The organism is Methylophaga sp. UBA678 (genome assembly GCF_002299105.1).
In the GTDB taxonomy this organism is placed as follows: Bacteria; Pseudomonadota; Gammaproteobacteria; order Nitrosococcales; family Methylophagaceae; genus Methylophaga; species Methylophaga marina.
Genome location: NZ_DBNG01000022.1, coordinates 7,270 through 59,384 on the forward strand (window position 1 = coordinate 7,270; position 52,115 = coordinate 59,384).

At 44.1% G+C, this 52,115-nt stretch carries 58 protein-coding genes, 2 pseudogenes and 1 riboswitch; of the genes and pseudogenes, 26 read left to right on the forward strand and 34 right to left on the reverse strand.

The window, feature by feature from the left end; all coding sequences use genetic code 11:
- A partial coding sequence (gene eutB / locus B3014_RS11430) for an ethanolamine ammonia-lyase subunit EutB (RefSeq protein ID WP_289286991.1) occupies positions 1-521 on the reverse strand: 521 nt, incomplete at its 3' end.
- 179 nt (positions 522-700) lie between these two features.
- On the opposite strand from eutB, the gene B3014_RS11435 reads away from it, so the two are divergent.
- The gene (locus tag B3014_RS11435; RefSeq protein ID WP_289244167.1) at positions 701-1,669 is read left to right on the forward strand and encodes a helix-turn-helix domain-containing protein; all 969 of its coding nucleotides are present in this window, start codon (positions 701-703) and stop codon (positions 1,667-1,669) included.
- A 45-nt stretch (positions 1,670-1,714) separates the two neighbouring features.
- Here the strand turns inward: B3014_RS11435 and dsbG are convergent, their stop codons facing one another.
- The 5 genes and pseudogenes from dsbG to B3014_RS11460 form a co-directional block, all read right to left on the reverse strand.
- Complete coding sequence (dsbG, locus tag B3014_RS11440) at positions 1,715-2,491, reverse strand: thiol:disulfide interchange protein DsbG (protein WP_289244168.1); 777 nt, start codon at positions 2,489-2,491, stop codon at positions 1,715-1,717.
- A gap of 155 nt (positions 2,492-2,646) precedes the next feature.
- Positions 2,647-3,063, reverse strand: a complete 417-nt coding sequence (locus B3014_RS11445) for a plastocyanin/azurin family copper-binding protein (protein WP_289244169.1) — start codon at positions 3,061-3,063, stop codon at positions 2,647-2,649.
- Positions 3,064-3,192: 129 nt separating this feature from the next.
- Positions 3,193-3,459, reverse strand: a pseudogene (locus B3014_RS11450) (methyl-accepting chemotaxis protein); the annotation flags it as partial.
- Positions 3,436-4,182 (reverse strand): annotated as a pseudogene (locus B3014_RS15045) (PAS domain-containing protein); the annotation flags it as partial. The pseudogenes B3014_RS15045 and B3014_RS11450, both read right to left, overlap by 24 nt.
- A 38-nt stretch (positions 4,183-4,220) precedes the next feature.
- Positions 4,221-6,545, reverse strand: coding sequence for a DUF1989 domain-containing protein (locus B3014_RS11460; protein WP_289244170.1), 2,325 nt, complete (start codon positions 6,543-6,545; stop codon positions 4,221-4,223).
- 303 nt (positions 6,546-6,848) lie between these two features.
- Between B3014_RS11460 and B3014_RS11465 the strand changes: the two genes are divergently transcribed.
- The 6 genes from B3014_RS11465 (at position 6,849) to B3014_RS11490 (ending at position 11,930) form a co-directional block, all read left to right on the forward strand.
- Positions 6,849-8,018 (forward strand): sensor histidine kinase, encoded by a 1,170-nt coding sequence (locus B3014_RS11465; RefSeq protein ID WP_289244171.1) that lies wholly within the window; start codon positions 6,849-6,851, stop codon positions 8,016-8,018.
- Positions 8,015-8,695 (forward strand): response regulator, encoded by a 681-nt coding sequence (locus B3014_RS11470; protein ID WP_289244172.1) that lies wholly within the window; start codon positions 8,015-8,017, stop codon positions 8,693-8,695. The genes B3014_RS11465 and B3014_RS11470 overlap by 4 nt, the downstream gene beginning before the upstream one ends.
- A gap of 2 nt (positions 8,696-8,697) precedes the next feature.
- Positions 8,698-9,480, forward strand: coding sequence for a PAS domain-containing protein (locus tag B3014_RS11475; RefSeq protein WP_289244173.1), 783 nt, complete (start codon positions 8,698-8,700; stop codon positions 9,478-9,480).
- A gap of 166 nt (positions 9,481-9,646) precedes the next feature.
- On the forward strand, positions 9,647-11,017 hold the full coding sequence (locus tag B3014_RS11480) for an NAD(P)-binding domain-containing protein (RefSeq protein ID WP_289244174.1): 1,371 nt from the start codon (positions 9,647-9,649) through the stop codon (positions 11,015-11,017).
- Between the two features lie 26 nt (positions 11,018-11,043).
- Entirely contained in the window at positions 11,044-11,391 is a 348-nt protein-coding gene (locus B3014_RS11485) for a cupin domain-containing protein (protein ID WP_289244175.1), read from the forward strand.
- Positions 11,392-11,468: 77 nt separating this feature from the next.
- Complete coding sequence (locus B3014_RS11490; RefSeq protein ID WP_289244176.1) at positions 11,469-11,930, forward strand: MOSC domain-containing protein; 462 nt, start codon at positions 11,469-11,471, stop codon at positions 11,928-11,930.
- Positions 11,931-11,958: 28 nt separating this feature from the next.
- Here B3014_RS11490 and B3014_RS11495 read toward each other — a convergent pair whose 3' ends face one another.
- Both B3014_RS11495 and B3014_RS11500 read right to left on the reverse strand, forming a co-directional pair.
- Positions 11,959-12,633 (reverse strand): type 1 glutamine amidotransferase, encoded by a 675-nt coding sequence (locus B3014_RS11495; RefSeq protein ID WP_289244177.1) that lies wholly within the window; start codon positions 12,631-12,633, stop codon positions 11,959-11,961.
- Positions 12,634-12,837: 204 nt separating this feature from the next.
- A complete protein-coding gene (locus B3014_RS11500) occupies positions 12,838-13,674 on the reverse strand; it encodes a 23S rRNA (adenine(2030)-N(6))-methyltransferase RlmJ (RefSeq protein ID WP_289244178.1) in 837 nt (278 codons plus the stop codon).
- Positions 13,675-13,947: 273 nt separating this feature from the next.
- Positions 13,948-14,029: riboswitch (cyclic di-GMP riboswitch) on the forward strand.
- Between the two features lie 16 nt (positions 14,030-14,045).
- Here B3014_RS11500 and B3014_RS11505 point away from each other — a divergent pair.
- A complete protein-coding gene (locus B3014_RS11505) occupies positions 14,046-14,660 on the forward strand; it encodes a DUF642 domain-containing protein (protein ID WP_289244179.1) in 615 nt (204 codons plus the stop codon).
- A gap of 203 nt (positions 14,661-14,863) precedes the next feature.
- Here the strand turns inward: B3014_RS11505 and B3014_RS11510 are convergent, their stop codons facing one another.
- Complete coding sequence (locus tag B3014_RS11510) at positions 14,864-16,360, reverse strand: diguanylate cyclase domain-containing protein (RefSeq protein WP_289244180.1); 1,497 nt, start codon at positions 16,358-16,360, stop codon at positions 14,864-14,866.
- Between the two features lie 382 nt (positions 16,361-16,742).
- Here B3014_RS11510 and B3014_RS11515 point away from each other — a divergent pair, with 382 nt between their 5' ends.
- Complete coding sequence (locus tag B3014_RS11515; RefSeq protein WP_289244181.1) at positions 16,743-16,961, forward strand: hypothetical protein; 219 nt, start codon at positions 16,743-16,745, stop codon at positions 16,959-16,961.
- Between the two features lie 165 nt (positions 16,962-17,126).
- On the opposite strand, the gene B3014_RS11520 is transcribed toward B3014_RS11515, so the two are convergent.
- The 3 genes from B3014_RS11520 to B3014_RS11530 all read right to left on the reverse strand — a co-directional run bounded on the left by B3014_RS11520 (position 17,127) and on the right by B3014_RS11530 (position 19,025).
- A complete protein-coding gene (locus B3014_RS11520; protein WP_289244182.1) occupies positions 17,127-17,741 on the reverse strand; it encodes a methyltransferase domain-containing protein in 615 nt (204 codons plus the stop codon).
- 69 nt (positions 17,742-17,810) lie between these two features.
- Complete coding sequence (locus tag B3014_RS11525) at positions 17,811-18,356, reverse strand: hypothetical protein (protein ID WP_289244183.1); 546 nt, start codon at positions 18,354-18,356, stop codon at positions 17,811-17,813.
- Between the two features lie 75 nt (positions 18,357-18,431).
- Positions 18,432-19,025, reverse strand: coding sequence for a hypothetical protein (locus B3014_RS11530; RefSeq protein WP_289244184.1), 594 nt, complete (start codon positions 19,023-19,025; stop codon positions 18,432-18,434).
- Between the two features lie 60 nt (positions 19,026-19,085).
- Between B3014_RS11530 and B3014_RS11535 the strand changes: the two genes are divergently transcribed.
- Positions 19,086-19,253, forward strand: a complete 168-nt coding sequence (locus tag B3014_RS11535; RefSeq protein WP_289244185.1) for a hypothetical protein — start codon at positions 19,086-19,088, stop codon at positions 19,251-19,253.
- On the opposite strand, the gene B3014_RS11540 is transcribed toward B3014_RS11535, so the two are convergent.
- The 8 genes from B3014_RS11540 to B3014_RS11575 all read right to left on the reverse strand — a co-directional run bounded on the left by B3014_RS11540 (position 19,250) and on the right by B3014_RS11575 (position 25,498).
- Positions 19,250-20,062: a DUF5677 domain-containing protein gene (locus tag B3014_RS11540; RefSeq protein WP_289244186.1), complete on the reverse strand. Its 813-nt coding sequence runs from the start codon at positions 20,060-20,062 to the stop codon at positions 19,250-19,252. The two genes, B3014_RS11535 and B3014_RS11540, sit on opposite strands and share 4 nt — an antisense overlap.
- Positions 20,055-20,816, reverse strand: a complete 762-nt coding sequence (locus B3014_RS11545; RefSeq protein ID WP_289244187.1) for a hypothetical protein — start codon at positions 20,814-20,816, stop codon at positions 20,055-20,057. The genes B3014_RS11540 and B3014_RS11545 overlap by 8 nt, the downstream gene beginning before the upstream one ends.
- Before the next feature lie 85 nt (positions 20,817-20,901).
- Entirely contained in the window at positions 20,902-21,537 is a 636-nt protein-coding gene (locus B3014_RS11550; protein ID WP_289244188.1) for a hypothetical protein, read from the reverse strand.
- Positions 21,538-21,765: 228 nt separating this feature from the next.
- On the reverse strand, positions 21,766-22,200 hold the full coding sequence (locus tag B3014_RS11555; RefSeq protein WP_289244189.1) for a hypothetical protein: 435 nt from the start codon (positions 22,198-22,200) through the stop codon (positions 21,766-21,768).
- A 1-nt stretch (position 22,201) separates the two neighbouring features.
- Positions 22,202-23,098 (reverse strand): lipid kinase, encoded by an 897-nt coding sequence (locus B3014_RS11560; protein WP_289244190.1) that lies wholly within the window; start codon positions 23,096-23,098, stop codon positions 22,202-22,204.
- A gap of 24 nt (positions 23,099-23,122) precedes the next feature.
- Positions 23,123-23,908 carry a DUF1206 domain-containing protein gene (locus B3014_RS11565; protein ID WP_289244191.1) on the reverse strand — a complete coding sequence of 262 codons (786 nt, stop codon included), beginning with the start codon at positions 23,906-23,908 and terminating at the stop codon, positions 23,123-23,125.
- Positions 23,909-23,914: 6 nt separating this feature from the next.
- Positions 23,915-24,616 carry a phosphatase PAP2 family protein gene (locus B3014_RS11570; RefSeq protein WP_289244192.1) on the reverse strand — a complete coding sequence of 234 codons (702 nt, stop codon included), beginning with the start codon at positions 24,614-24,616 and terminating at the stop codon, positions 23,915-23,917.
- Between the two features lie 156 nt (positions 24,617-24,772).
- Positions 24,773-25,498 (reverse strand): hypothetical protein, encoded by a 726-nt coding sequence (locus tag B3014_RS11575; protein WP_289244193.1) that lies wholly within the window; start codon positions 25,496-25,498, stop codon positions 24,773-24,775.
- A gap of 235 nt (positions 25,499-25,733) precedes the next feature.
- On the opposite strand from B3014_RS11575, the gene B3014_RS11580 reads away from it, so the two are divergent.
- Positions 25,734-26,366, forward strand: coding sequence for an SDR family oxidoreductase (locus B3014_RS11580; RefSeq protein ID WP_289244194.1), 633 nt, complete (start codon positions 25,734-25,736; stop codon positions 26,364-26,366).
- A 77-nt stretch (positions 26,367-26,443) separates the two neighbouring features.
- Here B3014_RS11580 and B3014_RS11585 read toward each other — a convergent pair whose 3' ends face one another.
- The gene (locus tag B3014_RS11585) at positions 26,444-27,499 is read right to left on the reverse strand and encodes a succinylglutamate desuccinylase/aspartoacylase family protein (RefSeq protein WP_289244195.1); all 1,056 of its coding nucleotides are present in this window, start codon (positions 27,497-27,499) and stop codon (positions 26,444-26,446) included.
- Between the two features lie 420 nt (positions 27,500-27,919).
- On the opposite strand from B3014_RS11585, the gene B3014_RS11590 reads away from it, so the two are divergent.
- From B3014_RS11590 to B3014_RS11605, 4 genes are read left to right on the forward strand one after another with little or no spacing between them, the layout of a single operon-like run.
- Entirely contained in the window at positions 27,920-28,732 is an 813-nt protein-coding gene (locus tag B3014_RS11590; RefSeq protein WP_289244196.1) for a hypothetical protein, read from the forward strand.
- Positions 28,733-29,770, forward strand: a complete 1,038-nt coding sequence (locus B3014_RS11595) for an extracellular solute-binding protein (protein ID WP_289244197.1) — start codon at positions 28,733-28,735, stop codon at positions 29,768-29,770.
- Entirely contained in the window at positions 29,767-31,293 is a 1,527-nt protein-coding gene (locus B3014_RS11600; RefSeq protein ID WP_289244198.1) for an ABC transporter permease, read from the forward strand. Before B3014_RS11595 ends, B3014_RS11600 begins: the two co-directional genes overlap by 4 nt.
- The gene (locus B3014_RS11605; protein ID WP_289244199.1) at positions 31,290-32,303 is read left to right on the forward strand and encodes an ABC transporter ATP-binding protein; all 1,014 of its coding nucleotides are present in this window, start codon (positions 31,290-31,292) and stop codon (positions 32,301-32,303) included. Before B3014_RS11600 ends, B3014_RS11605 begins: the two co-directional genes overlap by 4 nt.
- A 201-nt stretch (positions 32,304-32,504) precedes the next feature.
- On the opposite strand, the gene B3014_RS11610 is transcribed toward B3014_RS11605, so the two are convergent.
- Positions 32,505-33,290 (reverse strand): response regulator transcription factor, encoded by a 786-nt coding sequence (locus B3014_RS11610; RefSeq protein WP_289244200.1) that lies wholly within the window; start codon positions 33,288-33,290, stop codon positions 32,505-32,507.
- A 330-nt stretch (positions 33,291-33,620) separates the two neighbouring features.
- Here B3014_RS11610 and B3014_RS11615 point away from each other — a divergent pair, with 330 nt between their 5' ends.
- Positions 33,621-35,255: an inverse autotransporter beta domain-containing protein gene (locus tag B3014_RS11615; RefSeq protein WP_289244201.1), complete on the forward strand. Its 1,635-nt coding sequence runs from the start codon at positions 33,621-33,623 to the stop codon at positions 35,253-35,255.
- A gap of 145 nt (positions 35,256-35,400) precedes the next feature.
- Here B3014_RS11615 and B3014_RS11620 read toward each other — a convergent pair whose 3' ends face one another.
- Both B3014_RS11620 and B3014_RS11625 read right to left on the reverse strand, forming a co-directional pair.
- The gene (locus B3014_RS11620) at positions 35,401-36,501 is read right to left on the reverse strand and encodes a M23 family metallopeptidase (RefSeq protein ID WP_289244202.1); all 1,101 of its coding nucleotides are present in this window, start codon (positions 36,499-36,501) and stop codon (positions 35,401-35,403) included.
- Positions 36,502-36,661: 160 nt separating this feature from the next.
- Positions 36,662-37,645 carry an alpha/beta hydrolase gene (locus B3014_RS11625; RefSeq protein ID WP_289244203.1) on the reverse strand — a complete coding sequence of 328 codons (984 nt, stop codon included), beginning with the start codon at positions 37,643-37,645 and terminating at the stop codon, positions 36,662-36,664.
- 198 nt (positions 37,646-37,843) lie between these two features.
- On the opposite strand from B3014_RS11625, the gene B3014_RS11630 reads away from it, so the two are divergent.
- The 3 genes from B3014_RS11630 to B3014_RS11640 all read left to right on the forward strand — a co-directional run bounded on the left by B3014_RS11630 (position 37,844) and on the right by B3014_RS11640 (position 39,078).
- Positions 37,844-38,224, forward strand: a complete 381-nt coding sequence (locus B3014_RS11630) for a hypothetical protein (protein ID WP_289244204.1) — start codon at positions 37,844-37,846, stop codon at positions 38,222-38,224.
- 309 nt (positions 38,225-38,533) lie between these two features.
- Positions 38,534-38,806 (forward strand): type II toxin-antitoxin system RelB/DinJ family antitoxin, encoded by a 273-nt coding sequence (locus B3014_RS11635; protein WP_289244205.1) that lies wholly within the window; start codon positions 38,534-38,536, stop codon positions 38,804-38,806.
- Complete coding sequence (locus tag B3014_RS11640; RefSeq protein WP_289244206.1) at positions 38,806-39,078, forward strand: type II toxin-antitoxin system YafQ family toxin; 273 nt, start codon at positions 38,806-38,808, stop codon at positions 39,076-39,078. The genes B3014_RS11635 and B3014_RS11640 overlap by 1 nt, the downstream gene beginning before the upstream one ends.
- Positions 39,079-39,144: 66 nt before the next feature.
- Here B3014_RS11640 and B3014_RS11645 read toward each other — a convergent pair whose 3' ends face one another.
- From B3014_RS11645 to B3014_RS11670, 6 genes are all read right to left on the reverse strand, one after another.
- Positions 39,145-39,747, reverse strand: coding sequence for a DUF6680 family protein (locus B3014_RS11645; protein ID WP_289244207.1), 603 nt, complete (start codon positions 39,745-39,747; stop codon positions 39,145-39,147).
- A gap of 410 nt (positions 39,748-40,157) precedes the next feature.
- Positions 40,158-40,505, reverse strand: a complete 348-nt coding sequence (locus B3014_RS11650) for a DUF488 domain-containing protein (RefSeq protein WP_289244208.1) — start codon at positions 40,503-40,505, stop codon at positions 40,158-40,160.
- A 26-nt stretch (positions 40,506-40,531) separates the two neighbouring features.
- Entirely contained in the window at positions 40,532-40,975 is a 444-nt protein-coding gene (locus B3014_RS11655; protein ID WP_289244209.1) for a CopD family protein, read from the reverse strand.
- Positions 40,976-41,046: 71 nt separating this feature from the next.
- On the reverse strand, positions 41,047-41,445 hold the full coding sequence (locus B3014_RS11660; protein WP_289244210.1) for a SirB2 family protein: 399 nt from the start codon (positions 41,443-41,445) through the stop codon (positions 41,047-41,049).
- Positions 41,446-41,474: 29 nt separating this feature from the next.
- The gene (locus B3014_RS11665; RefSeq protein ID WP_289244211.1) at positions 41,475-43,739 is read right to left on the reverse strand and encodes a nitric-oxide reductase large subunit; all 2,265 of its coding nucleotides are present in this window, start codon (positions 43,737-43,739) and stop codon (positions 41,475-41,477) included.
- Between the two features lie 530 nt (positions 43,740-44,269).
- Positions 44,270-46,543, reverse strand: coding sequence for a bifunctional diguanylate cyclase/phosphodiesterase (locus B3014_RS11670; protein ID WP_289244212.1), 2,274 nt, complete (start codon positions 46,541-46,543; stop codon positions 44,270-44,272).
- Between the two features lie 196 nt (positions 46,544-46,739).
- Here B3014_RS11670 and B3014_RS11675 point away from each other — a divergent pair, with 196 nt between their 5' ends.
- Genes B3014_RS11675 through B3014_RS11690 form a run of 4 tightly spaced genes read left to right on the forward strand, consistent with a single transcriptional unit; the run spans position 46,740 to position 48,448 of the window.
- A complete protein-coding gene (locus B3014_RS11675; protein WP_289244213.1) occupies positions 46,740-47,195 on the forward strand; it encodes a hypothetical protein in 456 nt (151 codons plus the stop codon).
- Complete coding sequence (locus B3014_RS11680; protein WP_289244214.1) at positions 47,192-47,821, forward strand: class I SAM-dependent methyltransferase; 630 nt, start codon at positions 47,192-47,194, stop codon at positions 47,819-47,821. Before B3014_RS11675 ends, B3014_RS11680 begins: the two co-directional genes overlap by 4 nt.
- Positions 47,822-47,843: 22 nt before the next feature.
- On the forward strand, positions 47,844-48,047 hold the full coding sequence (locus tag B3014_RS11685) for a hypothetical protein (RefSeq protein WP_289244215.1): 204 nt from the start codon (positions 47,844-47,846) through the stop codon (positions 48,045-48,047).
- Positions 48,048-48,082: 35 nt separating this feature from the next.
- Positions 48,083-48,448 (forward strand): VOC family protein, encoded by a 366-nt coding sequence (locus tag B3014_RS11690; RefSeq protein ID WP_289244216.1) that lies wholly within the window; start codon positions 48,083-48,085, stop codon positions 48,446-48,448.
- 172 nt (positions 48,449-48,620) lie between these two features.
- On the opposite strand, the gene B3014_RS11695 is transcribed toward B3014_RS11690, so the two are convergent.
- From B3014_RS11695 to B3014_RS11705, 3 genes are all read right to left on the reverse strand, one after another.
- Positions 48,621-48,953, reverse strand: coding sequence for a YnfA family protein (locus tag B3014_RS11695; protein WP_286303366.1), 333 nt, complete (start codon positions 48,951-48,953; stop codon positions 48,621-48,623).
- A gap of 110 nt (positions 48,954-49,063) precedes the next feature.
- Positions 49,064-49,549: a GNAT family N-acetyltransferase gene (locus tag B3014_RS11700; protein WP_289244217.1), complete on the reverse strand. Its 486-nt coding sequence runs from the start codon at positions 49,547-49,549 to the stop codon at positions 49,064-49,066.
- Positions 49,550-49,559: 10 nt separating this feature from the next.
- Entirely contained in the window at positions 49,560-49,970 is a 411-nt protein-coding gene (locus tag B3014_RS11705; RefSeq protein ID WP_289244218.1) for a helix-turn-helix domain-containing protein, read from the reverse strand.
- A 77-nt stretch (positions 49,971-50,047) separates the two neighbouring features.
- Here B3014_RS11705 and B3014_RS11710 point away from each other — a divergent pair, with 77 nt between their 5' ends.
- The 3 genes from B3014_RS11710 to B3014_RS11720 all read left to right on the forward strand — a co-directional run bounded on the left by B3014_RS11710 (position 50,048) and on the right by B3014_RS11720 (position 51,844).
- Positions 50,048-50,638: a class I SAM-dependent methyltransferase gene (locus B3014_RS11710; RefSeq protein ID WP_289244219.1), complete on the forward strand. Its 591-nt coding sequence runs from the start codon at positions 50,048-50,050 to the stop codon at positions 50,636-50,638.
- A gap of 71 nt (positions 50,639-50,709) precedes the next feature.
- On the forward strand, positions 50,710-51,366 hold the full coding sequence (locus tag B3014_RS11715; RefSeq protein ID WP_289244220.1) for a LysE family translocator: 657 nt from the start codon (positions 50,710-50,712) through the stop codon (positions 51,364-51,366).
- A 190-nt stretch (positions 51,367-51,556) separates the two neighbouring features.
- Positions 51,557-51,844 (forward strand): DUF3144 domain-containing protein, encoded by a 288-nt coding sequence (locus tag B3014_RS11720; protein WP_286303365.1) that lies wholly within the window; start codon positions 51,557-51,559, stop codon positions 51,842-51,844.
- 166 nt (positions 51,845-52,010) lie between these two features.
- Here B3014_RS11720 and B3014_RS11725 read toward each other — a convergent pair.
- Positions 52,011-52,115: helix-turn-helix domain-containing protein (locus B3014_RS11725; RefSeq protein WP_289286992.1), on the reverse strand; the 105-nt coding region annotated here is incomplete at its 5' end.

Sequence of the window (52,115 nt, forward strand, 5' to 3'; positions counted from 1 at the left end):
CCGTTCACATCATCAGTGGGATGATTCGGTTGCAGACGTGTTGATAATCGTTTGGGTAAACCAATCGTGTTTCTGAATGCACTCACTACACGGCATTTTTGTGCGACCAGAATCAAATCCTGATTCCGCATAATTTTTGATACTGCCGCCGCCATTTCTGGGGTCACTCCAGCTCGTATCTGGTTCAGCATGTCGCTGCTGGCTTTATCCGAAAGTAGCCAATTACGAAAGTCGCCGATGGTCATGTGTGAGATGGGCTCAAACGCATCCACATCATGCTCATCGATAATCAGTCGGGTGACTTCATCGTCTTCATAAGGCACGAGTGCTTCGTTTAGGAAATTTTTTAATGGCACTTCTGCCAATAGCAACTGAGCCACAGCACGTTGTTCCGCCGTTTCAGCCATGACACCGGCCAAGCTATCGCCTGAACGAGCAGGCGTGGCTTTGGCCATCAGTTCAGCTAAATCAGCGAACTGATAGGTCTTTGTGCCTAATTGGTAACGGTATGTCTGTGTCATAAACTGCTTTAATTCCCAATACTTGGAATAAATTTTGCCTTTAAGTAAACAAAGTTTCCTAATGTGAACTTGCGAGATTTATACCGGGTGACTATCGAAATTTGGCAAATGTTTTTTAGTTTGTGATTCAGCAACTTATTCACATAATGTGGACATAACAAAATAAACGAGGGGAGCAAATGACAGAGGAAAATATAAAATTTGCACCGAAACAGAGCGCAACCGCTACGCGTTGGTGCGTACTGGAGGCAGATGATGCCGATGTACAAGCTCATAACCTAAAAGCCTGGCAGCAACAATTCGATCAAATCAGTATGGGTCAGTTTTACGGGCGTATTGAAGAGGTGATGTTTGAGCATGTTCATGCCTTTCGTGAACACACCAGTCGAGCTATTCGTCAGCAATGTAATGTTTGGCCAAATGCCATATGGATGGGGTTTGCAGCCGATGAGAAGTCATGCCGAATCAACGGCCATCAGGTTGAAAAGAATCAACTGATGATTCGTCCTGGCAATACCCAATTTGAGCTCATCACCCCGGAAGACTTTGATATTTATGGGTTAGTGGTGAATCAGGACAGTCTGCAGCTGGTTGCAGAAAAACAAGGCATCAAGCTTGATAGCCATGCCCTCAATTCCCCCCTTAAAGTGTGGGAGTCACACAAACTTAATCAATTAAGACATGTTTTGAACGACGTCATTTCACCCGCTCAAAGTGATATCAGCAGACGCATCCAAGAGGACAATCTTATGATGGCTATGCTTGAAGTGCTTCAAAAAAATGGGCCCAGCAACGAAAAGCCCAGTTTTAGTAAACGTCGCGCCGTGGTTGAAAAAGTCACGGCCTATCTGGATGCCAACCCGAGTAAACACGTGACGATTACAGAACTCTGTGATCTGGCTCATGTCAGCCGGCGAACGCTGCAATACAGTTTTGAAGATGTGCTCGATATCAGCCCGGTTAAGTTTATTCGAATGGCCCGATTAAACGCTGTCAGGCGACGACTATTACAAGGTTTGCAGGAAGATGAAACCATCGCCATGGTGGCTCAGCACTGGGGGTTTACCCATGCCGGGCAATTTACTCACGACTACACGGAGTTATTTGGCGAAAATCCGTCTATTACCATCTCACGTCGACACAACTAACACGTCCAGCCATGGATGGCTTCTTCCTCAATCTCGCTTAAGCCCTTACTCCTCAAAAATCCGACTAAGCTCCTGCTGCACTGGCATACCTTCAACGACATGAATCTCACCGTCCTTATCCCGATATATGCTGGTCGGCGTGGCATGCGTATGCATCTCTTCCAGCAGCTGATTATTTGCCATCACCGCATCATTACCTTTTGAAGCCTTCGCATTATCAACAGCGATACCGCCTTGTCTAACCGATTGGCGATGTTGCTGAAATGCCTGTTCGGGTGAGTCAGATCCCATAATCGTCGCCGCAACCGCTAAGCTGTTTTTCTGGAGAATCCCTACAATGATGTGACGAAATTGAACCTGACCCTCAGCAATGAAAGGTTCAGCCATGTCACGGAATTTATGGCAATAAGGACAAAACGGATCCGAAAAGGTATACACAATTCGCGGCGCGTTTTTATCCCCATCTTGCACCCAGTCCATTTCTTCGAGTTGTTGCCATAACTTTTCATTTTTCGGTTTGGTTATCAGTTGATTAATCGCATCTGCCCCCAGATTTTTACCCTCTGTATCGATTAAATCGCCGATAACGGCATGGCGTTTATCCGGGGTGACATAAATACTCATTGCTTCGTCTTTATAGGTACCCACATAGCCAGTCAGCTCAGAGGGGGTGTCAAACTTATCGATGATGGTCACACCCTGCTGCTCGATGTATGACAACACATTTTCCTGCTTGGCCGTATCAGACTGTTTGTTGAGAAAATAAAAGCTAATCGTTGCGAGAAAAATGGTGACCAAGAGGCCAATGAAGATTTTTTTCATCAGAATTCCGAATCCGTTTAAGTGTTTAATGACGTGAGTGTAAGTCAGCAAAAAAAGGAATTAGTTTACTCAGCCAGGAATATAAACGCTCAAAATACAAAAAGGCGCTCAAACGAGCGCCTTTTTACGAGAGAGAAAATCAGAAGGGAAATAAGCTATTTCGATTCAGCTTTCATGACTTTATGTGCAATTCGGCCTAATCCACCGTGTAATTTTGCCGCTTTTAAGTCATCTAAGTTTGTGGCATGGCCGACAACCACAGCGCCCCCCATACCTAGACCAATATGCGGATCACACTGGTACACATAAATACCTTCTTTACTAAATTCTCTTGAGACATTTTGGCCAATCTCAGATTTGAAATCTTTTGCCCCATCTGGCTGAAACATAAAGTGCACATTATGGATATCCATATTGGTCCAGTTCACCGTATCCCCAGGCTCTACATTCACAATCAGTGGGTCAAATTTTGTGCCTTCCGCTTTCACCGTGGTTTGTTTTGCAAATGCCGCACCACTGATCAATAGTGTGGCCAAGGTCATGACAGTTAAACTTTTTCTTAACGTAATCATTTTTTTCTCCTTTTTATTATGAATTCACATCCCAATAGTGAAGGACTCATAAGTACGTCATGATTATGTAAGATATAGTTCAGCTAAGCTGGGTAAAGTTATGTAAACTCGGATAAGTTAACGTTCGGCCTGAGCCATTGTCCGTATTTTGTCATTCGCCTCTTCGGTACGGTAGACCAGCTTACGTACCTCATCTGCCACGACAGCAAATCCACGTCCGGCTTCACCAGCACGGGCAGCCTCAATAGCGGCATTTAAGGCCAGTAAATTGGTTTGCTGAGTAATTTCGGTGATCACATCCGCAACAGTGAGGATTTCCGTCATACGGGTTTCGGCACGCTCCATTTCCATGGTATGCAGCTCACGAGCACTGTACTCATGACTGATATTGCGAATCGCTCCTGCTGACTTCACAGCCACTCCCTCTTCATTACGAATGGTCGCCGCTCGCTCACGAAACCAGACATACTCACCCGACGCCATTTTTAAACGATACTCGGCAACGTAAGGGGTGCTGCCCGTTTTATCATTGATATGTTTTGTGAACGCTTCCAGGGTCGCATCCATATCTTCAGGATGAATAGCATTTAACCAGCTATCCCACCCATCTGGAAAATCCTCCTGACGTTTGTGGCCTAACAACTCTCGGAATTGTTCTGACCAAGTAATGACACTTTTCTCATCATCAGGATCACCATTTACCAGCGTTAACATCCAAACACCCTCAGTCAACGCTGACTTAGCTAAGTTATTATTATCCACCTCACCTGATAAGCGTCGGTTTTCACTTTGCAAATGATCCATTTCTGAATACAAAGAAGACAAGGTTTGATTCAATGAATCTGATTGTTGTCGGAGCGCGTCCAGTTCGTGCTCAAACGTTTGCCGCTGTTCTATCAAACGCTGTTGGTGGTTATGGTTCAACTGCTCTACTTCAGCCTGATGGGCCTTTTGCAAAGAGGACAGATAGTCGCCAATACGATCTATCGGGGCTCGCAAATAACTATGCATCCACACTGGCACACGTTTAAACGGCGATTCGATCGACTTATCAACAACCGATAAAATTGACTCAGAAACATACTGTAAACGCCCAGTATTAAACAGCTTCCACCCCATACAACGTTTCCTTTTATAAACAGTTATAAAGGCTGAACCTAGGAAAGCAGCCGAGCACGTTTTGGGTCATAAAAAGGCAGTTTTGTGACCAGACCTCCCAAACGTTTCTGAATACCATCCAGCTTACCTACTTCCAGCCGTGTGTCTTGTTTTGCAAACTCCGGGGCAACACGAATCATCGCAATTTGTTTACCTAACAAAGGCGACATAATGGCACTCGTCACAATGCCTACTGGAAATCGACCTTGATACACCAAATCACCATGAGCTGCAGGATCTCCACCATCAAGAATCAGGCCAACTAATTTGTGTCGGCTTTCTGGGTTCTCCCGAGCCAATGCTTCACGGCCGACAAAATCCTCTTCTTTTGTACTTAATGGCACACTGAATCCGGTTCCCGCCTCAAATGGAGTGACATCTGGGCCAAACTCATATTCCGCCATGCTCAGACCCGCTTCAATACGTAACATATCCAGTGCATCAAAGCCCATCGGGGCGATATTAAAGGGTTGCCCTGCTTGCCACACTGCATCCCATAAAGATTCAGCCGCATCCGGATGACACCAGACTTCATAACCTAACTCACCGGTATAACCGGTTCTAGACACCATCACGGGCACACCATCAGGCCCACCTAAACGCCCAATGGTGAAGTGAAACCACTTCAGTTTTTCTACTGAGGTCTGACTTTCTGATGTCCAGATAATCTGGCTGAGTAATTCGCGACTATCTGGCCCCTGTACAGCGAGGTTATGAATCTGCTCCGTTGCGTTACGAATGCTGACTTTAAAGCCTTTTTCTTTGGCTTTTTCAGCCATCCAGACCATGGTGTAACTATCACCACAGAACCAGCGATAAGCCTGATCAGCCATACGGAAAATGGTACCGTCATCAATCATGCCGCCCGTTTCCAGACAAATCGCTGAGTGAGCAATTTCACCCACCGCCATACGTCGTACATTTTGTGTCAGCACATACTGCAAAAAGGCCACTGCATCAGGACCAGTAATATCGATTTTACGAAGGGGGGTTAAATCCAGTACGGCAACGCGTTCACGGCACGCCAGATATTCTGCGTTGGCACCCCAACCTTCATACTCAGCTGCGACCCAATAGCCGGCATATTCAATAAATTTCTTGGTTAAGGCAGATGTACGGCTATGAAAGCCAGATGTTTTGGTCATACGAGGATGCTCCTCAGCAGTAATTCGATGGGCAATAGAACGAGGGAAAGAGTGTTCTTCCCCATAAATGCGGACGTGAATATCTGTCGGAATCCAGCCATTTGCCGGATCAATATCATCAGGACAAGCTGATGAGGCACAAACCAGATCTTTATCTGCCCTCATCAGTACATAATCACCAGGACGAGACCAGGGCTCATCCATAAACACCGTGCCGCAAGGTTCAATACCAGTATTAAAAAATAGATTAATCGCTGGCCATCCAGCACGAGGCTTGATGCCATATGGCTTGAGTACGTTATTGAAGTTTTCAGTACAACTGATGTGACCAAAATAACCACTGTCTTCGTAATATTTGGCTGTGCAGGCGAACAAGAAACTATCATGACGACCAACGGTGTCTTGTACGACTTCGACCATCGACATCATGTCCGGTCCCAGAAAACGGGAATGCAGACCAGGTACAGGATTACTCAAGCCTATAACGGTTCGCGTCGCGGTGGCGTCTAATCCGACCTCTTCACCATTCTCTAAGGCATGCTTATCAAATGCGATAAAGTCAGAACATTGCTTGCCAGAAACATCGATAATCTGAATCCATTCGCCCTTTTTTACTTCATAGGTGCGAGCAGATGCACGAGGAATGCGTATCTCTTTTTTGATCTCAGCTAGTGGCTCAGGTAGCACTTCGGCCAACGGATCCGCATATTTCACCACTACCTGTAATTCAGTCGGTGGTGTATGTTCTTCGATAGACATACTTGCCCCAGCTGCGACAATGACGACCGTTAAGTCAGCATAGGCAACAAAGCTTGGAGACTCATGACCTTCAACACGTAATACCGTCTGATACTGCTCAGGATGAATCTGCCAGCTTTCGAACTGTTGAGCTAAGGCCTTCGCAGCCAGATCTTCCTGCTGCAACTGCCTTTGAATATGTTCTGCATTGACTGGCGAGCGGGTATCTAATAACTGAGGCGCCACTTGTCCTTGCTTATCCAACACAATTAACTCGCCGGGCTGTTCACCATCGACACTGTTGATTTCAAGCACATCCCCCACATGTAGCGACAAGCGGATCGCTTGCTGTCCCTCAACTCGAAATTGTTGGCTATCTATCGGCGATTGCAGATTAAGAAACCGTTCTTCATCCCATTCTTCTTCGATCATTTCTAACATGTTTTACCTTGTCTTCCAGCGATAAGCCGGCGTGATTTTTGTTCATCTCTGGTGCAAGCTCAACAGGCTCTGAACCAGAAAAGTGCACAATATTGTTCTGCCTGTCTGACAAAAAAATAAATTTCTCTAGGTTTAACAATATTTACCTTCAGTAAACATAATTCAATCCTCCTGATGGAGTATCCCATTAGTTATAACCCGGCAAATACTCAGTGAAATGGCACAAAATCTGCTGTTACAGAACAAAACAAACGTAAGACAGACCACTCCATTTCTGGTGTGGACGTTGCGAAGGTAATACAGATGATCAATATCAAACTCAAAAGCTGGATAGATGGGCAGACTTGGTTTGGTGAAACAGTACGCGCTGTCACCAAAAATAAGGAATTACCCTCTCTAGACTTCAATGACTTAGCCTTTAAACTCGCCACCGCTGAACATATCAGTGAAACCCTGCCCGTTGTACTAAAATCACTCCAATCCCTGATGGAGGATCTATTTCCGCATAAACAGCAAGCAGAGCTGTTGATTTTGTTCAGTAACCCGTCTACTTCTGAAACCTTTATGCATCATGGTCTGGAGCAAGCGCCACCAGCAAAACTGATGCAGTCATTACATCACTTATTCACTGTCGGTAAGGCACCCGATACCAGTGACATGATGGAAGTAGATGGCCTGACTGTCGCCCCCAACCGTTTATTCGAGCACGACAATCTGACCGTCTGGTCCTTATTTTTATTTCGTGACACGGTGCCGAGTACTAAACAATTAAAGTGGAAAACCGCCAGCATTGAAAACACCTTATATAAAGGCTTACAAGCCTGGTATCACAAGGAAAGCAAATTAAAAAAGGCCCTGGAATCCGAGCGTGCGATGTATGCGGCTGAACTCCATGACTCACTGGCACAGGTATTAGGATACTTACGTCTAAAAAGCCTGAAACTGGATAAACTCTGTCAGCAGGATGAGTTCAGTTCACTGAAACCGATTACAGAAGATTTAGCCTCCTATACACAATGCGCTTATCATCAAACACGCGAACTGATTACCTCCTCACGTCTGACCATGCAAAGTGAGAATCTTTCACAGGGTGTGATTAATTCTATAAAAGAGTTTGAACATCAATCGGCTATCGTATTCGAACTGGACAATCGTCTGCCTCTAAATATGTTGTCACCGCAGCAGTCGATGCAAATGCTGTATATCGTTCGTGAAAGCCTCAGTAATATCGTCCGTCACTCTCATGCCACACGTGCACGTGTGGTACTCCTCCTGAAAACCAGCTCGCTCATACATATTCAAATTGAAGATAACGGAACGGGCATTAACCCAGAGGCCGCCCGAAGTGATAGTTTTGGTTTGCAGATTATGAAAGAACGGGCTGATCGTATCGGTGCCAGCTTAGAGATTAATAACCGTCCCGAAGGCGGCACCCGGGTTGATCTCAGCCTGGATCTGGAGGCGAATGAATGAGTGATACCCCAATTACTGTGGTGGTTGTCGATGATCACCCCTTATTTCGTCGTGGCGTGGTTGAACTGCTCAACGACAGTGAAGAAATGACCGTTATTGCTGAATACGATAATGCTGAAGCCTTACTCGACAATATAGAGAATACTTACCCGGATATCCTACTATTGGACATGCAGATGCCCGGCAAGTCGGGTCTGGATGTATTGAGACAACTGCGTGAACATGACGATAAATTAAAAATCATCATTATCACCGCCTGTAATGAACAGGATAAATTACTCGAAGCTCTACGCTACGGTGCTAATGGTTACCTGCAAAAAGACACACCACCTGATGAGATTTTGTCGCAATTACTGTCGGTTTTACATGGGAATGTCGCCATGAATGCCGGTGCTATTACCTCTCTCGCCAGCCATCTGCGTGAAAATAAGGAAGATGAGGACACACCCTCCAGTTCTATATTGTCTCACCTCACTGAGCGTGAACGTGAAACGCTATTTTTTATAGCTAAAGGGCTAAATAACAAACTGATTGCCCGTGAACTGGGTATTAGTGATGGCACGGTTAAAGTCTATGTAAAAAGTCTGTTGCGTAAAATAAACCTGCACTCCCGACTTGAACTGGCAGCGTGGGCTCACCGCAACCTCTCCGCAGAGCTACTGGACAAGGAAATGTAAAAATGACCTTGTTGAAATGGCCCCGCCGTCAGCCACAAACGCAAGCGGAAGAAGCGCAATTACTGAAGCTGTTTAATAGTTTGAATGATGTGGTGTTGTTACTCGACAAACAGCATCAGGTGCAATTCATTAATCAGTACTGGGAAACCATCACCGGCATTCCCGTTGAACAAACGCTTGGCCGTTTGTTTTCTGATTTTCTACATCCAGAAGAGCTCCCTAGCTGGTCACAGCTACTCAATAAAATCACACCTAACCAGCATGAAACAGTCTGGTTTCGCTTAATTAGTGCGAGTGGTGAGTTACGTTGGTGTGAAATGCGTATTCAATCTGTCAATAAAGACCAGCTCTATCCTCTTTCAGCCACCTTGTGTGACATCACACCACAAGTACGAAATGAAGAAGTGCGTCATGCCAGTCACCGGAGCTTACAAAGCCTAGTCGATCGTCTGCCGGCCATGTTGTATCGCTCCAGAAACAATGCCAGCTGGAGTATGGAATATGTGAGTGAAGGCTGTGAACTCATCACCGGTTACACTGCCGAGAGCATGCTGAATCAATCGCAAGTCTCACTTGGTTCGATTATTCATCCCGATGACGCCACCCGTGTCTGGGAGGAAGTACAGCAGGCATTGGAAACATTCTCATCTTTTGATATTCACTACCGTTTAACCAAAGCAGACGGCACAGAAGTCAGTGTGCAGGATAAAGGCCGTGGTCTCTATTCGGAAAGTGGCATGGTGCTTGGTGTGGAGGGCATTCTGCTGTTAACCACAGAGTCGTAACAGTTGATTAAGATGATGTTTTCTAAGCTAATCTACCCCCTTTTTTACCCTTTTGGGATACCCACTCAAGAGGATTTCTCCCGCTAGCAAAGCGAGCTATTTTGGTCGGTAAGCGCTGTCGACTTTCGCAGCATGATTGACTAAATAACACTGATGGAGAACCCCTATGGCAACTCGCATTGCGATACTTGGTGCAGGCCCAAGTGGTATGGCACAACTACGAGCATTCCAGTCCGCACAGGAAAAAGGTGCAGATATTCCTGAACTCGTTTGTTTTGAAAAACAAGCGGATTGGGGCGGCCAGTGGAATTACACCTGGCGCACTGGTTTAGATGAAAATGGCGAACCAGTTCATAGCAGTATGTATCGTTACTTATGGTCAAACGGCCCGAAAGAATGTTTAGAATTTGCTGATTACACATTCGACGAGCACTTTGGCAAACCGATTGCCTCATACCCGCCACGTGAAGTGTTGTGGGACTACATCAAAGGACGTGTTGAAAAAGCCGGCGTTAGAAAATATATCCGTTTTAATACCGCTGTTCGTCATGTTGAATTCAACGAAGGCACTCAGACGTTTACCGTCACTGTGCAGGACCATAGCACTGACACGATTTACTCAGAAGAGTTTGATTATGTGGTCTGTTGTACCGGCCACTTCTCCACACCCTATGTGCCTGAATTTGAAGGCTTCGACAAATTTGGTGGTCGCATTCTGCATGCCCATGACTTCCGAGACGCACTGGAATTTAAAGATAAAATCGTCTTACTGGTGGGCAGCAGTTACTCCGCCGAAGATATCGGTTCGCAATGTTATAAATATGGTGCAAAAAAACTGATCAGCTGCTATCGCACCGCACCCATGGGCTATAAATGGCCAGAAAACTGGGATGAAAGAGCCAATCTGGTTCGTGTTGATACGGAAAAAGCCTATTTTGCTGATGGCTCCTCTGAAAAAGTCGATGCCATTATTTTATGCACGGGCTACATTCACCACTTCCCATTCCTCAATGATGATCTGCGACTGGTGACCAATAACCGCTTATGGCCGCTCGACCTATACAAAGGCGTGGTGTGGGAAGACAATCCAAAATTCTTCTACATTGGTATGCAGGATCAATGGTATAGCTTCAATATGTTTGATGCTCAAGCCTGGTATGCTCGTGATGTGATTATGGGACGTATCCCATTACCATCAAAAGAAGAGATGAAAGCCGATAGTATGGCCTGGCGTGAAAAAGAACTGACGCTGGAAACCGCTGAAGAAATGTATACCTATCAAGGTGATTACATTCAGGAACTGATTGACATGACCGACTATCCGTCATTCGATATTCCGGCAGTCAACCAAACCTTCCTTGAATGGAAACATCATAAAAAAGAAAACATTATGACCTTCCGTGATCACTCCTACCGTTCACTGATGACAGGCACCATGTCACCTAAACATCATACTCCCTGGATAGATGCACTGGATGACTCACTGGAAGCCTATCTCTCTGATAAGAGCGAAATTCCTGTGGCGAAAGAAGCCTAAACAACCTATATGGACTGGAGAACATCATGACAAGCGTCACCAAGATTATTGATAAAACCGTTGAGCCGATCGAGTCGGATCTGGATGGCTGGGTGAAACAGACGGGCAAGCCGACCATGAAGACCTGGATTGAATACAAAAGCGAAGATGGCAGCATACTGTCAGGTCGTTGGGAAGCGACTCAAGGCACCTACCATGCGACCTATGGCGGTTGGGAGTTTGTCCACATCATGGCCGGTAAAGCGATTGTCACGGCTGAAGGTGGTGAACCTCTTACTCTAAGTGCTGGCGAATCCATGGTGTTTGAAAACACCTTTGTCGGCACTTGGGAAATCATCGAACCGATAACCAAACACTTTGTGCTGAAACTATAACTGAGTGTTTTTAAACGATCTGTTCCTTGGAGTGGATACCTTAGGTGTTCACTCCTTTTTTTATTGAGGACATGACAATGATTCATACCATCTATATTGCTGAACACAATCTTGGAAAACAGGTTCAGGTCGATAAAATTGAGTTGATTACAGGGAAAGGCATCGTCGGTGACCGTAACTTTGATCGTGCTCAGTGGCCGGGGCAGAATATTACCTTTATTGAAATGGAAGAAATCGAAGCTTTTAATAATAACTACCAGCAACGTATTCAACTGGCCGATACTCGACGAAATGTCATCACCCAAGGCATCCGATTGAATGATCTTGTCGGCAAAGAGTTTCTGATTGGCGGTGTGCGTTTTAAGGGTGTTGAGCTGTGTGAGCCCTGCGCTACGCTTGGCAAGTTATTAAGTAATGACTCGATAGCTAAAAAAGACGTGGTGAGAGCCTTTGTGCATAAAAGTGGCTTACGAGCCGACGTGCTGAGTGATGGTGAAATCCATGCGGGAATGACGTTTGAAGTCGTAGAAACAGTCTAGTCACGCAAGGCGTCACTAGACCATTTGTTTAATCATTCATCTGATGTAATAACGCAAAAATCGCTTCACGGCTTTGTTGCAGGTACGGCGTGTCATCAAATAACTCCGCTTCACTCTGCACATATTCGCCTTCAGGCAAGGACTTCTCGATAGCATAAAACGCATCGACCGTACCGTGCTCTGCCTCTAAATGAAACTGTAATGCCCACACGTATTTGCCTAAATGAAAGCCTTGATAAGGGGTAATCAGGCTACTGGCGAAGGGAAACGCATTCACAGGCAGTTCAAAACACTCACCATGCCAGCTTAATGGTTTAAACGAGTCCGGCATCCAGGTAGCAGTATCATCGGTCTTTGTGACCGTATGCCAGCCAATTTCCTGCTGTTCATTCTGGTACACTTTCGCCCCCATTGCGCAGGCAATCAGTTGCCCCCCCAGACAAATGCCCAACACTTTTTTACCAGCTTCAATCGCTTCTTTAATCAGCTTTTTCTCAGCAGCTAACCATGGATAAGTGTCTTCATCATTCACACTCATCGGACCACCCATGATTAATAACCAATCAAAGGTATCAATGGTCGGTAATGCTTCATTAAAATCCAGGCGATATGTATGCAACTCAAACGCTTTATCAGCAAACCAACCCTGCATCGAGCCAATCCATTCACCCTCTGCATGCTGCAAAATGGCTACTTTCTGCACTGTTATTACTCCGTAAACTTTTTGTTTCAGAGATGCTGATTACTGAAAATTTGTCAGCCATCCCACCGATGATCCGCATGATCATGCTAAATAATTGTTATCCCTAGAATAGTTGAAGACAGAACCGAAAGAAACCGTGCGCTATGATCTTTGCCGAAATCCGATATATCACCATAATTGAAGCACTGATGAAGAACGTCTTTTCTACTGCGCCACCAGCATATCAGCACGATAAAACGCTCCGGCGTTTTCGCCCAACGTTTTCACTAACTTGGGTAGTAATGCTGTCATGGTATCCATTAACTGCCAGGGTGGGTTGATGACAAACATACCCGATGACGTCATACCGCGTGTGGAGGAATCGGCATCTACCCCCAATTCATAGCGTTGTATATGCGTGATGCCGCTGCTTATCAACTGTTTATCGAGTCGGTTAATACGCGCTCTGTCGACCACCGGATACCAGATTGCATACATTCCTGTAGCAAACTTTTTATGGGCTTTCACCACGGTCTGAAAAACGTCATCATAATCGGACTTGATCTCGTAAGATGGGTCAATCAACACTAAGGCTCTGCGTGAATCTGGGGGTAACAAACTCAGCAAACCTTTCAGACCATCTTCTCTTCTGACACGTGCCTGCTTAAATGGGCGCAGATTATTTGCCAGAAACACACTATCTTCTGGGTGCATCTCAAAACACCACGCTTGGTCCTGAGACCGTAAATACTGTGTTGCCAACAGTGGTGAGCCAGGGTAAAACGTCAGCTCATTGCCAGCATTCACCGCTTTCACTGCTGTCTGATATGACAGTAGCTCGGGCCAATCTAAGCCAACAATCTTTGTAATACCCTTTTGATATTCCTGATTTTTTTCAGCGTGGTCCGAACGTAAATGATACAATCCCGCCCCGGAATGGGTATCAATATAACTAAAAGCTTTTTCTTTTTTCACCATATGCTGAAGCAGTTCGATCAACACGATATGTTTCAGCACATCAGCAAAATTACCCGCATGGAATGAATGACGATAACTTAACAAAGCAGAATCCTACGCAGGTAAATGAAATTGTTCTGCAAATTATGCCTGTTAGTGAGGGAGTGCGTTGGAAAATATTATGTGAGATTAGATGCACATAAAAACAGCTATCAACTCACCGTCGTCTGATATGAGATTTAGACAGATTCAATAATAAAAGCCTTTAAATTCACTAATCAGGACAATTACTTCAAAACCACTCTCTCCTCTCAATACTGTACTAAAGTACAATTTTTATTTTAATTCCAAAAACATAAACTACAGTTGCTTCATTATTTTTAATAGAGCCAAACTTGGTGTGAGCCAAGGACGGAAAGCTACAGGTCTTCCCCTCTGGAAAGATGGCTGGGTTGCATGACTTTATGGAAATAGCAATGAAAAAAATACTAGCTGGTCTAGCAATTATTTTGGGGGTATCTGCACAAGCACATGCTGCAGGTGTCAATTTAGTATCAAACGGCTCATTCGAAAACCCTGATATTCAATCTGGTTCATGGACCATTCTTTATGATGGTGATTTAACCAACTGGGAAGCAGGTGAGGACGGTGTAGAAGTGCGTGATAACGCAGCAGGCACAGCCTTTGATGGTGATCAATTTGTTGAGCTAGATACGACTCACAACAGCAGCATCACACAAACTTTAGCAACAACGGCTGGCTCATCTTATGAGTTATCATTTGCTTATTCTGGTCGCATCAGCCAATCAGCTGATACAAATGCTATTTCTATATTCTGGAATGGTGTGATGGTTGACACCGTTACTGCTATCGGTGGCGCTCAACATGACTGGGTTGTTTACACGTTCTTAGTCGATGCTGTGGGTAATGATATTTTGACTTTCGCAGCCAATGGTCTTGATGACTCATTTGGTGGTAGCTTAGATGCTGTATCAGTTAGTGCTGTTCCAGTTCCAGCGGCAGCCTTCTTATTTGCTCCAGCATTACTTGGTTTTATGGGATTACGCCGTAAAACTGCAAAAATAGCGTAATTAAGATTAGTTAACTTTCTAGTCTAGAAAAAACAAGCATTTAAGCCTCCAAAAATTTTTTGGGGGCTTTTTTTTGCTTGGTTATTGGTGGTATGTCAGTTCATTTATTAAGAAGCATTCCCATTAATTGTCTGAACTCTCACTAAAACTCGATGGCATTCCAGTGATTGAATTTTATGCTGATAAACGAACTTATCAACAAGCTAGTTATACTCATTCTGAAACAATCTCACCCTGTTGCGACCACTTCTTTTAGCATCGTACATAGCAAAGTCAGCACAATTTAATAGTCCATCCTCTTCAGTACTATGCACCGGATAGAGCGCCACACCAATACTGGCTCCGACGCTGACAGTTAAATCCTCAAATGTCATGGGGCTTTGCAAAGAATCCAGTACTTTCTCGCCGACTTGCAAGGCGGCCTGCTCATCAGTGACTTTATGCAGCAACACGACAAACTCATCACCACCCAGTCTGGCGACTGAATCCGGTTTACGGAGACAAGCACGGATTCGTTCGGCACACTGAATCAACACCGCATCCCCCACATCGTGTCCGTAGGTATCGTTAATCGGTTTGAATTCATCCAAATCGATAAACATTAAGGCTAATGCGTATTTATCCCGTTCTGCCATTGTCATCGCCAAATGCAGCCGTTCTCTGAACAAGATTCGATTTGGCAACCCGGTCAGTGCATCGTGATGAGCAAGATGCTGAGCGTGTTCTTCCATGACTTTTCTATCTGTAATATCGAAAAACCATGCCAAAATCATTTGTTTGCTGTGATATTCAATTTGAAGATAGGAGGCGATAACCCATTTCGTTGATTGCTGGCTATCAGGGAAGTAGAGTTCAACTAACTGGTTATTCACATGCTGGCCATGCTCAATTAACTTCACCGTATCATCATATTCAACTTTATTCGCGTAATAACGTCGAAGCGTGACGCCTATGGCTTCCTGATGTTTCTTTTCGATTAAAGAGGCATAACTTTTATTCGCAAAGACCACTTCTTGTGTGTCGATATCAATAATGGATGCCGCAGTGGGGCTAAAGTCCAACATCATTCGCAAACGTGATTCGCTTTCTAATGCTTTGATACGTAGCTTTGCATTTTCCAGGAAGGTTTCGCCTGATTTTTTAGCCGCCAGAAAAACAAACAATACAAACAGCACCAGCATGGCGCTCATACCATATGTTATCGGTTCTCCTTGCAGAAAAAGTATCAGAATATGTGGAACCATGGTGGGAAGAACAAAAGCCACGACCGATCTTCGGTCCACCGAGAGTGAAGCCATACCACCCGAAGCTATCCCGCCAATGGTAAATGACAAAAATGCCTGATAGGCAATATTGTCATGAGGCATCAGGATGACGCCACCTATTCCCCAGATGGTGCCCGACATCAAAACACTGAAACGAAAGTACTGTAGCCATCTAGTCTGATTAAGTTCTGCTTTGTTATGATCTCTATGCCAGCACACCAACAAAATACATCTTGAGATCAAAACAATCACCAACACCCCGTACCAGCTCAAGGAGGTCGAAAGTGACGTCACCGGGAGTTGAACAATAATCAGTATCAAACCTAGCGAGGCATTGATGGCGATAGAAAAAATGCTCGCCGTAAAAAGCAGTTTAAGTTTCTGTTCTAAAACGCTTTCAACGTAAACTGGTTGGTCAGATTTGCTCTGGCACATCTGACGACCTACACAGCTTTAATAGTACAAACGCATGTTTTACGTTTCACATTCACCCCCCCCAGCATTTTATTTGGGTAAGTTCATCTTATACCCGTATGTAAACAGATGCCACAGATTCAATCACACTGTTTTATCTCACTCTGAATCAAGGATGCATCTATTGATAGTAAACCCAGTTAATTGTGTTAGGCGTCCTATTTTGCTAGGGTGAAAATGACATCGGCGGTAAAGAAAATTCTTCAACAATAATGTATGTCTACCGCAATATAATTCATTAGTGATTATCACTCTACTCAACTCAGAGTTATCAAATAAGTCGTTTCACTCTTGTAATAGCGAGAAGTCTTCTTTAACTAATTCAAGTTCAAGGAAAAATACAATGACACTACAAAAAATAAACACAGAAAACACAACAAACTTTTCAAGTATTATCGCTACATCGATGAAGCTCTCAGATGAAGAAGAAAAAGAAGCAGAAGAAACGCCTGAGGCACCAAAGCCCTCAGAAGGAACATATCAACCAGACGATCCAGATGATAAAAAACAGAAAGATGCCGAAAAGGCACCAATTATGCCTCAACCACCGACGCCACCGTAGTGGTAAAGTTATTGGGGGGATCGGTTTAAAGACAAACCATCTCTCTAATACAGAATAGTTAGGGTCAGGAGATTAATATCGTCACGCCTGCATTTGAGAGTTAATAAAAGCGTAGAGAAGGTCTCAGTCGAGGGAGTCAATAACACTCACTCGTTAGGCATCTATCTACTGCTTTTGTAAAACGATGCGTGACCATTTTACATTCTCTTTATTAGGTAGAATGCTATCTTGATTTTTTGCCATAAAAATACAATCAAAACCGTATTTTTTAAATAGCTCGCTAGTCTGCATGGGATCAGTAGGAAACATACGTGTTCCCATCCCGGCAGGACCGTTTCTCAATGAGATAGCGCATTTCCCGTTTCGCTTTACGATGCTAGAAATTCTGGCAGCGGCTTGCTCTCTTTCCTTGTCGTTTAGGTGATGCCAAACGCCTTCTATTAAAACGAATTCAAATTTATGAGCATCCGCTGAATCCAGAATTGATAAATGAGGGAGGCTACCAGCCAACCATTTTACAGATGACGCTTTGTAAAAATTCTGGGCGGCAATTCTGAACTCCTGCATAGGTTCTATGGCTGTAACATAAAACCCTAGCTCATCTAATGCTGCTGCATTTTGGCCAGCGCCAGCCCCCACATCCAGCACATGACTTTTTTCAGGGGGTAAATACTCAACAAAATCTCTGCATACGATTTGAAAATCCAAAGCTTGGCTGGTTTCAATAAAGCGAGAGATATGTCTCTCATATCCTTCAATCCCTACGGTCATCTTGCTCATCTAGCTTCTGGCAAAGGCAACTATTCAACTGATTATGTCTCATCACCGTTGTACCAAGCTCCACAATAATTAGGGGGGCGTGAGAACCTCAACACTATCTGCACGGCAGGCGTTCTTGCTCCAGTCAAAGGTATTAATAGGATTGGTCACATAGCGAATCCCTGACACCTTCACGGTGGCGCCTTTAGGTATATCCAACGGCGCACCGTCACCGACTATAGCGGCTGACCGGCAGTAACGCTTCCAGTCATCACGCCCTTTTGCATTAACCGAGGATCCAAAGCGTAAGACGCCAACCACATCCGGAATCGAAGCATATTCAGGCGTCCATGTTGGTTCAGATGTTGTTTGAGGTACGAGCTTGGCATGGGCATCCCGGCAGGCTTGAATATCGGCATCCGCTACCACCCTGCCACGCTCAAGCTCCCGCGATGGAAAATTACAAGCTCTTAAACAGTCGCTGCGTGCAGCACGACACTCCATAGCCTTCTGTTTCAGTTCCGCTGTTAACTCAGGTAAGTTCTGTCGCGCAGAGGCGATTGGAACGAGATTTGTGGCTATGAACAACAGTGTCAGTATGGTTTTGACGATTTGACTAAATGATGCTGAATTCATTGGAAACCCTCTCATATAGACAGATTGATAACAGGAAATACAGTACTAGCTAAAGGGGCGGCCAACTTGGTTTTGTTAGCAGTGTTTTTTGTACATCGTCACGCCGACGTTATCAAGCTGGCCAACTGTCATTATTGTGACTTCCAAGCCATAGATACTTGGTTTTTCCATTGAACACTCAAGCGTAGTCTTAAGAAACATTTCTGTCATAGACGTGACAGGCGACTCATCGTTTTTATAAAAAAATATGTTCTCGTCGTTCATATTTTTCTCTGTTTGAGCGACACCTTCTTCGAGTAATACCTGATTCAATTCCGCGATGTCACTTCTTAACTGAGCAAATGAATTTGTGGTGCTTTGGCTGGAGAAGTTAATTGATACGATTTTATTGTTATCAATGCCCACTATTAGCTTTATCTTGTTTTTTTGTTTCTGGTTAGAACGACAAGTCCAATAATTGACCTCTAAACGATCCTTAACTCTGCATTTAAAGTCATTCTTTGTGAGCTCCTTGAAATCTTCGACTGAGGAGTTAAGCGAAAGACCATTAATTTCAAACGACTCAATACGCTCAGGAATAAGGCGATCCGAAGCGTGAGCTTGCATGGAGATACTTGCAAGCACAATAAACAGAAAACGATGTGCGTACTTAAGGTAAGTTTTTAGCATGATAGTGTTTGTCCTTAATGATTGAAATTAAAATCCCTAATTATTTGGGTCAGTGTAAAAATGGCTAAAATCAAATATTCTGACCCTATTGATTTCTTCAATATCCAAGCTGGACCTCTTAAACGGGTTAACGCTCAGGCTCAGGGGCATTACGCAGCGGGGCGAGGCTTGTTGCATTTAGCCACAAATGAGCGCCGCGGAGTGATGTCCCTTGAAGCCAATTGTTAGCTGCGGTCATTTTCCTCACCATCTTCGTACTCCCAAAAACCATGATTCACAAAGAAATCTATAGGAAGTTCTCTTTCTACCGAAATATCCAACTTTTCATCAAACACTTCAAAGCTTTGGGATACATATTTAGATGCTAAATATAAGTATTCAGGATCATGTGGCGCTGGACGAACAAATGGTACTAAATGCCCCTTATGCAAAGGATTTGTACAGGGTTCCATATGATACAAACCGACATGCTGCCACATGTTATGCGCGGGACCACTAAACGGAGCATACGCAAATTTATAGATGGACTCTCTACCTATCGATTTTGCCATTTCTCTAGTTGACATTCCCGACCAAGAACCAATATTTACGATTGTAGCCCACTCTGCTATTTGCGACTCTAACCAAGATTTACGAAACTCAATCATGGCTTTAACTCTATCTACATCATCTCCATCCGTGTCTTCTCGAACAGATTCCTCTAGATGCTCAATAAAAAGCTTTTCTTGGCCTAGCCCATAATCAATATATTTCTTTGATCTATCATCAATATCGTCCAGAATCCAAGATAAAGTGATGTAGCCATCAGTCATAGTTCGCAATAGTAAAGGTGCTACATTTCCATTCCACATCATCGGTGAACGAGCCATTTCGATGGCCATCGTCGCTTGACGAGCCAACAACCCGCCAACTGCCTCATGCTTGTGCTTGTCGTACAGGTCTGGTTTGACTTTCGCCCACCTTTCTTCAAAACCTAGACTTACATTTTCAGAAAAGTCCCTAATAAAATCCCATAAGCGCTTTTGAATTTCACTCATCTTCGTCAATTTCCCCCAAAGGCTCACAAGGAGAAAGCTCAAACCCTCGATTCCAAAAATATCTCGGCCAATTATCCGCTAACTCCAAAGCTGGAAATTCAGCAAGAGCATTAGCTCTCATAAAACCAGCAGCTCTTTTTGCCTCTTCAGATTCAGGGGAGTTAACCACAGCGTTAAAATCAGGTAAATCCATGTTAGATGGAAACGATATGGTTTCGGTCACCAACCTTGATAATAAAGGGGTTCCGTTTAGCACTATCCCTGGTGTTTCGTACTTATTCATGTGCTTATCAACGCACGAAGATATATTTGAAAGAAGAACCTTATGTTCAATTAGTTCGTCAGGTGGGCCTAAGAACCTCATTGGGAAGTGATCATAAAGTAGCGTTAAAGGACTCAAGTATTCTCTCAGTTCATCGATTATCCCCAGCATCGACAATCGTCGGACTAACTCTAGTTGCTGCGCATCACTAAGCTGCTTATATGAAGTAGAAAAAGCAAAGTTTCCAGTAACATTATTATTTAATACTGCTTTAACAGACAGAAACACGTTCTCTAATAATCGAGCGCCGCGAATATAACCGACGTTATCATTGATCAATCCTACCCATATTAACTCCGGTAGGAGCTGATTAACGTAACTAGTACTCTTCATATTCGGGAGTTGCATCATCGGCGGTAGAAACTTCGTTCCTACTTTTTTGTGACCCGCTAAAACTCCACTCTGCTTGCGCTTATTCTTCTTTCTTCCCATACCCCCACCCACTTCTAGCAGCTAACGATCAAGCTGTGCGGCGCAAACGAAGCGCAGCGTAGTTTGCGTCCGAACGAGCGCCTTGTTAAATTGCGGCATAAATAAACCCTGAAACAAGAAAACCCAAAAACAAAAATGCTTGTAAAATAGCAAAGAAACTTTGCCTATTAATCATTGATATAAGTGGCAGGTAGCCTACTTGCGGATTGTCTTGGTGTTTCTTTAGGATTCGCATAGCAAGCCACTTAACTATTAGTGGTTGAGGTTTAAAAAATTCCTCTAATACTCTTTCCATGCGGATACCAGTTTCGAGTGTTATACCCCAAAAACCTGCCCCTTTTTTAATTTTCTCTTCTTCTTTTTCATAGCTCTCTAAATGAACTAGGAATGTTTCACGTATTGCTTCACCGACTTTAATTCCAATTTGGCATCTTAATGCGTATATTTTTGAAATTAATCCAGACATACATGAAAGACAAAGAAATGCACCACAGACTAGAAATCCGGTTTTAGTAATTAAGGGAACTAATTTGTCTGAGTTGGCTAATAAAAATGATGCAACTGCAGCAGTACCTACCAGCAGCCAAGTGGAAAACTGCTCAATCGGCGCACTAGATTTTGAACCTGCCTCGAACATGGATGAAACAATGGCATTCTCGGTATTTTCCCGAGCAAGCCGATTCCATTCTTTTAATGGCTCTGTTCTTGGATCATCATTCATAAGCAATTTAACAGTATGTTTTATGAGGCCACTGGCCTCATAATAAATATTAAAGAGGCGGCCTTATAATTCATTTTTAAAAAGTCTAACACGTTGATTATTAATGAAAGTCATTTTTTATTTAGAGAATTATGAGGCCAAAAATTTGAATCTAGGGTGAAAAATAGTGCCAGCATAGTGGTCGCTTTTGGATTCAAATTTAATAGCACGGCACTGTTTAACTCAGTCCTAGTCTCCAGCTAAACGCGATTTTGAACTTATCAAGTGTTGATTGAGTGCGTCTAAGCGTTGTTTGATTTCTGCTGACTGTTCACCGAGTGTGGTGGTGTTAACAAGGTTGGCCAGTACTTCATCTTTCTCAAGACATTTTGCTTCAATCGCATTTTTAGGATCATCCGAAAAGAGTTGAGTCAGTTTTCCAGCGATTTCTTCAATCCATTCTCTGTCGGCATCGGGGGTGGAAGGTAAGTCGCCGAGTTCTTTGGTGACTTGCTGAAAAGAGGTAATGAACGCTTCACGTTCATCTGCGATATCAAATAGCTGGTGCTGAATATTTTCTTTGCTTAATTCTTCACCCATTACACGGTAAAAATCGACTGTTTGTATGATTAATTTCAGAATTTCCAGAGCATCAGCCTGTGCATCTGTTCGTATTATCGACATATTAAACGTCTCCAGAATCGGTAGGTATGTCCCCGACAATAGCCTCTATGTCTTCAGGGATAATCTCAAATTCGACAGGGGTCGTGGTTTTAAATTCACCATCAGCTTCCAGCTCTTTGGGTTTAGACGTGTGAATACTAAAGTGTTGAGCAGAGTGACGCACGATATGACGCTCATTTGCCAATGCCCCATCACGTAAATTAGGCCCTAATAATAACAATTGCCACCAAGGTCGTGGCTTGATAAAAAACAAATGAAGCTGACCGTTTACTAAGGTAGAGCGTTGGTCAACAATATTGCCCCCACCGTAATACCGGCCATTGCCGACAGCAAGGTGAATCGCTCGGCTTGAGCTCTGCCAGTCATCGGTTTTGATATGGACTTTAAAGCTTTTGTTTCGTTTGAAAGCTTTGATGAAGGCACCTAAATAGGCCAACACACCAAACCATTTTTTGCTATCTGAGCTGAGTTCTCGGGTGACATCCACGCCCAGCCCGATATGAGCAACATTCACAAAAAAATGGTTATTTACTTTACCCAGGCTGATTCGTTCGCGTTTACCATCAACAATGACTTGTGCTGCGGCGATTAAATCTTCTGGCACACCCAGCGATCGCGCCAGGTCATTGGCTGTTCCCAGTGGGAATATCGCCATGGTGCGTTGATATTTATGTATCGCTTCCAGCCCCGTGCTGATAGTGCCATCACCACCAGCGAGGACAATCACACCATCCTCATGTTCATAATTTTCAATGAGTGTGACTAAGTGATCTTCGCTTTCGGTTTCTTTCACTGAAACCTCAAACCCGCCAGACTTTAGTGTTTCTATGGCTTCTTGCAAAGCATCTTCACTGCCGTTACGGCTGTGAGGGTTAATCAGTATCAAGGCATGCTGCATAAATTATTCCCTGTATGTGATCGCCTAATGCTCAATACGGCGATATACCGCTTCCAGAAAGCTATAAAGACCAAAAGCTATTAAGCCGATAGCCACCGTCATGGTGAGCCAACTGCCAAAAGGTGTTGTCTGTAACCATTCCAACGCGTCACTGATCCCTTTATTTTCACTGGTGCCAGAAATAAAGGCGGAACGCAGCACAACCCAACCAATAATGCACCAGACGATGCCTCTCGATATCAGCCCAAACTGACAGACTTTCTTGATCCAGCGATATTGAGACTCTGGGATAGCCATATATTGCTCAAATCGAGCTTTATAGCCTTTAAACAGGTGAGCAACACCCACACCAACTAATATCAAGCCAATAATACCAACGACGAAAGCCGTGATGTCTGATCCCAGATAGGCCGAGAGGCTGGAAGATGCCGAATCGCCTGACGAGTCCTCTGTGTTATGAAGCAATAATTTGATGGTCCAGTAACAAAGAATACTGTGAGTAATGGCACTTACGATTAAGGAACCACGCACAACCAGGCCTTTAAACGAATGACCATGCCCGTCGGCATCTTTGATGCCTTGAGTAAAGCGCCAAATAATGTAGCCGAGCAAACCAATAATCAGGATGACTAACAGCGTTTGACCAAAAGGCTGCTCTTTGAGATTGAGAATGGCACCTTTGCTACTCGCCTCCTCTCCTCCCAATCCTAGCGTAGAGAGAAAAGCCAACACGCCAATAGTGACATAGATAAGCCCTCTGGCAGCATAGCCCATACGTGCCAGAATTTGATATGTCGTTGAGTGACTCAAAGCTGATTACTCATTCGACACCGTGTCGATTTTTTCATGCACAAACTGACGAGACAGATACCAACACATAAGGGCCCAGGCAGAACCTACCGTCCAACCAGCGACAACATCTGTCGGCCAATGCACGCCCAGATAAACACGGCTGATACCGACCAATACTGTTAACAGAATGGATGTACAAATAATGAGTATTTTCACCTGCCAGCTGGTTTGAAACTGTGCCAGCAAAGCCCCCAGTGTCAGGTAAGTACTGGCTGATAACATAGAGTGCCCGCTGGGAAAGCTTGATGTGTAAACCATGGTGGCGTGTGTCACTAAATCCGGTCTTGCCCTGTCAAAGCCACTCTTCAACATAAAGCTGGCAAGTAATGCGCCGCCGGTGGCCAATAGCACGACCAAGGCTAATTTACGTTTATGAATCAGTAATAAAAAAATCATCACCCAAACGCTGAGCAATGTCAGCACGGTATTGCCACCAAGCGCGGTGATGTCATGCCCGACTTGTTCTAACCAGGGTGGTCCCAACAGTTCTTCAGGGTTATCGGCATGACGCAAAGACAACAAAATCCTTTCATCAATCGCTTGTGTCTCACCTTCCATGACTTCGTCGGCCACTTCCATGAATAACCACATAGAGCCGGATAGCAACAGCAGCACAATCCAAAATGCGAGTTCTCGTCGTCCAAACCAGGTCAGTAATCTCTGCATACGCATCCTTATTGCTATGAAAATGATGAAGTCGCTCTACCTTATCTGCAAATGTGAAAGACGTCACTAACCTGGATAAAACTATCACCACGGGGAATAAAAAAGGGCCATCACTTTAGCCCCTTAATATTAAGCGTTATTCATGATGAAGGAAGATCACTGATATTGCTCGACGATGGCCGTCATATCTCTATAACCTTTGGGTGGTTGATACTGTTTGAGCGTCTTGGTTTTAGTTTCTGACCAGGTTGCACCATTACTATCGACATAATAAATAGTTTCACCTTCTCGTTTTATGGCGTAGTGACGATAGGCATCAGATAAGTTGGGGTTAGTAAAAACAAAACCATTGACGATTTTGAGTGGTACATCTTCATCCACGCCTTGTTGATAACTCGCATAGGCGTTATTGACCTTCCACCAATAAAAATCATAGCGACTCGCCTGGTCTTTGTACTCCATCGCTCGTATTTCCAGCGTATTCCCTGTTTTGCTTTTTTCAACCCAGTAACCGTCCAGCTCAGCAGCTTTTATTTCTGGTGCCGGAACGAATGTATAACGATTGTGTTTAAGGCTCAGCACAGGCTTATTCCAGTCAATGGTGGTAGTCATTGTTTTATGAAATGTGACACTGCTTTTGCCTGGCGTCAGTGTCACATCATTGCCGTTCTGCTCGACCCGATACCGATCCTCAGCCTTCAAATCGCCCTTTGGAGAAAAAGTCGCTATATCACCGTCAATCGCTAACACTCCTCTGCCAGAGGTTTCTACCCAAAAACCGTTTAGGTTGTTTCTCTCTATTTGCGATTCAGCTAATGCAGCATGCCCCATCAATATTAAGGTGATAAAAACCAGCAACTGCATTCTTACTCTTTCTCTCATACTTTCTCCTATGGATGTTGAATCTATTTTTGTTTTATTGATGCCAGCCACTTAATTTCATGTGGTTCATTGGCGTTTGAAGCTTTGTCCTATTCGGTTCAGAAATCAGGACAAAATGGTTTCCCAGCCATGACTTTTTCCATATTCATAGTTCTACCGGATTTGTATGATGGGGTCACTGGTATTTCTTCCAGAATCAATAGACACTGATCACCTGTTCAAACTAGGAGAAAGTATGCAAACGGTTGTTATTTTCGGTGCGGCCAGTGGTTTAGGCGCAGCCATGGTGGAGTATTTTCATGATCAGGGTTTTGAAGTAATAGGGGTCGCTAGAGACCCCGCAAAAAACCCACGGTTAGCCGAGCTAAAAGTGCAGGCACTAAGTTGTGATGCCACCATTCAAGCACAGGTAGAACAGACGGTTTCCAGCCTGCCAAAAGAGGCTTGGGTCATATCAACGATGGGCAGTTACCGTGCTGATGTGCCAGTGGATTATATCGGTCATCGCTACCTGATTAATGCCATGGAAGCTCACGATATCAAGCGCTTTCTACTGGTGACATCACTAGGTTGTGGTGACTCATGGCAATATTTGTCTGAGCGCTCTAAGCAAGGATTTGGAGCAGCGGCAAGAGAGAAATCGCTGGCCGAGTCCTGGCTGCAAACCAGTACTCTTGATTACACCATACTGCGCCCTGGCGGTCTGAAAGACGGTGATATCACCCACACCGGTCAGCTCTCACAACATCAAGAAGTTCATGGTTTGATTCATCGGAAAGAAGTAGCGAGACTGGCCCATGAGCTACTCAAGACTGAACAGAGTTTGGGTCAGATTTATCAATGTATCGACCCAGAGCTTAGCTGGTAATAACAGCAACCAAAATGACAAACACCCCAGCCAGGCCTTTAATTGGCTGAGGTGTTATTTGACTGCTTAATGCTGACTTAAACTTCCTGCTCTATCCCAATTGTCACTGGGCTTTCACCCGCTTTAACAGGTGGGGTTTCGTTAATCATCATCACGGTGCCGTTTATTGGAGAAGCTAACTCAGTAAGCACATTGCCAAAATAATCTCTCACCTCACCGACGATGGTGCCTTTTTCTACCACACTGCCAATGTCAACGCGGGGGGTAAATAAACCATCAACAGGGCTGGCGACTGATTTCAGTTTGTCATAAATCACAGGGGCTGGATGCGGGGTCGGCTCACCCGGCAACATATCCAGAAAATAGAGCGCGTTACGTGACAGTTCCAGCGTCGCTTCAACAAACGCTTCATCACTTTGACCCAGATGACCAATTTCAGTGGTCAGTCCTGGTTTACCACGCGTCATCGCCGTATTTGGATAAGAAATTGAATTCGCTGGATCACGTGGTCGTTCACCATACATCACGATATGTTGCATACCTGTCGCTTTAGCAAACTCAAAGGTCAGCTCATCCAATTCTTCGCTATCTACAAAGGGGGAATAAACGTGTGGCAGTAGTTGCTGATTCCAGCTACCGGAATGCATATCGATAAGAAAGTCCATCTTACTGATGAATTCACGGGTGAAAAATTCAGCCAGCTGTTCGGTCGGCGTGCCATTCTTATCACCTGGAAATTCACGATTCAGGTTTTTATTATCCGCTGGATGCAGAGCAACACGACGAGCATGAAAGCCCGGTAAATTGGCTAGGTGCACGAGAATCAAGGTACCCTTTAACTGCTTTGCATCGACTTCTTCGCGTAACCGTTGCAAGGCCAAAATAGCGGGAAACTCATCACCATGTATACCCGCTGTTAATAATAAAACCGGACCGGGCTCCGTACCATGAATGATGGTAACAGGCACTTCCAAGTCTTTTTCTTTGGCCATATAGGAATGTGATTCCCCTGCCTCGGTCAGCACATCAGCAAGCTCAAAGGGTGATTGTGCAAAAACGGTGCTGCTGAGTAATAAACTAAAAAGCCATATGTATTTTCTGAGAAAATCAAATCTATGTTTCTTGCTGCTCATCTTAATTTAATCATCCTGAAGTCATTAAAAAGTGTTGGGGTTTACTTGCTTCAGAAATTTATAGCATGGCTGTCAATAGCAACGCTGATGAAAAGGCGCTCTGAACGACTCGATCGAAAAGCGTATTTTTCGACTGCTTTAACGACCAAAGATGGATTCTTTTTTCAGTCATCAGGTAATTCACCTTCCTATCGTTTTGTATGACCAACCTGCATATCTGAATCAAGATGAAACAACTCACAAGAAATAAGGTCGAAGTCTGCAATCTGGTGTAAACACAATGCCAAGTTTGCAAAAAACTCACACCGTTTGAGCTAACATCCAGACAATAGTTAGTTTACCCTGGTAATAGAAATAAGTATCATTATCAAAAAATAACCTTAAATCAAAAACCCATCGCAACTCCAGGAGATACAAACGATGACGATTAATTGGTTCAAACGCCAACATCTTATAGCGTTGTTAGGCGCTGCTGCCTTATTTACAGCCCCTGTTACTTTCGCTAACGGCCCAGTCGGTGAACACGTCAATCATTTATCTGACAACCTCGATAATTACTCAAAAGAAGTGAAGTGGCTGAATACAAAAGTCGAAGAAATGATTAGCCGCTATCAGAAAGGTGGTGTAGAAGAAGCCAAACCTGAATTACTCGTTGAATACTGGGAAGAGGTGAAATTCCATTCAGCTATCGAAACCAATTATGTTCCTGTTTACGCTTCTATTTGGCAGGGTTTATACGGTGTGAAGGATGCCTTGGAAGAACAAGAGTCGATTGAAGACATCCGTATTCAACAACGTTTCCTCGAACAATCTTTATGGCAAGCCCTAGGTGCAGTAAAATTAGCGGCTCAATACCAAGACAAAGGCCTGACTGACAAAGTCGTCACGACTGAAGCCAACCCAACGAATTCTCTGGAAGCACTTCAAGCTATCAAAGGTCGTCTGGATCGCGTTGTTGCCAAATATGCTGAGCAGCTAGATAAAGAAGCTGTCAGCATTGTGCACGATACCTATCTGAACCTGTTTGAAGGTGTCGAAGGTGAATTGATTTCACTGGATGCCGGGCTGGTAGAAGATCTGGAAAAAGATTTTAATGTTGTGCTGCCACAAGCGATTCAGAAAGGCCAGAGCCTGGATGAAGTTCGCGAAGTTGTGAACACGATGAAAGGCAAAATCGATACAGCGCATGATTTACTCGAAAAATCGGCGGAAGAGAGAAAGGACGTTTTCTAAATGCAACGTAGAACATTCATACAATCTCTGGCAGCGCTCGCCGCTGCCGGTGCATTGCCACTGAGTATTAAACAAGTTCTCGCCGATCCTGCTAATGCGATGTCGGTTGAGGATTTACCTAAACTCGAAGGCGAGTTAACCCTCTACCTTGGACGCGGTGAGGGTGGACTGTATGAAAATGTCATCAAAGCCATTGAAAAGCGTAACCCTGATCTTAAGTTACGCATCCGTCGTGGACCGACGGCTTCTCTGACCAATGCCATCCTCGCTGAAGCTAAGGCTGGTGTCCGTCGGGCAGACTTGTTCTGGGCAGTCGATTCTGGCGCGGTGGGTATGGTCACATCGGCCGAGCTTGCACAGCCACTGCCTAGCGATCTGACAGGCCAACTGCGTGATGAATTCCAGTTTCCTGACTGGGTGCCTATTACCGGTCGTATCAGAACCATTCCGTTTAATACCGAGAAATTAACTGCCGATAAAATCCCAGACGATATTATGGCTTTACCCGATACCGACTTGAGTGTCGGCTGGGCCCCGGCGTATGCGGCGTTTCAGTCTTTTATTACCGGCATGCGAATTCTGGAGGGTGATAAAGCGACTGCTGACTGGCTAAAAGCCATGAACCAAAAAGCCAAAAAATTCGCAGGTGAACTCGGTGTAGTGATGGCTGTGGAACGCGGTGAAGTAGATATCGGCCTGGCTAATCATTACTACACACTGCGTTTAAAAGCAGGTAAGCCGGATGCCAATGTCGACCTGGCTTTCACCAATAACGATGCGGGTTGTCTGGTTAATGCTTCTGGCATTCTGGCACTCAAAGAAGGCGAATTGCCAACTAACTTCATTCGTTATTTATTAACTAAAGAAGTGCAGTCTTACCTTGCTGAAGAAGCCTGTGAAATTCCACTTGTGACAGGCGTCCATCCGCCCGAGGGATTACCAAAATTAAATAGCATTAATCCGCCACAAATTGATTTAACCCGTCTGGGTGACTTGCGTCCGACCATCGACTTGATGCGAAACGTCGGCGTTTTATGAAGCGATGGTCTCCGTCTTACCCTCTGGCATTAATCATCGCCCTGACAGCGCTGATGCCAGTGGTGGTGCTGATCTCATTAGCGTCCGACAGCCCACAGCTGTTTGATGCTCGTAATCTCGAGATTCTTACCAATACGTTAGCCCTGATGGTGTTCACCGCTGGAGGTGCTGTCTTAATTGGTGTTCCGCTGGCATTACTCACTGCGTATGTCAGACTCCCCTGGGGTAAGTTCTGGCTGGTTTTACTGGCCGCACCATTAGCTATTCCCAGCTATATTGGGGCTTTCACGCTTTATGCCGCTTTCGGGCCTGGTGGCGAAATAGAACAATTAACAGGTATCACAACACCCAGCTTTGATGGTTTGTTTGGTTCCAGTGTGGTGATGGCACTCTACACCTACCCTTTTGTCATGCTGACTGTGCGTGCCTCTCTGCTTAGTCTTGATGCCAGTTTGGTGTATGCCGCACGCACGTTAGGTATGTCGCTGCTCGGTAGTCTATGGTCTGTCGTTTTACCGCGTATCACCAATGGTATTGCTGCTGGCGCTTTACTGGCAGCTATGTATGCCCTGTCTGACTTTGGTACGCCGGCCATTTTAGGGCTGGATACCTTTACTCGCATGATTTATGTGGAATACAACAGCTTCGGTCTCAGCCAAGCGGCGATGCTATCACTGCAATTGCTGGTGATTGTGGGTCTTATCCTGTTTCTTGAGTCGCGCGTTAAAGGCACACACGAAAGACCGGGTAAATCATTGACCTTATGGCCGGGTAAACTTCGCACATCCGCAATGTTGCTGGCTTCTCTGCCTGTAATTGCCTTATCTATCCTGTTACCGCTGGCTGTGTTTTGCATCTGGTTATGGCGTGAAGGTGCCGGTAACTTTGAACTGGTTTACGCCTGGAACTCAGCCTATGCCGCTTTCTTCGCCGCCATCGCTACCGTCATCTTTGCTTTACCTGTAGCACAGGCCGCCATCAGCGGTAAATTTGGACGCTTGATGGAACGCGTGAGTTACCTTGGTTTTGGTGTGCCTGGTATTGTTATGGGCACCGCCCTAGTCTATGTCGGCTTACAGCTTTCCTTTCTTTATCAGACACTGGCTTTATTGGTGTTAGCCTATGTGATGCGCTTTTTGCCTCTCGCGGTCGGCTCCATTCGTTCGACTTCTGAACGTCTTGATCCTAGTCTGGTAAAGGCGGCACGTCTGCTGGGAGCCAGTCGAAAAGAGGCGTTCCGCCGAATCACGTTACCCCTGAGTATTCGTGGCATCGTTGCCGGTGCCGCTTTGGTATTCCTTGAAGTCATGCGAGAATTACCGGCAACGCTGATCCTGAGCCCGCTCGACTTTGAAACGCTGGCCACCTATTTATGGCGCGTTTATGAAGCCGGTTATTTTGGTCAGGCAGCCATTCCCGGATTGTTATTAGTAGTGATTTCCGCTCTGGCTATGGCCATCATGTTTTATGGTGAGCGTTGGAACCAGACGGATATCATCGAAGAGGAACCCTCTCTCTCATGATTGAAGTGCAGAATGTTTCTGTCCATTACGGGCAGAAAAAAGTGGTGGATAACATTAGCTTTACACTCGGAGACGCTGAGCTGTTAACACTGGTTGGCCCCACTGGATGCGGTAAAACGACCATTCTTCAAGCATTAGCTGGGCTTATTCCTATTTCCGATGGCACAATTAAGCTGGGCTCACACACCGTTACTGCCACTAAAACCATCGCACCGGAAAAACGTCAGGTCGGTATGGTGTTTCAAGACTTCGCCTTGTTTCCTCACCTGACCGTCATAGAGAATGTCAGCTTCAAACTGAAAGACAATGCTAAAGCCAACCACTGGATCGAATTGCTGGGCCTGACGCCTTGGCGTGATGCCAAACCGGCAAACCTCTCAGGCGGTCAAAAACAACGTGTCGCTCTGGCTCGCACGCTGGCACATGAGCCCGCGTTTGTCTTGCTGGATGAACCACTGTCTAATTTGGATGCGGCTCTAAAAGATGATTTACGCTGGGAAATTCGTCAGGCACTCAAAGAAGCAGGCGTACCAGCCATTTGGGTCACCCATGACCAGGAAGAGGCCCTGTCTGTAGGTGATCGGATTGGCATCCTCAAAGATGGCAAACTACAACAAATCGACACACCAGAAAACTGCTTTAGCAAACCACAAAGTCGCTTTGTAGCTCGTTTTCTCGGTGATGCCAGCTTTCTACCCGGCACACTTAATACCGGTAGTAACATTGTCGCCACTGCTTTAGGTAATGCACCAGCCTCCCCCGTCAATGATGCACAAGGTGAGGTGGATTTATTACTTAGACCTGACGATCTCTCATTAACGCTCGACGAAGGGGGTAATGGCGAAATTATCTGGAGTCGTTATGAAGGCAGTGCTCGTCTATATGGAATCAAAACCGATGCTGGAGCAACGGTGAAAATTCGTTGCAGTCATGAAAACATCGCAGAACCAGGTCAGCGTGTGATGATGCATATCATTACGACACACCCTTTAGCCGTGTTCGAGCGATAAGTACGTATTTTACGATGTCAGATAGCAATAAATAGGATTATGGATTCGCCATGACGTGCGTATAACAGATCTTAGAATAAGACTAGACTGTAGTACTCTACGCCTGAACGTTTGTATTTCTGATCATATCTGACTAGCTCGGATTTCAGTGACATGACACACTGAAGAAAAGTGTTCAGATTTTTCTCTTGGATAGAAAGTTTATTCTTGCGTTTCGCCAAGCCACAATGAAATAAGCCCATTACGACCACGCACACCAAATTTACGACAAATACGAACGCAATACGTGTGAACCGTACTATGCCTTAGGCCCAACTCATCGGCAATCTCGGCTTCTGTTTTCTCAGTGAGTAGGCCACTCAGCACCCGACGCTCGGCTGCAGTCAGTGTTTCTTCGGCGAGATAAATACCATGATGCAATGTGACTTGTTTTTGGAACCACTTTGTCGGACGCACGGCATAATCCAATAACTGGCGTTCTGCTTCACCAAAATTCACCCAGTCTTTACCACCGCGTTCAAATATCATCCATGATTCCACATCAGGGCTGATTGGCGTCGCCACGAAAATGACATCACGGATATCAAAAGGCACAAATAATTTTTTATAAATCTCCGACTCAAACCATTCCGGTGGCACCATCTCGTGTTTGATATTGATTCTGAATGTGCCGGCATTCTTAAGGTTAGCAAGAATACTGGGATCAACCAGTCCACTATCGAGCCTACGATAATGTTCTTTGCGAACAGCTTCACGTTCGGCGGTATGATGCAGATAATAATTGTGGCGCGCTCGCCAGCCAGAGGCTGGGTCATTTTCAGCAATAGCGTCAATTCTTAACGAGCCTATCCAGTAGGCCTGCTGAGCATCAACCAGATCGGCCAGTCTTTGCAGTGTGGTATCCAGCATTTCCAATGAACGAGAGGCACTGCTAGCGGCCATGTCATCCCAAAGCTGATGAATGGCTTGTTTTTGAGCGTCTTCCATGTGTGTTTCTATAACTTAATTATCAAAAGTGTCACTAATCAGTGACTATCACCGCGTTGTGTCTTTTCCTAATATGCATATCTGTATTTTCGCTTTAACAAACACATTTCACCCAAATTGTTAAACCGTTTGTTCTAACCGAATAACAACTTTTTTGTTTTGGAAAATCTTTGATTTGTCGAAATTCTGCGAGGACTTTCGGCGAAAAAGCAAAAATATGCTGCATTACTTATCGATAATGCACGGCTAAAGGCATGGATGCAACTCTCCACACTCTCAATGTTCATGTTCAGCCAGTAACAAATGAAAACTTAGAAGTAAGGAACATTGATGAACAAAACACTGCTTTCTCTCATGCTCGCCGCCAGCTTTGTCACTATCACTGAGGTTCAAGCTGAAACAGCACGCTCATCTGACAAGTGGCAGCCACGTATCGACTTCGAAGGCAAACTGGGTAACGAACGTAGCCTGGGTGAAGCAGATTTATTGATACCGCTTTGGCAAAACAACGACAGCCTGCTGTTTGCGAATCTGCGCGGCCGTATGGATAACGATGACAGTTACGAAGGCAACATCGGTGTGGGTCTTCGCCACATGCTGGACAATGGTTGGAACCTCGGTGGCTATGGTTATTTTGACCGTCGTAAAAGCCCCTATGACAATTTCTTCAACCAAGTGACCTTAGGTGTCGAAGCCTTGTCGATGGACTGGGATTTACGTGCCAATGCCTATATTCCCGTGGGGAAAACCAGCTACTTTGAAGAGAGTTTAGGCACTGCGGATTTTTCCGGCACCGCTATCACCTACCGCGCCGGTGAAGAACGCTCCATGAGCGGTTACGACGCTGAAATCGGTTGGCGTATTCCGGTATTTACTCCCGAAGACGATAAGCAATTACGTGTCTATGCTGGTGGCTACCGATTTACCGACAGCAAAGCAGAGACCATCCAGGGGCCGCGCGCTCGACTGGAAATGAAATTCAATGCTTTGCCTTTTTTGTCGAGAGGTTCGCGTTTATCGCTGGGGCTGGAATATCAGCGTGACGATCCCCGTGGCAGTCAGCGTTTTGCCATGTTGCGACTCAGCATTCCATTGGGGGGCACAAAAGCTAGATCAAGTCGAGCACTGACAGCCATGGAACAACGGATGACGGATCCTGTTGTCCGCGATGTCGATGTGGTCAGCCAGGGAGGCAGTTACGGTGCGCCCGAGGTGATTCGCGAAACCGCCGATGGCAAACGCATTGTGCTGTTTGATGACAATGTTAATGCCAGTAATTTCAGTACCGCCATTGCTAACGCGGGTGACAACGCTACCATTATCCTGAACGGTGATTACACCGGGGTAAACACCCTAGCGATAGTACAGCCAGGCCAGCAGATTTTGGGAGCTGCAAACCTCAGGGTCAAAACCCCATCTGGAAGAAGCGTCAACATTACTACGCCATCAGCCAGTATCTCTGGCTCAGGCAGTAATGGCGGCCTCGGTGGCGGAAGACGGTTTTTCGAAATGGCAGATAACAGCAGCCTTATCGGTGTGAATGCCAAAATAACTAGTTCAAATTCAGCCAGAATCGTCGAAATTAATGGCAAAGAAAATGTCAACATTCTGAATAACACGTTCACCACGGTTAGTGAAGCTACTGCCAGCGGTTTAGCGATTAGAGACAGCCGTAATGTCACCGTACGCAATAACAATATCAACATTATCGCCAATGGCGGTATTGGCTATGCCACAGCCTTTATCGGTAATAACGCCAATATCGACTTTTCAAACAACACGCTGAATATGGGAGGCACATCCCCAGCGAGCAAGTGGCGTACATACTTTTTCGCTAGCAGTGTGACGGTTAATAACCTCTCGGGGGCAGGTAATACATCAAACCACGTCGAATGTTATTTCAATAATAGTAACTATACCGTTACCGGCTCAATTGAAACCAATGGCAATATCAGCTGCCCTTGAGTTAAAGAGCATTGGTATGCATTAAAATCATTTTTTGATTCGGTAGCCATATACTTGGCTGAAGAAGACAATGATATTTTAAAATCAAAGGAACCAGCCCAAAATGATCTCAAATTCAAAATAGAGCATACCATGCAGTCCATGCTCAGCTTGCAGGTAACTTTGGCTCAGGCTTCAAAAATGGTGCTGGGTCAACAGGGCCACCAGCGTATATCCCAAAGTGAAGATGAGGCGGTGTGGTTCTGGCATTACCCGTGTTGCCCACATAGCCGATAACCTCACCTTTCTTGACCTTATCACCCGATTCAACGGCAAAGTCATCCAGATGAGCATAATAATATCGGGCACTGCCTAAACCAAACAGTCCCCCTGATAGCCAGACGTGTTTGCCTCCCAAGCCAGAATTACCAGTACGGACATACCCATCAATCACAGCCGTAATCGGTGTGCCCTTTTTAGCAAAAATATCGACACCATGATGTTTTCTGGCACCACCATCACGCGGATCACCAAAGACGCTACCAATATCTCGCTGCTTCGCTCCTTCTACGGGAAAAGGTAATGAACCACCACTCGCCATGGCTAAGGAATAATCGACTTTAGCAAATAACTCGGGCTGTAACACAACGCGATAATCGCCAGCTGCTGATGCGATTCGCGTCTGGGTGTCGCCTTCCGCATCTAGATGACTTATTGTCGTCCAGTGTTCATCATTTCTTTTGCGTCGCTCAAGGCTGGCGTATAAGCGACTATCAGCCGTATCCTGTCGCGTGAGTTGCCATACCAGCTTTTCACCTCGTTCTAATGAGACCTGATAAATATGAGCTTCCACTTCATCATCTTCAAAAGTCTCAGTAGTGCGATATTGAGCACCTGCTTGTATTGGTTTCTTACTGGCCAGGTCAACCGCCTGTGTCCAGCGTTGGCCTAATGGACTTTCTAATAAACCTGCCATCCGTAAACGCCAGATAAATAGCTCACGCGGTGACCAACCCAGCATATCAAAGGCAATGTAATCAACAGCCTGTTCACTACTCTCAATAACATTTTGACGTAGGTCATCACGAGTAGTGAGCAATACGACCAAACTGGATAACAGAATAAACAATAACCAGAAACGTAGCACGCGTTTGGCAGACTTGGAGGACTCAGTGGCAGGCGGTTTATTATCCACCACCTGATTCATCTCATCCTGTTCAGGTACAGGCGTTTCTTCGTTGTCAGATGCTTTTGTCGGATCATTCATACCGATATTCAACCTGTTGTCTTGTGAACTCACTGTTAAGACAAACTGTAAGGTGAAATGCTCGGAGAGGTATTGATGGAAGTTAAAATGATGAGTGAGTTAATGGGGAAAATAGGAGATCACACTTCAGCTTTATCGCTCAGTAGCTATCTAGCTAGCCTTATTGAGTCACACAGCTTTTTATATGAGCTAAATTAGATTTCTGCTTATCATTTTGCATAAAAAAGTCAGTGATGACATGAGTCAGGACTGGATTAATTGGCCGATCGGGCTGATTATAGCTAGCAAGATTATCTGCCCGATGCGGCCCAGTCTGTTTGAAAATATGATTCATGCCATCCACCAGCTTCAACTGTGCATGTGGGTTGGCTTTAGCAAGTATTTTTGCTTGTGATTCACGCACTTGAATGTCGTTCAACCCTTGGATAATCAGCACTGGCATCTTAAGTTTGGCTATTTCTTTGGTGGGGTCATACTTAAACCAAGATATCATGTAAGGTTGCACACTCGGCCTAAACAAAGCATAGAGTTGGGGACTAACGTCATTGACCTTTTTGCCTTGCCTGAGACGCTCAATGATGGGTAATACACGAGTTAAAGCTTGCGGCGATTGTGACTCTATTTGTTCCAATATGACCTTATCTGCCGAAAGACCTGGGCCAGCAATAGAGATGAAGTTTTTCACACAGCTTTCCTGAGCAGCCACCATGCCAATCAATGAACCTTCACTATGTCCTATGATTGTGACGCCCTTAAAGCGCTCATCTTGGTTTAATAACGCCACCCAGTCTTTTACATCTGAAATGTAATGCTCAAACCGCAATTCACTCTCTTTTACGACCGCTTGTTGGCTTTTACCAATGCCTCGTTTGTCATACCTCAGAGTCGCAATACCATTTTTAGACAACGCCTCTGCCAGCATTTTTAGAGAATTATTCTTCATCGCAGGATTGTTGCCATCCCTGTCCGTCGGCCCCGAGCCTGCAATGATTAATGCTACAGGCACAGGACTGTTTCCAGTGGGGATAACAAGAGAGCCTTCCAGTATTCCTGTCTCGGTTTTCAACTTAATGATGGTGTCTGTTTGATCAGCAAACAGATCGCTGGTAATAAAGAACAAAGCAACCAATAAATAGAATTTCATGTTGATACTTTTTTCATAACGGTTTTGTTCTTTGTTTTTCAGTTTAAGACAGTTGCTGACACTATTGATTTATCAGATTCGTATATAGCAGAAGATAATTTAGAAGATTACTACTCTATTTAGAATAAAGTAGTATAAGCTTTTCTTTGTAAAAGGGTTCTCCAAACCATACTTCATAAAACTTTTGAAGGATTCACAATGAAAACCATTTTATTTACATCATTATTTTTACTTGCCACATCATCTGCAGCTTTCGCACAAGAAACTTACGATAGCAAGGTTCATACAGAAGCTGAAATCTTGGCAATGTTACCTGAAGGCGCGGGTAAGGCGTTTACAGGGCCGATTGTCAGAAATTATAACGATTGCGTAAAAGGTGTTAGTGACCCAAGAATTCAATCACTTAGCCCCAGAACAATACCTCAGTGCAATTGTACTTTGGACTATGTTGCAAACATTATGATCCCAAATAAAATGATGCAAACATCAAATATAAACAGAACGATGATACACAGGCCTGAGCAGTGCCGTGTTGAGAACCCAACAAAAGTAACGAAGTTAGATTCTGTGGTACGTTAGAAGAGCTCATCATCTAATTCTTGTTCAAACTTTTGGACATATTCATAGAGCTTTGCAGGCTTTAACTACAGGATTTCTATAGTGATATACAGCACCTCTTTCTATTCGCTGTAATTCCATTTGTTGATGAAAAACGTGCATTCCAAAATTGTGAACGTCCATGACTGAGACCTCCTTTAATCACATAACAGTATGCTTTATGCGGCCAGCGGTCTGATGAATCAATTACTCTGAAACTATTGATTTTTGCATGCCACTTGCTAGAATATGTCTTACATTGTAAGACAATGAATAACTTTTGGTGACACTATGAAGACAGAAACGCTAAGCACCCGAATTGATGCCGATACCAAATTGGCATTTACTAACGTATGCGAAGATATGGGATTAAGCACCTCCCAGGCGCTAAAGCTATTTGCCAAAGCGGTGGTTAATTATGGTGGTATTCCTTTTGAACTTAAAGTGCGCCAACCCAATGACATAACCGCCGCTGCTATTGCTGAGCTTGAAGCTGGCAATGCCAGTTCTGCTAAAGATGTTGAAGAATTATTTAGCAATTTGAATATTGGAAAGCTTCGTTGATGCTTGAGCTCGAATACTCAACACAATTTAAAAAAGACTTTAAGAAAATTGCCAAACTATCCATAACTGATATCGTTGAAGTGGGTCACGTCATAAAACAACTACAACTTGGCAAAACCTTATCTGAAAAATATCTAGATCACCCATTATCAGATGATTGGAAAAACTATCGTGATTGCCACATTAAACCTGACTTAGTTTTAATTTATAAAATTGATACAGATTCTTTAAAACTTGCAAGAATCGGAACGCATAGCGAATTGTTCCGGTAAACATGTAACGCCTAAAGCACGGGCGACAAAACCAAATCGAAGCGGCGGTTTTGGCGTCCTGTGCCTTTAATTGTTATGAATATCTTGCTCATTGTTATCAGCTTGTTCTTGGGGTGGAAAATTAACCACATACATTGGCAGAGGCCGGCCTTTGTTTACAAGCTGGTCTAAACCATCAAGTATGGCTAGTTGTGTATTTTCTATGTTTCCGTGAGCTATTGGCCTATAACAATCTCTTTGAAGCTGAACTTTATCGTAGTCATAGTTTAGAGACTGGGTTATTGCATAAAGCATGTTGGTAAATAACTCATCGCCTTTTTTGATCCATTGCTCTAAAGACTCATATTCATCTTTTTGATTAAGATGACTGTTGTAGCTTTTCCATGCATGAGTTACAGCCTGCTCTTTTCTTGTTTGATAGCGCGTTTTTAGAAAAGGCAGTAAACGGCCGTAAAATTCTATATCGATCATATTAAGGGCCTGAACATGATCTCTGTTTAAGCGCTCAGCTCGGGTAGACATGAGCGTTTTGAATAAGGCCATTCGGCGGTTCTTTTTTTCTTGCGTCCGCTCAATGAACTTTTGAGCCTGAACCGCTAAAATTGGGCCCAAGATCACAGCTGCTGTCATTATTATATCTTTTGTAGACATATCTAAATTTTCAAACACTCGTGATCTCCTAAATATTCATAACAGTGTGTTTTATGAGGCCAATGGCCGCATAATAAATATTAAGCAGGCGGCCTTATAATTCCTCACCAAAAGTTCTAATCTGTTGTTTATTAATAAAAGTAATTTCTTATTTACAGAATTATAAGGCCAAATTTTTAAGCTCACGTTGAAAAATAGTGCCTAGCTTTTCGTGTTCTGAGACTCGGATATTTCATGGCAAGCTTTCACTTTCTGTACTGGCTCAAATCCTTGTTGTCATCACTAGACGTTCTTTCACTACCTGATTAAAGCTGACTATAACTCATTTATTATCAGTGGCATACAAAACCATAGAATAAAAATGGGTAATCCTATTTTTGAAAGGCACTTATACCAACGGGTTTTGCGTTTGACGTGAAAATCGTTTGCTAACCCAGCTTCTCGAGATACTCTTTTAATATATGAGCATGGCTGTGTTGTTTGTCTTTTGCTGCATAGAGGAGCACGACATTTTTTTGTGTGACTTCGGCTAGGTAGTCTTTGGCTGTTTGTTTATGTTCACTCAGTTCGCTGAGGTATTTTTTACGAAATCTGTTCCATTTATCAGGGTCGTGATCAAACCATTTACGTAGTTCATCACTGGGGGTGAGTTCTTTCCAGTCGGCATCCAGATTGGCGTCTTCTTTTGATACTCCACGTGGCCATAATCGGTCCACCAGTACTCGGTAACCTGTGGGTGCATCACTTTCATAAATACGATGTAGCTTAATGTTCATGTATGCCTCCTGTTATTGCCGTGTGATTAATAAAGCCAACTTGTTCGGAATGACACGCCAACAACGACGAACAAGATGGAAAAAAGGGTGACGGGAATGATGTGCCAGGCCATCACTTTGAGTGTGTCTGGAGAGAGGTGAGGAATCACACGAAATCGTGCGTGAACAGCAAAGCTGAGTGTTAAAAGCAGCAGACACAATTTTGCCATGATGCCATGTGAGACGGGATTTGTGGGGTTAAACCAATGTGTGATGTCTGGCAGCATATGATAAGCCAGATACAAACCCGTTAAGATTTGAATAATCAGGGCGGGCATGCCTATCTTTTCATAAACTGATTCGAAACTAAGCAGCTCTTCAGGCGAACGATGCTTTAATACCTTTGGCAAGATCACCACCGATAAGACGATATGCCCTCCCGTCCATATGGTGGCAGCGAGTATGTGAAGCAGTAATAATGTCCCGTACATAACTATCCTCTAAATGCATCTATAAAATGGCTTTCAACGAACCAGCTATAGGCTTAAATGTATCTTTTACGTCAAAAGAGCAAGCTGAATATGCCCCCGCTTTGATGCGTTTTCGCTACGCTGAAAATAAACAACCACGTCATCAAAGCCAGCCCCCAAACTGTGGCATATTGCCGCTGGTTTCTTGTGTTGTAGAGCATGATGTGTGAGAGAAAGAGATAAACCATCAGCAGCAGAAACTTCACCGTAAGCCAAACATCGATAAAAGGAAATTGCTGCACGATATTGGTCAGCATTAACGCCGCGGTGATTAACACCGTATCAACGCCGTAGCGAAGATAACGAACAGACGTTGAAAGCAGATTATCGGCCTGACTCAGGTGAATGAGTCCATGAATGAAGAGCAAGCCGCCACTGGCAAAGGCCATCAACCAGTGTACTTGCCTCACCTCATCATAGAACTCAATCACCTGAGTCAGTCCTTCAATCGGATTGGCTTTTAGCCGCGTTGTTGCCCACCTTCATATTTTGGTTTAATCCATAAGCTGAGAATAAACCAAGCTAATAACAAAGCGCCGACAGCAAAGATGGTATCCCCGGGCACACGCATCCAGACCAGTAAATCAACAACCGGTTGCTGCATAAAGTCCGCTGATCGGGCGTACCAATAACCATGATTCAGGCTGGCAAACAATTGCATAACGCCAAGCGGTAACAGCGTGAGTAAAGCCATCAGAGCCAGACCAATATTGAAACACCAGAAGCTGGCTTTAAGAATACCTTCCGGCCAGACTAGATCAGGCTTGATACCGCGTATACAGAACAAGGTCAAACCAATACCCAACATACCGTAAACACCAAACAAGGCGGTATGACCATGCAGAGGCGTCAGGTTAAGACCTTGCATGTAGTACAGCGATAATGGTGGATTAATTAAAAATCCAAATAAACCGGCACCGACCAAATTCCAGAACGCCACGGCCACAAAGAACATAATCGGCCAGCGGTAACGTTTCATCCACTCAGTCGCATGACCCAATGTGTAATTGTGATACGCCTCAAACCCGATGTAGGCCAGTGGCACTACTTCGAGTGCTGAGAAGCTGGCACCCAACGCCAATACCGGTGTAGGTGATCCGACAAAGTAGAGATGATGCAATGTGCCAATTACGCCTCCTGACATGAAAATAATCGTGGCAAACAGCACAGCAACTGTTGCTGTTTTGACCGGGATTAAGCCCAGACGAGTAAATAAGAACGCAATAACTGCTGTGGCAAAGACTTCAAAGAATCCTTCAACCCAGAGGTGAACCAACCACCAGCGCCAGTATTCCACCATGGAAATATGGGTGTGTTCATTCCAGACCAGTGCCGCCCCAAAGAACAAGCCAATGGCAACGGTGGATAAGAACAGTAAACCAATAATGGAACGACTTTCAGAGGGTTGACGTAATGTCGGCCAGAGCGAGCGCCCCACCAAACACAACCAGAGTAATAAACCGATAAACAGGAACCACTGCCAGAACCGGCCAATATCGGCATATTCCCAACCTTGATGACCGAACCAGAAGTTATGCTCCAATCCTAATGTCTGATTCACCGCGAACCATTGTCCAGTAAAGGCACCGACCACAATAACCAGTAAGCAAACCCACAGCAGATTCACACCGAATCGCTGATAAGGCGGTTCATAACCCGATACGGCAGGACCGATATAAAGGCCGGTCGCGAGCCAGGCAAGTGCTATCCATAACACAGCCAGCTGGGTATGCCAGGTGCGAGTTATCGAGTAAGGCAAAATTTCCGATAACTCAAAGCCATACATAACCTGGCCTTCCACCTGATAATGCGCAGTCACCGCACCAAGTAGAATTTGTACCAGGAATAAAGCGAGCAACACCCAGAAATATTTGGCTGTCGCCATCATCGAAGGTGTAGGTCGTAAATCGCGCATGGGATCGGTTGCCGGCAGTTTACTGGTCGCCTCTTCTTTGCCATGAGACACCGCGTAATACCAGCCCATTAAACCAATTCCAGCCAGTAAGAATGTCACACTAAATGCAGACCAGAGGAACATACTCGCCGGTGGTTTATTATCAATCAACGGCTCATTAGGCCAGTTATTGGTATAGGTAATGTCACCATCAATGCGATTAGTCATAGTGGCCCATGCCGTCCACCAGAAAAAAGCGGAAAGTACACGACGATTTTCTGGATCGGTGACCGTGTTATTTTTCATGGCATAAGCTTCACGCAGCTCAGCCGTTGAAGGTTCATCACTAAAGAGGCGTTGATAATGTTCAGATACCTGACTTATCGCTTTGACTCTGTCCAAGCTTAAAGTGATGACGCCAGTGTCGGGATTGTATGTATTTTTTCTGACTAGGGACTTCAGTCTGCCTTGCAAAGCGGCTTGCTGTTCGGCATTGGCAAGCTCAAAACTTTCCACACCATAATCTCGGTTTGCCCAGAGATTGAGTAAGGCCATCAACTCTCGATGCATCCAGTCGGCACTCCAGTCTGGTGCGACATAACCACCGTGCCCCCAGATTGAACCAAGTTGCATTCCGCCAAAGGACTGCCAGACTTGTCGTCCTTTCTCAATATCATCACGACTGTAGATTAGCTGGCCATCATTAGTGACGACCTTTTCGGGCATGGGTGGTGCTTGTTGATAAATCTGATTACCACTCCATATCAGCACACCAAAAGAAACAAACAATAAGAAAGCGAGAAACAACCAGAGTTTTTTTACGTTTGTCATCAGTCACTCCTTTGTGAGATGGCGCCTATACCCTGAGCAAGGCTTTATTGAATACCGAGTAAATGACGGAATAGCGTTAATGAACGAGTCATTAACAACATCGATAGCTGCGCGTCAGTCAGCAAATTGACCAATGAATAAAAACTTTTAACGAATTGTTTTTATTTAATAAAACGACTTTATAAAAACATATCATCAGCTATCAAATCCCGCCTTTTTAATAAGGTATTTCATTTACCTATTTAAAGCAAGGAATGGAATTAGTTGAATTTTAAAGCCTAGAAAACATGCTAATTTCCTAATTAAAGCAAATGAATGAATAGACAAAATAATGTGCAGTACGAACGATTACGCGATAAGTAGATAAAAAAGCCGTATGAAAATGGTGATACGGCTCGTTTGAATTTCTTGAAATTGATATTGAAAACTAAGTGTTCGAGAGCCTTAATAATTAGAAATAGACTATTACATAGTGAATAAAAACAGTTGGCGATGTCGTCAGCACAAGGTACCTAAATAACGTTAGCTACTCACCACTGAGGTTTCCATTCTTCTATCCACTCGGGTACGCGCTCTGCTGGCATCGGTTTCGCAATACCAAACCCTTGAGCTTGCTCACAACCAAGTTTTAATAGGGCTTTTCCATGTTCGGCAGATTCCACGCCTTCGGCTATGACCCCTCGTTGGAAGGCATTAGCCAAGCCGATCACCCCTTTCACAATAGCCAGATCATCCTCATCTACCAACATATCACGAACAAAGCTCTGATCGATTTTGATTATCTCAGCCGGTAAATGCTTGAGATAAGTGAGTGATGAATAGCCTGTACCAAAGTCATCAATTGCGAATTTCACACCAAGCTGGGCACAGGCACTCATTGTATTGGAGACATTTTCGATGTCTTCTAAGGCACTGGTTTCTAAAATTTCTAATTCAATTTTATGTGGGTCTACCTCAGGATGAGCATTTAGCAGAGAGGCTAATCTATCAGCAAAATTAGCCTGCTCAATCTGTAAAGCTGAAATGTTAATACTGATCATATCTGGCATAGTGACCTGTGCTGCTTGCCACAGGCTGATTTGTTTCAAGACGGCATGGATAACCCATTCACCCAAATTAACACTGATGGGATTGTTTTCTATGTAGGGCAAAAACGCACCTGGTGGTAACAAGCCTTCCTCAGGTGACTGCCAGCGAAGTAGCCCCTCTAAACCAACTACCGAGCCCGTTCGCATATTGACGATGGGTTGGTAGTGCATGACAAATTCATCGTTTTCCAAAGCTCGTTCGATATGCAACAACTGTTTTCTATGTGACCTGATGGCATCATCCTGATTCACATCAAATAGGTGATAGCGATTTTTACCCAACTGCTTAGCTGTATACATGGCATGGTCAGCGTGACGCATGAGAATGTCGGCATCAACACTGTCTTCTGGAAATAACGTGACCCCGATACTGGCTGAGACTGAAAACGTTTTATCATCAATAGATATCGACTCTGAAGATGCCACTAGTAAACGCTCAATAACCGACTCACAATCATCAAATACATTCAGTTCAGTCAGAACGGCAATAAATTCATCCCCACCAATTCTTGCGAGAGTATCGCCCTCTCGTAATGCCTGCTTCATACGATTAGAAATGGTCACCAGAAGTTTATCGCCGACTTCATGGCCATACCTATCATTGACTTGCTTGAATCCATCTAAATCAATAAATGCCACTGCCAGTAATTGTTGATGGCGTTGGCAGCGTGCCATCGATTGCTTTAAACGGTCAGCCAGTAAGATACGGTTGGGCAACGATGTTAATGGGTCATAGCTAGCCAATCGCTCAAGGGCCATCTGCTGAGCTCGGATATGCGTGATGTCTGAAAACAAAGCCACATAGTTAGCAGCGTTACCCTCTTCATCACGAATTTCACTAATCGTCAGCATTTCTACAAATAGCTGTCCGTTTTTGTGTCTGTTTGATAATTCACCTGACCAATAACCTTCGGTCCTTATCAAATGCCACATTTCTTCATAAAACTCTGGAGAATGATTACCAGACTGCAGGATTTTTGGACTTTGTCCGATGACATCCTCTCTGCTGTATCCAGTAATTCTACTAAAAGCCTCATTGACTTCGATAATCTTACTATCAGCATCTGTGACGAGAATCCCTTCATAAGCATGGGTAAAGACGGTGTTAGCAAGCTTGAGCTTTTCATCGGCTTCTTTACGGGTTGTGATATCGGAATGTGTGCCGACGACGCGAACTGGATGACCATTTTCATCACGTGTAATCACTCGTCCACTATCTTGAACCCATTTGTATCGACCATTTTTGCAACGTATGCGATGTTCGTTAATATAACTATCTGTTTTTCCATCAAGGTGTAGTTGCAACTCATTCATCACGGATTCTATGTCATCCGGATGAACACGACTCGACCATTCATCAAGGCTGTTACTAAACTCGCCATTTTCATAGCCAAGCATCGTCTGCAGCTGCTTGGAGTACCAAACCTTACTTGAGGGTACATCCCAGTCCCAAACCCCATCACCAGAAGCATTCAGCGCATAGCGAAGACGTTCTTCGGCCTCATTCATATTGCTTAGCTGACGATAAACCAGCCAGAAAAGAATGAAGCCCGTTGCAATAATAAAAAACCAGCCCTTAATAGTTTGCAGTTCAACAACGCTTTGTTTATCAGCAAAAAAATATGACAGAGCTTGGTCAGATGTGATTATCCATATACCACCAATAATCACATAAATGATGGATATTCTTAATGCTGACATCCACACAGTATTCATAAAAAAACCACTCGACTTTTACAGATAGCCGATAGCTTATCTGGATATATAAAACCGTAACAGGACAGATGGATGATTCAGAATAATTGATAACGTTATACAAAAAGCAGCTGCTTAAATTCGCAAGTGTGGCACGCTCTGTTATCATCAAACTCAGCAATGAATCCAATACCATCAATTGATATTGAGCGCTAAAATGACGAACCCAACACTCCAACGCTTCTTGCCTTTTTCATTCTTAGTCTGTCTTGTTTTACAAGCCTCTTCCGCCATGGCTAACACTGGCACAGGCCTTGAAATGACTAAGCCAGATCATCTTTATGTGGTGTATACAGTCGAACCTGACGACGTTGATGAGAGTGAGCTGGAAGCCATCATCGATGGTCAGTTATACGCGGCTAATATCCAGCAAAATCCACGTGATGATGCTCAACTGTTTTTACGTGTTGAGGAGCACGCGGGAGAATATCTGCTTTATCTCGACTTCAGCAGAACCATGTCCTATCGCGTGAATGGCGAATGCTATAAAAAAGACGGTTTTGTCTGGGGACGATACGCCAAAGATATCGCCGATATGGATGAATTGTATGAGAGCGTTGAATTCCTCATTGATGAGTTTATTGAGGAATACTCAAAAGCTAATAAATTGTGACTCACTCTCATATGAATCCAGACGATATCGGCAAAGCCTACAACATGATTATCCATCTTTGGGAACGTGAAGAGTTTGATAGAAATAATGGCATCGAGGCACATAAACGTGCCATCAGCTTTGTTGAAAACAAATACAAAGCATTGGATGTCGGCTGTGGGTGCACAGGACGATTTATCGATCTGCTTCAAGCTGAAGGGTTTCACGTTGAAGGTGTCGATATTTCCAGCAAAATGGTCGAGCTTGCCAAGCAGCGTCACCCTGACGTGACATTTCACCAGCAAGATATCTGCGAATGGGAAATTGAGAACCGCTACGATTTTATTACCGCTTGGGATAGCATTTGGCATATTCCACTGGAGCAGCAAAAGCCTGTATTAACTAAGCTGGTTAACAGCCTGAACAAGGGCGGCATATTGATTTTTTCATTTGGTGGCGCAACTAAACCGGGCGAACACACAGATGATTTCATGGGACAAGAAGTGTATTACTCCAGTTTAGGCACAAATGGCTTTTTGGCATTATTAATGAAGCTTGGGTGTGTATGTATGCACTTGGAATATGATCAATATCCGGAATTGCACACATTTCTTATCGCACAAAAAGTCCGTTCGATAAACGAATAAACTATCTACAAGGATGAAAGTGATGAAACGGAAAAACGTGCTCTTAATGGTCGGCCTTATCGGTCTAATGATTGTTTTATTACTCAACCTTTTAGCCAACTTTTATCTCAATCAACCAGCAGCCATGGTCTTTTCTGAAGCTTGGAATGCATCTTGGCTACCTAGCTATATCGTCTGGCTTGTGATGTGTATCATCGGTATCGCTATCAAATTATCAAAACGATAAGCCTTCGCAGCATTAGTGATAAGGAGTGGCTAGCCATGGCAAATATGAACACCGTTGAAATCAAAGCATTTATTCCAGCAAAAGACTATGAGCTTTCTAAAGCCTTCTATACTGACCTTGGCTTCACGCAGGCATCTGATACCACAGGTGTTGCCTACTTCTATCACGGCAACTGTAGTTTTCTGCTTCAGAATTTTTATGACCAGACACTGGCTGAAAATTTCATGATGCATCTGCTTGTGGAAGACGTGCAGTCTTGGCATCAACACATTACCGAATCAGGGATAGCAGACAAGTATAAGGTTGAAATATCGGCTGTCACTGAACAACCCTGGGGTATGCTCGATTTTGTTCTCTATGATCCGAGTGGTGTGTTATGGCGTATCGCTCAGAATATTTGAGCTTATGGCATAACTTGTCATAGTTATTGATACTCAACTTCATATTTTTACTTGAACAAAATCACTAGCAAAGATTCTAGCTTGGGAATTTTTAATGCTTGATTTGCTGATTAATAAAGCCAAATAACGTTAACACAGGCAGGCGCCAAGCCAGCGAGTTAAAACTCCGTCTTTAGGATCCTCGTGGTGCGAACATAATGATGGCCATTCCCAGCAATGCGACACCAGAGCCAACCATATCCCATACTGTAGGACGAATACCATCTACAGCCCATAACCATAAAATAGCCATGAAAATATATACCCCACCATAAGCGGCATAGACGCGACCAGCTGCCGTTGGATGCAAAGACAACAGCCAGGCAAACAATGACAGGCTGAGTGCAGCAGGCACCAGCAGCCAAATGGATTTCCCCTCACGCAGCCAGAGATACGGCAGATAGCAGCCAATAATTTCTGCCAAGGCCGTCACAAGAAACAAGCCTACTATTTTTAGTTCGGGCAACAGATGCTCCCTTTCAGTGATTTTATAAAGTGATCTTTAGGCATCATGATTCCATGATCAGACCAAACCGTTACATTTTAATCATTTAACTAATGACTGCACTTACCAGACTATAAAGACTTTTCCATGGAGAAGTTCACTAATGACACACCATGTCGCTGAACAACATTCTTTCTGAAAACAGCAAAACCGCGATGCTCAAAAAATGGCTTAGCGGTAATGGATGCTTCAACGTAGAGACGCTTCATATTTCGCCTTATTGCTTCTGCAAGCAAGTGCTCATATAACTTCGACGCCACGCCCATTCTCTGAAAGTCAGGATGCGTATACGTACAATCAATATGACCATCAGTATCAAGCTCAATAAAGCCAGCCACTTGATTATTAACGATAGCGACTAACGGCTTTTTTGCCTCTAATCGTGCTGACCAAAAGGCATAATCAATGGGCGTCGGCGCCCAAGCTGCTTTTTGCTCAACTGTATAAACAGATGAATCAATAGCATGCACTGATTGATAAAACAGATCAGCAATTTCCTTCGCCCATTGCTCAGAATAGTTTTGTATATCTATTTTCAACAAGTCTTTCTTATTCATACCTGCTGACTTAATCTCGTTCAAGTGCCGTCGGCCTGCCCCATCGCTTAGTGGCGATATTTAATAAACGACGAAAAGTACCACACTCCAAATGACTCGGTGCTTTGCAGGCAGCAGCATGACGTAGACCATCTCTCATCGCCGTCATCTGTTTAATTTTTTCGTCCAATTCACTTGCCCTTGTTAGCAACAACTCTCTATTAATATCGACCGTATCAGGTAGCAGCATTGAACGAATTTCATCTAAAGATAATCCAGCATTTCGGCCTAATGTGATTAATGCCAACCGCTCCAGGATGTCCGGTGAAAATGTTCTGGTTAGGCCATTTCGTCCGGAGGATTGAATCAGCCCTTTTTCTTCATAATAACGTATGGTCGAAGTGGGCAGATTCGTCTTTTTGGATACCTCACCTATTTTCATATTTTAGCCTTGACTTCAAGTTGACTTGAAGTAATACCATCACTTTCATATTCAAAGCAACAGATGGAGAAATAAAGATGTGGGATGAACGATACAACACCGATGATTATGTTTATGGCATCAAGCCCAATGATTTTTTAAGAGACCATATGCAGGCCATTCCCAAAGGGCGAGTGTTGAGTCTCGCTGAAGGAGAAGGCCGTAATGCCGTATTCCTTGCCAAGCAGGGTTACTCCGTTACCGCCGTGGACTCATCCAAAGTCGGTTTGCAAAAAGCTAAACGGCTGGCCGAAGAAAATCAGGTCTTAATTGAATGCATTCATGCTGACTTGAGTGACTTTCATCTTGGGGAAGCTCAATGGGATGGCATCATTTCAATATTCTGCCCGCTGCCACCAGCCATCAGAAAAATGCTACATCAAAAAGTTATGTCAGGGCTGAAGCCAAATGGTGTGTTTTTACTGGAAGCCTATACACCTGCTCAACTTCACTACGAAACAGGTGGTGGCTCATCTGCTGAGTTGATGCAGACCAAGCAGACGCTGATAGATGAATTACCTGACTTAAGCTTTCAGCACTTATTAGAAATGGAAAGAGAGGTAAAAGAAGGGATTTATCATACCGGTTTGGCTTCTGTGGTTCAGGCAATTGCAGTAAAAAAGTTATGATATAAATAACAATTTTATATATAAATTCGATACGCTCTAGCCATTTTTTGCACGACTTAAAGAGAATATAAATGGATTTTGAATTACTCAGTATATTTTTCGCGGTTGCTCTTGCTCATTTTCTTGCTTTATTAAGTCCCGGCCCTGATTTTGTTTTAGTCGTGAAAAGCGCTATTAAAGGTCATCGTAAGAATGCCATCGGCGTAGCGCTCGGTATTGCGATGGCGAACGCTGTATATATTGGGCTCTGTCTAATTGGTGTCGGGACAATCTTAGCGGCATCCGTTTCTGTCATGATGACATTAAAAATTATCGGCGGTTTATTTCTGCTTTATTTAGCCTTTCATGCCATGAAAGCCCCTAAATCAGCCTACAAAGAGCTGACGGTCACACCTGAAACCGGTACAAGCATAGCAGCAAGCAGCTTCACAAAAGAATGTCTTACCGGCTTTATGTCCGGCATTTTAAATCCGAAAAACTTATTGTTTTACTTGAGCTTATTTACCGTGGCACTGACACCTGAAGTGAGCCTCAGCTTCAAAGTTCTGCTAGGTGTGTGGATGACACTCGTCGTATTTTTTTGGGATGTCGCCATCATTTATGTATTATCCAAACAGACCATGAGAAATAGGTTTACCCGACTCTCTTTTTATATAGATAAAGTCACAGGCGTTATTTTGGGGGCCATAGGATTTAGTATCGTCAAATCAGTTATAGCAAAACAATAAACCGATTGTTAGCGAAACTAACACTGAAGTGATGGCGTCAATATAGCCCATAAAATCCCCTAACGGCTTAGGTAAAACCCAAGATAGCTACGGTTTTACCATCTTCTCTATCTGCTATGATGTGATCCGTCTTAATTAGCCTATTACTAGCTAAATATTTCAAACCTATAAAACCAATGAGAGAAAAAGAATGAGTGAAAATTCACCAAGCAAAACATTTCAAGAACGTGTCGATGAGTTCGTTGCGATTGCCAATCAGCAAGCAGCTGAAAGTTCTGTAGAAGACGTTAATACAGCCGTTCTCTTTTCAGCCGCCCGTTTTAATGCTTTCAGCGTCGCCCGTTCTGTTGAAAACGCAGAAAACCTGCAAGCCGAAAAACAAGCGGCTATTGAATACTTCACTCAGCGTTATGCCGAAATGCTCAATCAAAACCTTGAAGAATATATCGCTCGGTTTGATAACTATACACAGAAGTAATTCACCACAAACGGTTTATAAACTTCCATAAAAAAGGGCAAATCCTTACGGACTTGCCTTTTTTTATGATCGAGAACGAGGTTATACGGCTATGATGCTCAAGTCATAGAATGTCCCTACAAATAGAAATATAAAGTAGACTGACGACATCACTTTATGACCCCAGCTATTCTTCTTCAGGGTGATATTCCAGCAAGTCACCAGGCTGACAGTTAAGAGCTGTGCAAATAGCATCAAGTGTTGATAAACGGATAGCTTTTGCTTTGCCAGT

Bases quoted from the DNA above. Each gene is read 5' to 3' on its own strand.
- B3014_RS11715 (WP_289244220.1), top strand. From the start codon at position 50,710: ATGGATTTTGAATTACTCAGTATATTTTTCGCGGTTGCTCTTGCTCAT.
- B3014_RS11600 (WP_289244198.1), top strand. From the start codon at position 29,767: ATGAAGCGATGGTCTCCGTCTTACCCTCTGGCATTAATCATCGCCCTG.
- B3014_RS11650 (WP_289244208.1), bottom strand. From the start codon at position 40,505: ATGAACATTAAGCTACATCGTATTTATGAAAGTGATGCACCCACAGGT.
- B3014_RS11570 (WP_289244192.1), bottom strand. From the start codon at position 24,616: ATGCAGAGATTACTGACCTGGTTTGGACGACGAGAACTCGCATTTTGG.
- B3014_RS11555 (WP_289244189.1), bottom strand. From the start codon at position 22,200: ATGTCGATAATACGAACAGATGCACAGGCTGATGCTCTGGAAATTCTG.
- B3014_RS11435 (WP_289244167.1), top strand. From the start codon at position 701: ATGACAGAGGAAAATATAAAATTTGCACCGAAACAGAGCGCAACCGCT.
- B3014_RS11595 (WP_289244197.1), top strand. From the start codon at position 28,733: ATGCAACGTAGAACATTCATACAATCTCTGGCAGCGCTCGCCGCTGCC.
- B3014_RS11540 (WP_289244186.1), bottom strand. From the start codon at position 20,062: ATGAGTGAAATTCAAAAGCGCTTATGGGATTTTATTAGGGACTTTTCT.
- B3014_RS11620 (WP_289244202.1), bottom strand. From the start codon at position 36,501: ATGAATGATCCGACAAAAGCATCTGACAACGAAGAAACGCCTGTACCT.
- dsbG (WP_289244168.1), bottom strand. From the start codon at position 2,491: ATGAAAAAAATCTTCATTGGCCTCTTGGTCACCATTTTTCTCGCAACG.
- B3014_RS11675 (WP_289244213.1), top strand. From the start codon at position 46,740: ATGACGAACCCAACACTCCAACGCTTCTTGCCTTTTTCATTCTTAGTC.
- B3014_RS11690 (WP_289244216.1), top strand. From the start codon at position 48,083: ATGGCAAATATGAACACCGTTGAAATCAAAGCATTTATTCCAGCAAAA.
- B3014_RS11670 (WP_289244212.1), bottom strand. From the start codon at position 46,543: ATGAATACTGTGTGGATGTCAGCATTAAGAATATCCATCATTTATGTG.
- B3014_RS11480 (WP_289244174.1), top strand. From the start codon at position 9,647: ATGGCAACTCGCATTGCGATACTTGGTGCAGGCCCAAGTGGTATGGCA.
- B3014_RS11585 (WP_289244195.1), bottom strand. From the start codon at position 27,499: ATGAGCAGCAAGAAACATAGATTTGATTTTCTCAGAAAATACATATGG.
- B3014_RS11590 (WP_289244196.1), top strand. From the start codon at position 27,920: ATGACGATTAATTGGTTCAAACGCCAACATCTTATAGCGTTGTTAGGC.
- B3014_RS11520 (WP_289244182.1), bottom strand. From the start codon at position 17,741: ATGAGCAAGATGACCGTAGGGATTGAAGGATATGAGAGACATATCTCT.
- B3014_RS11505 (WP_289244179.1), top strand. From the start codon at position 14,046: ATGAAAAAAATACTAGCTGGTCTAGCAATTATTTTGGGGGTATCTGCA.
- B3014_RS11665 (WP_289244211.1), bottom strand. From the start codon at position 43,739: ATGACAAACGTAAAAAAACTCTGGTTGTTTCTCGCTTTCTTATTGTTT.
- B3014_RS11625 (WP_289244203.1), bottom strand. From the start codon at position 37,645: ATGAAATTCTATTTATTGGTTGCTTTGTTCTTTATTACCAGCGATCTG.
- B3014_RS11460 (WP_289244170.1), bottom strand. From the start codon at position 6,545: ATGTTAGAAATGATCGAAGAAGAATGGGATGAAGAACGGTTTCTTAAT.
- B3014_RS11580 (WP_289244194.1), top strand. From the start codon at position 25,734: ATGCAAACGGTTGTTATTTTCGGTGCGGCCAGTGGTTTAGGCGCAGCC.
- B3014_RS11615 (WP_289244201.1), top strand. From the start codon at position 33,621: ATGAACAAAACACTGCTTTCTCTCATGCTCGCCGCCAGCTTTGTCACT.
- B3014_RS11445 (WP_289244169.1), bottom strand. From the start codon at position 3,063: ATGATTACGTTAAGAAAAAGTTTAACTGTCATGACCTTGGCCACACTA.
- B3014_RS11710 (WP_289244219.1), top strand. From the start codon at position 50,048: ATGTGGGATGAACGATACAACACCGATGATTATGTTTATGGCATCAAG.
- B3014_RS11685 (WP_289244215.1), top strand. From the start codon at position 47,844: ATGAAACGGAAAAACGTGCTCTTAATGGTCGGCCTTATCGGTCTAATG.
- B3014_RS11490 (WP_289244176.1), top strand. From the start codon at position 11,469: ATGATTCATACCATCTATATTGCTGAACACAATCTTGGAAAACAGGTT.
- B3014_RS11550 (WP_289244188.1), bottom strand. From the start codon at position 21,537: ATGAATGATGATCCAAGAACAGAGCCATTAAAAGAATGGAATCGGCTT.
- B3014_RS11720 (WP_286303365.1), top strand. From the start codon at position 51,557: ATGAGTGAAAATTCACCAAGCAAAACATTTCAAGAACGTGTCGATGAG.
- B3014_RS11475 (WP_289244173.1), top strand. From the start codon at position 8,698: ATGACCTTGTTGAAATGGCCCCGCCGTCAGCCACAAACGCAAGCGGAA.
- B3014_RS11470 (WP_289244172.1), top strand. From the start codon at position 8,015: ATGAGTGATACCCCAATTACTGTGGTGGTTGTCGATGATCACCCCTTA.
- B3014_RS11705 (WP_289244218.1), bottom strand. From the start codon at position 49,970: ATGAAAATAGGTGAGGTATCCAAAAAGACGAATCTGCCCACTTCGACC.
- B3014_RS11465 (WP_289244171.1), top strand. From the start codon at position 6,849: ATGATCAATATCAAACTCAAAAGCTGGATAGATGGGCAGACTTGGTTT.
- B3014_RS11640 (WP_289244206.1), top strand. From the start codon at position 38,806: ATGCTTGAGCTCGAATACTCAACACAATTTAAAAAAGACTTTAAGAAA.
- B3014_RS11485 (WP_289244175.1), top strand. From the start codon at position 11,044: ATGACAAGCGTCACCAAGATTATTGATAAAACCGTTGAGCCGATCGAG.
- B3014_RS11635 (WP_289244205.1), top strand. From the start codon at position 38,534: ATGAAGACAGAAACGCTAAGCACCCGAATTGATGCCGATACCAAATTG.
- B3014_RS11515 (WP_289244181.1), top strand. From the start codon at position 16,743: ATGACACTACAAAAAATAAACACAGAAAACACAACAAACTTTTCAAGT.
- B3014_RS11535 (WP_289244185.1), top strand. From the start codon at position 19,086: ATGGCTAAAATCAAATATTCTGACCCTATTGATTTCTTCAATATCCAA.
- B3014_RS11510 (WP_289244180.1), bottom strand. From the start codon at position 16,360: ATGTGCCAGAGCAAATCTGACCAACCAGTTTACGTTGAAAGCGTTTTA.
- B3014_RS11575 (WP_289244193.1), bottom strand. From the start codon at position 25,498: ATGAGAGAAAGAGTAAGAATGCAGTTGCTGGTTTTTATCACCTTAATA.
- B3014_RS11530 (WP_289244184.1), bottom strand. From the start codon at position 19,025: ATGCTAAAAACTTACCTTAAGTACGCACATCGTTTTCTGTTTATTGTG.
- B3014_RS11630 (WP_289244204.1), top strand. From the start codon at position 37,844: ATGAAAACCATTTTATTTACATCATTATTTTTACTTGCCACATCATCT.
- B3014_RS11560 (WP_289244190.1), bottom strand. From the start codon at position 23,098: ATGCAGCATGCCTTGATACTGATTAACCCTCACAGCCGTAACGGCAGT.
- B3014_RS11605 (WP_289244199.1), top strand. From the start codon at position 31,290: ATGATTGAAGTGCAGAATGTTTCTGTCCATTACGGGCAGAAAAAAGTG.
- B3014_RS11655 (WP_289244209.1), bottom strand. From the start codon at position 40,975: ATGTACGGGACATTATTACTGCTTCACATACTCGCTGCCACCATATGG.
- B3014_RS11610 (WP_289244200.1), bottom strand. From the start codon at position 33,290: ATGGAAGACGCTCAAAAACAAGCCATTCATCAGCTTTGGGATGACATG.
- B3014_RS11525 (WP_289244183.1), bottom strand. From the start codon at position 18,356: ATGAATTCAGCATCATTTAGTCAAATCGTCAAAACCATACTGACACTG.
- B3014_RS11545 (WP_289244187.1), bottom strand. From the start codon at position 20,816: ATGGGAAGAAAGAAGAATAAGCGCAAGCAGAGTGGAGTTTTAGCGGGT.
- B3014_RS11700 (WP_289244217.1), bottom strand. From the start codon at position 49,549: ATGAATAAGAAAGACTTGTTGAAAATAGATATACAAAACTATTCTGAG.